Here is a 57,671-nt window from a genome sequence, read left to right on the forward strand (position 1 = left end):
ACCCCATTTGGGGTAATTGATCAAACTGGTATTCAAACAAATTATGGTTTCCTGGCCATCCGTGAATTAGCAAAATTGTCCTGTGGCCTGCCGGGTTAAGATCTTCTACATAAACATTTATGCCGGGTTCTACAGTAATATAGTATCCCATTTCAATTCCTCCCAAATAACATAGCTTGATATATGTTATTCATTGGAATTATATTGGTTATTCCCCACCCCCTGGCATGAAGGAAACTAGCAAAACAATAGAGCCACAGAACCTGATTATCCCTTTGTGGCATTTTCTACTCATCGAAGAATTCTTCTTATTCTATTTCCAGACCGTTCCCTGATGGCTTATCTTCATAAGGCAGGTCTCATCCCCCATTTTTATGCTTTTTAACAGCTATTGCAAAATGAATATTTGCGATAGCAAATTACACAAAACAGCAGCCCAAAAAGCAAGAAAATGCGGCTTAAAAAGCCCAATCAAGACGCATTTATTGTGCATGTGGACTGCATGTCTCTAAGTTCGTTCCTCACTAAGAGACTGCATGCCTCCACGTGCCTTGAACGGTCAAAAAAGATGCCGCTTGAAGCTGGCGGGGCCCTGGCGGCGCCGAAAACTACAAGGATTTCACCGATACATAGGTGTTATCTTTTATATAAAATCTCCAGAGATAATCCTTCGCCTCTTCGGCATAATCGACGCCTATCCGTTTGGCAGATACTATACTAAATTTTTCATTTTCTCCTTCTTCCACATATAGCTTACTGCCACAAACATCTTCTCCATTTAAGTTTTTATCAATTGATAATGCCCGGCATAATTTCCCTGGCCCATTCGTTAAATTCTTCATTTGACTTTTACTTAATTTGGAATAGGATTTTCCAAATCTGTTTTGCGCCATGATATCAAGTCCTTCTATCGGCTCGACAGCTCTTATTAAAACGGCTTGTGGGTTTTCTTCTTCCCTGGTAACCACATTAAAGCAGTAGTGCATTCCGTAAACAAAAAATACATACGCAAACCCCGGGCCTCCATACATAACTTCCACTCTTTGCGTTCTTCGCCCACCATAGGAATGGGCGGCTTTATCCCTAAAACCCATATAGGCTTCCGTTTCAACAATTTTGGCAGAAATCTTTTGTCCGTCTATTTCGCGTACAAGCAACTTTCCCAGGAGTTCTTTGGCAACGATTAACGAATCTCTGTTATAGAATTTCCTGTTTAGCAGGCTCACCTGAGTAATGCTCCTTTTCCATGGTTTAAAAATATAAAAAGATGCAGCTTAACCTGGTGGGACCTTAGTGGTGGTGTAAACAGCGTAGCTATCCGTGTCGACCCTATCCTTGTGCAGTATATTTTCAACCGAATCAAATCAGAAAGCAAGGTCAGTGTCATATCGCTGACCCCTTTTATTTTATCACCACGCGATTTAGCATAACATAATTGCCTTTAAATGAAATATTAAGCCAGGATGCGAGATAGTTAGATATTGTGCGTTTTTAGTGTCTATTGTTTCGGGGTAGGTTTAATCTTCCCCGTTATAGGATTTCTACATACCCTTCTGTTCCATGCACGCGAATTCTTTGCCCATCTTTTATCAGTTCAGTAGCATTTTCCACTCCGACAACTGCTGGTAAGCCATATTCACGGGCGATAACTGCTCCATGGGTCATCAGCCCACCAACTTCGGTGACTAGGCCTTTTATGGATACAAACAATGGTGTCCAGCTAGGGTCAGTAAAGGAGGTGACTAATATATCTCCATCTTCTAGATCAGCATCTTCCATGTTTAAGATAACACGTGCTCGTCCCTCTATAACTCCGGAAGAAACAGGTAGACCTACAATAGCTTCGGCTGGGAGATTTTCTCGTTTATACTCACCTGCAATGATTTCACCATCAGACGTGATAACACGTGGGGGAGTTAGTTTTTCATATAATTTGTACTCGTCTTTTCGTTTGCTGATGATCTGGTAATCCAGTTTATTGGTGCGTACGACTTCGCGAAGTTCTTCAAAAGTGAGATAGTAGATATCTTCTTTTTCATGAATAACGTTGGCTTGTGCGAGTTGTTCGGCTTCTTTCAATAAAGCCTGCTTATAAACGAAGTAGCGATTAATCATGCCATATTTTGGATATTCACGATAACCGATGAAATTCTGGATCAGGCTGATCATTCGTTTTGTCTCTTTGGCTTTTCGTTTACCATCCGGCAATTGCTTCAATCGATCTAATAACTCTTGTTCTTTTTTCAGAGCTTCCTGTCGCCCTTGCTCAAATTTCCGATTGCCGGCATTAGGCTCAAAGTTTTTGATGTTACTGAGAATCATGGAGACAAGTGTAGTTGGTTTTTCGCTCCAACGAGTTTTAGTAATATCGATTTCTCCGGCACATCGCATTCCGTATTTGTTAAGATAAGCATAGATAGCGTCTCGGGTTTCCTGTCCACCATCAAATTTAACCAGTTCATCCAAAAAGTTATCATCTTTTATATGCTGTAAATAATCAATTATTTCTGAATAAGGGCGAATCACATCTGCAACATCCAATAGCGCCAGACCCATTTCCGAAGTGATATTGTTTGGTACAGATTGAGAAAGCGTGTCTGCTACGTTTTTTTCACCTAACCACTTGTTCATTTTTTCATTGATCCATGATGAAGCATTTATAGCAGCCATAAACACAGCCGAACTTTGTGGGTCAAATAAAATCTTCTTTAATTGCTGGATATCTTCCAGGATAAAATCAAATAAATCCGGCCCTGATTTCGTTTGGATGTTTTGTTTTAGCTCTTCTAGCGATGTTTGACTACTTTTAATCAAATCAGAAACAATTGTCGGATCGTTTTCGATTTGTGTATGAAAACCCGAAGACGGCATACCTTTATTGCTTTTACTTGGACTTCGTTCTTTCTTATCATTTGGTAACGATTTTATGAAATCTCTTCGCTCTATTATGGTCATGAGTGCGTCTTTTATGAGCGGATCGTGTTGTCCCATGGTATCTAATAAAATTTCTCTGCTGTCAGGTGAAGCCAGCATATGTGTAACATCAACAAATAACCTTCCACCAGCTTTAAACCTGGGTCCAAAAGATGTTAACTGGAATATCGACATTCCCAGTGGTTTCATGGGGTCAGTCATCATTTGTTGATGACCGACAGATACATAAACGTGATTTTCTTGATTTTCTTGATCATCTGCTTCAGGGATGGGGTATAAAGTTGTGATTGGCCGACTCTGGACAATATAAAATGTATCATCAGCCAAACACCATTCGATGTCCTGGGGGCAACCGAAATGTTCTTTGATCTTTCTACCAATGCGCTCAAACTGCAAAATCTGCTCATCCGTCAGCACTTGCCTATTCTGCTGCTCAGGCGGGGTCTCCTGTTCTTTAGTACCGCCATCTTTTAAGGCATAAACAGCCAGCTTCTTGGTGGATATCTTCTTATCGATAACCTTGCCGTTACGCACTTTATAGATATCAGCATTCACCAGGCCGGAGACCAGGGCCTCGCCAAGTCCGAAGCCGGCATCAATGGATAACACTTTCCTATTAAAAGTGACGGGATCGGCAGTAAACAAAATTCCTGACGCCTGTGGGAAGACCATCTTCTGAACAACCACAGACAGGTGCACTTTACGGTGGACGAAGCCGTTTTGCAGGCGGTAAGTTACTGCCCTCTCGGTAAACAGCGATGCCCAGCATTTGCTGATGTGCTTTAGGATTGCCTCCTTTCCGATTATGTTCAAATACGTATCCTGTTGGCCTGCAAAGGAGGCCGTCGGTAAATCCTCTGCAGTTGCGCTGGATCGTACTGCAAAGGCGTTTTTTTCACCAAGCCCGAAGAGGAAGCGGGTGATTTCTTTATTAATGTCTTCAGGGATGGCTATCCCTTCGATGACCCTGCGAATCTCACTGCTAAGTTCACCAATTTTATCCCGGTCTTCCACCTTGAGAAGCGATAACTGATCCAGCAATTCGTTAATCACCGGTGTTTCCCCCATGATTCTTTTAAAGGCTTCAGTAGAAATACAAAAGCCATCTGGTACGCGTATTCCTTCAATCCTGGAAAGTTCCCCCAGGTTCGCGCCTTTACCCCCAACAACCATAAGTTTTGTTCTGTCAATGTCCTGAAAACCAAGCACATAGGAACTCATATATTTTTCCCCTTTGGCGAGTTCTTCTTTGATAATTTTGATGACACTCTTTCCATAATAATACCCCTCCAACAAATCGCATTAACGTGCTATGGCATTATAGCACTAGCAAATCGGAATAAATAGTCTACATTTAGAATTTTTTATATGTTATATTTAAAGTGGGATAGTTTAAATTTTTTAATGAAGTAAACCTTAAAGACGCTAACCGGAATGCCAAGGTAGATCCAATTTAACGAGCTGAAATAGTTCAAGCATGCAAGGGAGGATAGAAAACGTAGAAAACCCCTCCTTTTGTTATTCTAGCGGCAATTTACTTACAATTATCATACAAATGCGAATCAGTCTGATTTTTGTTCTTTACCCCTGTTAACATCAAAAATCCCCGATGTCATCTATAAAACGCCTAAAAAAAACCGGGCCGAATAATGCATTTTTTCAGCCCGTTTTTTGCTCCAAAACCACTACATATAGTGGTTGACTTGTCTTATTTGACCCTCGAACCACAATTCGTCATCAGAACTATACTCTCAACGTAACTCGTATGGGGAAACATATCGGCCTACGCCAAATATACATTTTCATTATGCCACCTTAAAAACTGCTTTGACGGCTTTTCTTGAATACTGTTCGGCACCTCTACAAGTTTTTTACCATGAAAGGCATAATACTCTCTGCCATTACCATAGCCCTCTTTTATCCGCTTACTAACTTCAATATGTAAGCTTTCATCAATAGTCAAATATCCTCTATCAAATAGTGTATGCAAGTATTTCCTCAACAACAGACCGTTGCTTGTACTATGCGGCCCTTCTTGGGAATAGGGTTTTATATGTGCTGCTTCAAGAACCGGTAACGTTTTTTCACCAGAAATTGCACAACGTCTATGATATGCTTCCGTAACTAGGACTTTAAAGGTGCCTTGCCCAATTCTTGGAAGGACTATTTGGCCTGCGCCATATCTATTATTAAGGTTTCCTTCATGGACGCTATCTACTATATTATTCAACGGAATCAGATTTGTTTAAAGTTATATCTTTAATGATGGCCACTAATTCATCTACAACTTGATCTACGGGGCGATTATCTATAAAATACTTATTCTCTATTTTTTTGAAAACCCTTTTTGCAAATACAATATCTTCATGGATATCTCGGATATAATAATCTTTATGTTCTTCCTTATATTCATCATCCTTATATATATTGTCATTATCATCAGAAAAAACCATTCTCTCGAAAATGTGTTCCTCCGAATCCTGCAATTCAATTGCAATTACCTGTTCCAAATCTAAAAGTGAGTTAAAATTTCTTGCATGATAAATTGGACTAACCGCAATAACCATATTATCTTTATATTCTTTCAGTAAATCCTTTAAAATCTTACCCTTTATTTTATATCTTCCATGTGAATATGGATAATCTTGCATAAATTTCTCCAAGGTTGTTTGTAATTTTCTTTTTATCTCTTCATCCAAATCAACAAAAGAATATTTCAACCTTTCTGCAAGCTTCTCACCCGTTACAGTCTTTCCTACATTCGATATGCCAAAAAGCATAATTATCATATTGTTCTCCTATCTTCAAACAGTGGAGCCCCTTTTATCCATAAGCCTCATTAATTCAAGGTAGCATAATCTCTAATATTTCCGGTTTTATCGGAATTTCCTTCACGCCACAGCCTGGTGGTGATTCCAAATAGAGCAATATTCAAAACATCAGTTTCGTTAGCATAGGTGATAGATATTTGATATGAAGTAAATTCTAATGGAATTGACTTTTCCTTAATAGCATCTGTATACCTTCCTCTGTAATTTTGATTGCTCCTTCTTTTAAAAGTCGTCCAACGGCTCTTTTAAAGGCACGTTTACTTATGTTTAACTCTGCTTTTATATAATCAGGGGAGCTATTATCATTGATTAGGAGAGTACCACTACTTAATTTCAACCGAGTCATAATCTTTTGCGCATCACTCTCTATTTCATTGTAAGCCTCTTTTCTAAAACTTAATTCCAGCTTACCATCCTCCCTCACCTTCTTAACCCTTTCTTCTATATAGTCACCTATAGCATAATTGCCATACAATTCATTATTATGAATTAATCCATGGTACTTATTGTCCACTGCTACAAAAATTCCGATATCTCTATTTATGCTATAAACAATTCCGTGGACTCTGTCATTTTGTTTATATGGTGATTCGGTGCTTAGCAGATTATATATGCGCATAGTTGCACATATTTTATTTCTATTATTAATAAACAAACCTACCAAACATAAATCTCCTTTTGAAACCTTACCCACTTGTTCCCTTAAAGGTAATAGCAAGTCTTTCTTTAAACCCCAGTCTAAAAAAGCACCAAAATTAGTAGTATCAACTACTCTTAAAAGCCCCAGTTCTCCAATTATAAGCTTTGGTTTTCTAACCGAAGCTATGAGTTTTTCTTCAGAATCCTTATAAACAAATACCTCTATTTCAGCACCTATTTCAAGTTCCTGTGGCACCTCATCTTTAGGCAATAAAATATCATCCCTGCCTTTTGCATTTCTATAATTCAAATACGCCCACATTTCATTCTTTCTAAATAATTGCAATTTCTGCATTTTCCCTATTTCTATCATCATGTACCTTCTTTTTATTATTTATTGTTTATAGTATAATCGGCTTTTTATTTTCTTTCTATCCTTACCACTGTCTCAACATGACTCGTATGGGGAAACATGTCCACCGGTTGGGCTTCCGCCAGTTCATAGCCAAGTTCGGAAAGTCTTTTCACGTCTCTGGCCAGTGTGGCGGGATCGCAGGATACATATACAATCCGCCGCGCACAGCTGTTTGCCGCCGCTTCCAGAACTTCCGGCCGGCAGCCGCTGCGTGGTGGGTCCAGCAATATCACACTTGGCCGAAAACCTGCAGCAATATGCCGCGGCAGCACCTTTTCCGCTGGGCCTTGATAAAAGCTGGCGTTTTTGATTCCATTTAAATCGGCGTTGGCTCTGGCATCCTGAACCGCCCCGGGTACTACCTCATACCCCCGCACCATGCCTGCCTTACGCGCGGCATAAAGGGTTATGGTGCCTACCCCACAATAAGCGTCAGCCACTTCCTCCTGTCCCTGTAGCCCGCAATAGCCGAGCGCAATTTGATATAGAACAGCTGTCTGCACCGGGTTAACCTGATAAAATGAACCGGCGGAGATTTTAAATTTTAGACCATCAATTTCGTCTATAATGAATTCTGCCCCGCTTAAACGTTTATAGCGTCCATACCCCTTTTTAGTAACAGGACGTTGGTATTCAATCACTGAAGCAACGCCCGGTATTAAAATTAATCCTTCGGCTAGACCTGTTAATTCCTTGTTTTTCCCATTTTCTGCTATCATGACAACCATGATTTCTCCGGTACTGCCCCGGCGCAGCGTAACTTCTTCGGGCAGAGCGGCCTGGGCGCCGCTCTTTTCCATTAACCTGCGGGCCGATATCGCCACTTCGTTTAGTTCCCTGTGGGCAAGCAGGCACGGCTGTTCTTCGTTGCTATCTACAATTGTCAGCCGGTGTGATTCCTGCTCGTAAAAACCGAGAAGCACCCTACCGTTACGCCTCTGCACTTTAAGGCGAACATTATTCCGGTAATGCCACGGATCTGCCATGCCGATTATCGGTTTTACCAAAGCACCGTCCGCGCCCCCGATACGGGCCAGATTTTGTCTAACCAGCCCTGTCTTTAGACGTAGCTGTTCTTCATAAGTAATATGCTGCAGCCTGCACCCTCCGCAATTGTTTGAAACCGCGCAGGCCGGCGTTTGGCGGTTTTCGGATATACTGATTATCTCCAGTGGGATACCGCAGACATAGTTTTTATGAACTTCCGTCAAACGTACCGCAACAAGCTCGCCGGGCACAGTGCCGGGCACAAATACAACTTTTCCTTCATCCCGGCCCACTCCTTCTCCGGCATGATTGATATCAAATATCTCAACCTTGATCTCCCTGCCTTCCAGCAAGCGAAGTCACCCCGGTTTCATAAATTAGTCACATTCTCTATTTTACCCTTAAAAAAATAAATCCTGCCCATGCAGGATAAAAAGAGACCGCCCTTCTAACCTATAGCATTTAATTTTCGTATAACAGTTTTATTCTTCAACCAGCAAATCCATAACATCACGTCGCATGCTTTGCGGGACTTCTTTTGTAGGCTTACCCAAACGAACGAGCATCTGAATGGTACCTCCGGTTGAAGCATAGTCGCGATGGATGCTGCTGTATGGCTCTTTCATTTCGGGGTATTCCTCCAGCACCTGGCTGAGCGGCTGCATCACCAAACCCAAACTGTGAGCTGTCAGCAGCAATCTACTGTAAAGCATACCGCTTTTGACCTGGCTGGAACGACTATTGTCATCTGTAATAATCATGGTATAGACCGGTGTGTTGTCCACCGATGTCCGGGTAGATTGAATAAAAAGATCCGATGCGGCTTTCCCGCTGTTCATCGCAGGAAAGAGCGTGACCAAGCCCTGCGCAAGGTGTCGCATAAAGCCTGAAGTACCCTGCCCTTCGACCGAAAAGCCGTAACGATATTTATTTTTTTGGTACTCGTTAGCACGAAAGATGGTTTGTGATTCCCGCATGACACGATTTACGCCCGCCTCAATGGCTGCACTCTTTATGGCATAGCTTCCCAACTTATCTACGTTTTCTTGATCTTGAAAAATCTTTATCGACATATTGATGTCGGCATTGGTGGTTGCCAACTGTTTTATCTGCTCAGAGGTTAACATGGTTGACTGGTATGCCGCCCTGTTTGTATCCGGCCAAAACATGTAATCATAAAGTGAGCTGCTTTTCGGCTCGGTTTCCTCAAAAGTAACTTTTGCTACTGGATTAGTTTTCATGCTCTCCGAAAGTTTTTGTTCATTATAGTTACCTTCAGGAAATAACTCCACCGTAGTTTTATACCCTAATTCAGCGCCGGCGATGATTATGTATTCCAAAAAAGTACCCTGGGTAACCATCATTTGCCGTGCGTAAGGATCTACTTCTTTTGTTAGGCGGTCGCTGTCGGCATATAAGTAGAACACCTTATTATCATTCTTATCAAGTCGAATTTTCCATGGCTGCATATTGTGGCCGTTTGCAGCCAACAAACCGTGAGCCACAAGACGCATCCTTGGATCAGCGAATTTCTGCGAGTAGGTCTTTTGCCAAGGCTCTAAATACTTTGGCGGCTCAAGAATCCCACTAATGATGCATAAAGACGCAAAAGCTATGATTAGTAAAGCGCCAATGCATGAAAGAATAATGATCATTGTATTTTTCACCACCCGCTTGCTCATCGAAACTTTCCTCCGCTTTCAGTTTGTATTGCCCTGATGATAAGTTCAAAAGCTGCTGATACCAATTCCTCCGGTGTCGTCCGGTGATAGTTCATTATATAGTTTACCTTTTGCTTCGCGATATTCAACACACCAATCATGCTGGCCCATAATATAAGAGCTGTTTTTACTACATCCAAATCACTGCGGATGGAATCTTCTGCAATACCCTTTTCAAGCGCTCTGATCAAATAACCCAGTGCTTCCTCTCCAAGAGCATAGCATTCTTCTCTTGATTGATCTGGAATCCCTTTTTGGAAATCGAGTTTACCATTTTCATACTCCATAATGGCCTTAAAATATTCCGAATAATCCTTGCTGAACCGATAAAGTGTTAAAGACATCTGTCTTATTTCTTCAATTGCATTGCAGTCTTTTTCTTTTTGTAAATCATCCTTTAACCTACTGATTAACAGTTTGTATCCCCTTGTCATAATTTCAAAATAGATCTGCTCTTTACTATTGAAATAGACATACACTGTTCTCTTGCTGAACTCAGCCTCTTTCGCCACATCGTCCATCGTGGCATTATTATATCCCTTGGAAAAAAAGATTCTTTCCGCAGCGTCAATAATATCGTTTCTGCGGATTTCCTTTTCTTTTTTCCTACGTTCATTGATTCCCAACAGTTACACTCCTTCAAATTCACACTTATGTCATAAAGTAAACTAATAGTTTACTTTATTTTATGATCTACTTCGCCTGATGTCAATATATCTTTGAAAATGCTCCATCTTTGGGGCAGACCTAAATTTTTTAAAAACTTTTTATTCATTTTTATAAAATTTTTAAAAACTTTTTATATGCAGTTTAAAGCCCTATCTTAAAATGAACTCATCAAAAACAAGGAGGTCGTATCAATGGGTAAAGTGAAGCTTCTATATGACGTCATTATGACCATGAAAGAAAAAGAGTCTGTTAAAGGAAACCTCAAAGTGGAAGGCAGCAAGGATCAGGTCAAGATCTTTAACTTGAACAATACTTTTGAAAAAAACATGACGGAAGGGTGGATAAAGGCCAAGATTTCCCTGGAAACCGATTGTGCCGGAAAGAAAGTGAAGCATGAAAGCAACACTGAATTTGACCTGACAGGCTTCCCCGGTTGCCAAAGGCACGGCTTGATGCATCGCGGTGTTTTTCACCACTGGCACGACCGTCACTCTCACCATGGCTATCAGGACGGCATGAAGTGTGGCGGAATAAAGGGCAAGCTTAACAAGCTGGCGATTATGGTTAGTATGTTAAACAGCATGAAAATAGAGGCACAGGAAGATAAAAGCACGCTTATATCGCTGGATTTTAATGATATCCCCGGGGATATGAAAACCATCCTCCAGGAAAAATTACAACAGCACAGGATGCACCATAATCATTGCTCCCATGGTGCGTTCAAAGAATTCTCCGGCATGGAAATCGGGAACACCCGGCTGACAATACGTGTTAATAAGAACAATGAAGTGGAAAAGGTTCTGTTGAACGCAGAAGGTCAAGCCAAAGATGAATCCGGTGCGCCGCATCCACTGAATTTACAGGTGGAACTGAGCCTTACCTGGTAAACATGACTATGAGAAAACACGGCCATTCCCATTGTCCCGGGCGCTTTAATGCCCGCAGGCACAGCGCAACTGAATATATAGCGGTTAACACCCGGTTGTGCCAAGCTTGTTGGAAATGTGTATCAATCTGTCCCGGGAAAGTGCTCGGAAAAATGGATTTCTTCTTTCATAAACACGTCCGCGTTGTGCGCCCGGAAAATTGTGCCGGCTGCGGAGCCTGTGCCAAAACGTGCCCGCAAGGGGCGATCATGGTTTTGAAACGACCCGGGAGTTCGCTAAAATAACAGCACCGTTCAGAATGTTAAAAAGCCCCTGCGCAGTCCCGGCGCTAAAACTGCTGCCATCAAGTGAAGAAGGTGCAACTGAGGCCCAATTTCATCCGCAGCGAGCCGTACTTCACCGGACGCGAAGCGCCGGAACCAGGCAGTGATTTTAAAATATTGTGCGCAGTTATCGCATGGTTAAGGTTATAATGATAAAGAAGACTTGGTTCAGGTGGGTGGTTTTGACCCCATCTGAACCTTAGTCGCGCTTATTTCGAGCTTACAACCTGTAAGACCCCGACCTATGGGGGCGGGGTCTTACAGGCTGTGCGAAGATAAAAGATCGTTAAACAGGGGCGGCAGGTGACGGATGTGGCTAAAAAAGATGAAATGCACAAGTTCTTTCAGGAATTCAAACGCTTTCACGGAAGGCCTAACCACCACGAAAAGCATCAAAATTGCGAGCACTTTTTTGAAAAATTTGAGCAGCACCGGATGTATCACCGGGAATTTCACCGGATGCACAGATCCCTGCACTATTTTCGCCCCTTTGCGCTGCTGTTCAACCTACTGATCCTGTTTTTGCTGTTCAAGCTGGCGGGAATAAAGGCCATCGTCATCTTTATCGCAGCGCTGCTCATTGCCAAAGAAATCGCACAGGCATTATTCTTCCTGCGCGTGGAAAAAAGAGTCTTCCGGCCCATAGAAGCGCTGAAAAACGGCGTGGAGGAGATCGCCAGGGGCAATTATGACGTAAAAGTGGAGTGCCAAATGCGAAACGAAATCGGCCTGCTGGTGGCTTCTTTTAATGAAATGGCACGGAAATTGGGAGAAAGCGAAAGAATAAAATCTGAATACGAAGAAAACAGAAAGTCCCTCATCGCCAACATCTCCCACGACCTGAAGACACCTATCACCTCCATCCAGGGTTATATTGAAGCCATCCTGGATGAAGACGGCATTCCGCCGGAAAACAAAAAAAAGTATCTGCAGATCACCCATCACAATATCGTTTACGTAAACAAATTGATAGACGATCTTTTCCTGTTTGCCAAACTTGACCTGCAGAAGCTGAATTTTCAGTTTGAGCAGGTGCCGGTCCGGGCTTTTATGAGTGATTTAACGGAAGAACTGGGTCTTGAGCTGGAAGAAAGACAGGTGCAGTTTCTCTACACCGATAAAATGGAACAGGATTTGCCGGTTTCCCTGGACAGGAAAAGAATGCATCAGGCCCTGAGAAACATTGTGGGCAATGCTTTAAAATACGGACCGGAGAAAGGCTTGGTCATAAAGGCCGAGCTATCGAAGCAGGGTGATCTGGCCTGTTTAAAACTCAGCGATAACGGCCCGGGCATCCCCGCAGACAAACTCCCCCATATTTTCGACAGGTTTTACCGCATCGATAAAGAGCGCACTAAAGACCTGATGAGCACCGGGCTCGGGCTGGCCATCGCCAGGGAACTGGTAGAAGCCCACAGGGGAAGCATTACGGCTTGCAGCGAGGAAGGGAAAGGCACGTGTTTTACGATAACACTGCACTTTGCCGAATGAGTAGGAAGGGATTTAGGTATGAAACGCATCCTGATCATCGAAGATGATCTTCATATCGCCGAACTGGAAAGGGACTATCTTCAGTTGAACGGGTTTAAGGCCGACATCGTCCAGGATGGAGCCCAGGGGCTGAAAAGAGCCCTCGCGGGCAATTATGATGTCATTATTGTGGATCTGATGCTGCCCGGCAAGGACGGCTATGAAATCATCAAAGAAATAAGGGCAAGACTGGATGTTCCGATGATGGTGATTTCAGCCAAAGACGAGGATATAAATAAGATCAGGGGACTGGAATATGGAGCCGACGACTACCTGACCAAACCGTTCAGCCCCGGGGAACTGGTGGCCAGGATCAAGTCCCATATCAGAAGATATGAGCGGCTCAAAGGCAGCCAAATTCCTTCCGAAATAATCATCCACAGGGGTTTGGAAATCAATACGGCATCCCGCAAGGTGTACGTCAACGACCATGATGTACAGATGACCGCCAGGGAATACGAGTTGTTGGTGTTTCTTGCATCCAACCCCGGCATTGTTTTTTCAAAAGAACATATTCTCGCCGGCATATGGGGAGACGATTATTACGGGGATACGGCAACCGTGGCGGTGCACATTCAAAAAATAAGGAAAAAGATAGAAAAAGACCCGTCCAACCCAGAGTTTATCGAGACCCTCTGGGGAACGGGGTACCGGTTTAATAAGTAACAACCAGATCTTTTTTTGTGCTTCCGCATATGTTCCTTGCTGCGATATTAAGTTGTGGCAAATCAAATGCATTCCTTTTTTTAATCCCCCCTCAGCCATGCACCTTGCACTGGAAATATTTACAATAACCCCATTGCCTTCCCTGTTGCTTGATAATTATATTACAAAGCAATAAACCATTTTGCATCTTAGCCAATATATAGTATTATATAATTTAAAAACATGAAAAAGGGAAAGGAGTGAACGAACGATGTTCAAGGCCTGGTTGAGACACACCGAACCAATTAAATTAGAGCCGTATAACGGTGATTTAAAAGGCATTGACGGCTGGCTGTCCAGAGAAGGCGTTTTATATCAATGTAATTATGTGGACCATTCAATCTATGCCGAAAAATTGTGTAAAAAGTTTGGTTATCAACTGCTTAATCGCATCCCTTTTCAAATGAATGGTGAGTATACCCTTGAACAAAAGGGATGGGTTAAAATCAGTAACGGGAGAGTTCATTACTTTAACGAAAGACCAATGACCAAAAAACAATTGGATTTTTTGTTTGACTATTTTATTTGCAATGGTTACAGCGTTAACGAGTATCAGGAACTTGTACGCCAACAGGGAGAAGTACTGGCCTGATTATATTGCTAAACAAACTTGTAACCCATACAACAATGATATTGATAACTGGCTCCTGATACTTCCCACATTTTTTTGGGTGGCTTACCGTCCTTTTGTATTATGCTGACCGGGAGTTTTTTCTGACTTATTATGATGGAGCCGCATTTGCAAATTGGAACAACTTCCTTGGGGCCTGCTATGATATAGTTGCCTTGATATTGAGGTTCGTCAAATATGTATACATAGCAATCTCCCGTTTCCACAAATGTTACATTTTTCATGTGCATAAAATTTACAAAGGCCATATCAGGCATTGACTGATATGAATAATCCCCGTGATAAATCCTTGGTGTTCTGGTTACGGATTTAGATTTGAAAAAAGTCACCAGAGGCTTAAGAAAATTTACGACGGCACTGGCTGATTCTATATGATGACAATTTTCACCGGTTTGAGAGATACTCGACATATTAATCCCCTCTCCTTCCTTATAAAATTAATAGGCCGACACGTTATACCAACATGCCGGCCTATCGTTGTTCGATTTAGCCGTAATGATTTCGTTTCATTTCAGTTGTAATTATAGATTAAAAAAATATTAGCTGTGATAAGGAAATAGGCTGGCAGTGAATTACACGCCAGCCTATCGTTGTTCGATTCAGCCTCAGTTATATTTAAGTAAAGTATACCAACAACCATACTTTGTGTCAATAGGTACAAAGTAATTAATTACATAATAAGTAATTCTTCTTAATTTGAGAACAATTACATTGACCATTTGCTTAACCAGTGATAATATGTGATATATCGCACAATATTTTGACATAATATAGCACTTTCCAGTTTTAATTCAGATTCTTTGAGGTGAGGTATGTGTCATTAAGTACTTCCGAGAAACAATTAATCATGTTTATAAGGGATCTAGGCTGGGGCGAGGTAGAAATTCGTGTTGAGAAAGGAAAACCGGTTTTGATTTGTGAGGCAATTAGAACATTCAAACTGTTAGAGCAATCTGTCAACGCAGAAACATCAACTAAAAAGACCAAAGGTCGTCTTACTGCTTTTAAATAGCTATCATTTCTATATCATGGAACAACCGGCATAATTAACCCGCGCTACAAAATTAATTATACATATTTTAGATTATTGCCAGGGAGGAATTTTTCATGTTCCCAACCAGTAATAACCACAAATCGTTAACCAACAGGGAAAAACAATTAATCCGTTTTTTAAGACAGTTGGCATGGGGCCAAGTAAGGGTAAGAGTTGAAAACGGTCAACCGGTACTAATATACGAAGCCATAAAAACATTAGAACTGGGTGATCAAGGTACGGCTGATTAAATTACCGTTAAAGGCCGTGTTATATCACAACCATGATTGTGATTATTTTAGCAATCCTGTTGACTATTACCCATTTATTTAATATCATATAATTAATCTAAATATTAGGGCTGAATCGAACAACGATAAGCCGGGTATTCCAGGTATAAATTACCCTGGATATCCGGCTTTGTGCTTTTCAAGGTAATCACCTCGGTCATCAAAAAATAACGAGGTTGTCTCTACCCAAGCAATTGGAAGGATGGTTTGCATGAAAAAGATTTTAATTATCGATGACGAAGAAGGAATGTGCTGGGCGCTGGAAAAGTCGTTGAACCAGGATGGTTTTGAAGTAGTGACCACCACCAACGGTAATGAAGGGATAGCTATTTTCAATAGCCATTCCTTTGATCTGGTTCTATTGGATGTTAAATTAAAGGAAAGTAACGGGTTATTACTATTGGAACAAATTCGCAAAACGAACTCCCTGGTACCGGTGTTAATTATGACCGGCTACAGTTCAATGTCTGTGGCCCTTGAAGCAGTGGATAAAGGCGCAACCGGTTACCTAACCAAACCGGTTAAAGTATCTAACCTGCGTGAAACAGTCAGAGAATTGTTGTTGGGTGAATCGGCGGAAAAAGTGCGAACTATACCACGTGACAAACCAAGATGATTGGTGATTTCACTTTCAGAACATTTTTCAGTATCAACATTTCAATGTTGCCGGGGAGGGGATTTCATGCCTCCAGATAATGATAAGCGCAAAATGTTAACCAACAGGGAAAAACAATTAATCCGTTTTATCAGACAACTTAAATGGGGCGAAGTAAAGATCAAGGTTGAAAACGGCCAGCCGGTATTAATATACGAAGCTATTAAAACTTTAAAGCTGGGGGATTCAGATACAACCCACCCATCCAAGGTCTGGTAGCAAAAATTAATCAGCCCATGCCAGGAGAGGTATTTACTTGATTATTGGTCCGTAGTAATAGAAACAAAAATAAATCCATGAAAAAGCAATAGCAAAAACTCCAAAAGCATCAACAATGTCTTGCAGCAAACTGGTTTCTTCCCAATGAATGTAATCATTTTTACCCAAGTTAGCTCACTCCTTACCTGAAATTGATTTAAAACAATCATTTCTATTTTATAAAATTATAAATTGTTAGTCAATTTGCCAATAGCTTATAAACAATAATATTTAGCGACAAATTTGTCAAATATAATGCAAGATTATTGCATTTTTTTTTGGATAACACTTATACTCAGGAAACTAGTAGTACCGGCTTTCATGAAGATTTTTGACTTTCATGTGATTTTTTTTACAATCAATATTGACTCTTCAATTTGTCGGGGGTATAATACGTTCAACAAAGGAAAATAACAGTTAAAAGGCTAAATCGAACAACGATAGGCCGGGTGTCCTTGTTGAATATTAGCAAGGGGATTCCCGGCTTTTATATTTTTCTGGCAGAATAGTGAATAAAAAATTTTACTCTGATGGGTAAGTGAGGGGTAAAACGAAGGGGGGGGAAACATGACCAGTTACACATGTGAAAGTGCCAACGATCACATTTCGGCAAAGGAGGTGATGATTTATGCTTAAACTTCTGGCGCGGGTATTCATGGTAGTAACCTGTATTGGATCCTGCAGTTATTGGGTTTACACCCTGGCCACTTTGAAGTTCCTTAGCAAATAATGTGTTTTGCTAAATTGTAATCAAAGAAATGGAAGGAGGAATAAAATATGGGTTTCTTTGAATGGTATTTAGCTTTTCATGATAATAATCCTATTCTTGGCGGTCTCGTTGTCCCGATATACATGTCTTTGTTCGGCCTGGCTTTTGCCGTGGTAGCCGATGTAGTGGTCAGGCTTACAGGTATTCATCTTGGCGATTACAAAAAAGAATACGAGGAAATATTGGATGAACAGGAAGGAAATGCCAAGGCGTAATGAATCAATCATTTGTATAGTATAAATTATTCCCTGGGAATTGTGTATACATTTATAATCAGTTAATAATAATTCTTTAAATTGGAGGTGTGGATAGAAATGATGCACATGCCAATGAGCGGTGTTGAAATGGCCTGGTGGCCGTTGATTTTAATAGGTTTTACTGTAGGCGTAGTAGGTGGTTACTTCGGCCTCGGCGGGGCCTGGCTGGTTACGCCGGCGCTTAACCTCTTCGGGTTCCCCATGGTGTACGCAGTCGGTACTGATATGGCGCACGTTGCCGGCAAGTCTGTGGTGTCGACCTTTAGACACTGGCGGTTTGGTCACGTTAGCGTAATTATAGCCTTAACTATGCTTATAGGTACCATGTCGGGTGTTGAGGTAGGCGCTCAAACACTAATGTTTCTGAATAGTATAGGGCTGGCAGGTCCGGTGGTGCGTTACATCTACATGGTTTTACTGTTTTGCATGTTCTTCTTTATGCTGAGAGAATACTTAAATGCCAAGAAGATGGAGAAAGTAACCGGTAAAGAAGTCAAAGACCTGGTTGGCAACAGATTATCAAAATGGATCCAAAATAACCTGGACGTGTGGCCGGTTATTTATTGCAAGACCGCCCGCATACGCATCTCCGTTTGGGCCCTGATCTTTCTGGGTATTTTCACCGGCTTCGTGGCCGGTATACTGGGCATCGGCGGCGGCCTGCTGCGGGTTCCCGCCCTGATCTATCTGGTTGGCGTTCCCACCAAAGTAGCCGTGGGCACCGACCTGTTTGAGGTGATGTTCTCAGGGGCCTATGGCGGTTTTACTTACGGCGCCAAGGGAATGGTTGAACTGGTGGCCGCCACCCTGATGTTGTGCGGCGCGGCTGTAGGCGCACAGTTCGGCACCATCTGCACCAAGTACGTGTACGGTCTCACCATTCGCCTGGTGTACGCATGTGCTTGCTTCTTCGCCTTTACTTCGGTGGTACTGAAACAGGTAGCTTCCAACTATAGCAAAATATATGAAAAGGGCATGCTGGAAGTGCTCCAAGCCGAAGGAATTACGGGTAATCAGGCTAAAATAATGCTGCAGTATCCGGAACAAATGCATAAATACATGCTGGAAGTGGCCAACCGGCCGGACTGGTGGCAGGCATTCCAGACATACCATACAGTTAACACGGTTGGTTGCGCGGTAATCCTGACGGCGGCGTGTGGTATCTGCGCGTACATTCTCTACTTGCTGGTTATTGGTATCATGAAGGAGAGGCGTGAAAAGCGCAATATGGAGCAACAAATGCAAAGCGGAGCATAGCGTTGATTAAACATTAAGCAGGGAAGTTCAGGAGTTATTCCGGGTCTTCCCTGCAAAAAGCAGCACTTAATTTATAGCCGGATAATGTAATATTAAAACTCTTACTGCAATCATATGATGTTATTTCCCTGGCATAAAATGGATCTTGTGGGTGTTAATCTGCGGTATACGAGGAGGGATTAACATGAAATGGCCGTTTAGAATTAAAACACCTGTTTGCCCGTCTTGCGGTTCAAGTGATACAACTACGGGTCGCATCATTAGACTTGCTGCGGGTTTGGCCCTTGGTATCGGAGTGTCAATGATTCTTTACCTGATAGGTTATATCTACCCCTTGGGACGTATTTTAATTCCTTTTACATTTATTGGCGGGATGATTATATGTGTCATACCTCCGTTAGGTAAGTATTGCTGCCTGGAATGCGATGCTTACTGGAACCCGGACAATCCCAGCCTTGTTTGGAGGACAAAACCTCCAGGGCTGTAAATAAAGTTTAAACTTCTCCTCTCCCGCCTCCGCAAGGAGGCATTTTTTTTACCTAGCTGCTGCCGCCCTGGTTTTGTTGTATTCTTTTTGTACCGGCAGGCGTACAGTAAAGACACTTCCGCTGTACGCCTTACTTTCCACTTCAATGGAACCGCTGTGAATCTGAATGATTCGTTTGCTGATGGCCAGCCCCAGCCCGTTGCCACCGGCTTTCCTGGTGTAAAATGGTTCGAATATGTTTTGCAGATCCTCCTGAGGAATGCCCTTACCCGTGTCCTGGACAGTAATTACAGCCTGATCATCTTCAGCCCGGATTTGGATGGTTAACTTGCCTTTTGGCTGCATAGCCTCAATGGCGTTTACAATCAGGTTTATAAACACCTGCTTCAGTTTATCGGCATTGCCGTCTATATATAGTGATTCAGTAGATGTATTGGTATAGTTCAGTAAAATATCGTTCTTTTCCAAAAGGGGCCTGACATAAGACATTATAACATCAATCAGCTCATTTAAGTCCAGCATCTCCACAGCTCCGGGATTTGGGCGCCCGAACTCAAGCAGTTCTTGAATTAGTTTGTTATGCCGGTCAACCTGTTGCTCTATTCTATTGATATAATCTTTAATGTCCGTGGCATCCCTGGAGCTTGCTTCCATAGCTTCAGCCGTGGCCTGAATGATGCTTACCGGCGCCCGTAATTCGTGGGCTATTTCAGTCGTCAGGCGCCCCATGGCCATGAGGTCTTCCTGTCGTTTATAATGCTCGATTTCCTGTTCCTTTTCGGCAAGCCCGCGGGCCATCTTGTTAATCGCACCGGAAATTTGACCCATCTCGCCCGGCAATTCCGGCAGCTGGTAATTTAAGTTATATTCCAGCTGTATCAGACCGTTTTTAATTGAGCGTATGCGGTTTACCATATTGGTTATGGTCAACAGGGTAAAACAAACGCCCAGGCCGAAAACTGTAAATACAACATAGCGCACGAATAAACGCACATGCTTGCCCTTGGCAAAAATAGGGTGCATTCTTTCTTCGGCCCACAAAACCGCCACTATTTGGTTATTCACCTTGATGGGAACAAGATGCTCCAGGAATTGATCATCCCAGGTGTTGCCAAGCCGGGTAATGAAGGTTCCACTGGCCTGCACGGCTGCAATGCCTTCCTTGGCTTCATCATATATGCGCTGATCCCGCTCTTTTTTTTCCTCAGAAAGACGGTCACCGAACTCGTGCAAGTAACCTTGAATATATATCTGGTTAGTTTCAGTGACATATAGGCACAGACGCACCCCGGGGTAGTTGCCGTTAGCCAGGGATTCCGCAACCAAGTTGAATATGCCGACTAATTCTTCATTGCTATACACCATTTCCTCGTTGTTTATCTGGTTGTAAATATTATTACTTACAAAAGAAGTTATTTGCTCCAGCTTCTTTTCAGCTTCGGCTATTAAAACGTCGTCTGTCTTGGACGCATAGTAAATATCATAGAGCATTGCCGCCGAGGGCAGCAGCAAAGCTATCAAAACAATGATAATTAACTGGTTTTTCAAGGTTTGGAATTTCGATAACGCCATAGCCATGTACCTCTTTTTGATACATTTGAAAAGTTTATATTTTTAAATAATTCAGCTTCACTTATATAATAACAAGTTGAAAAACACAATTTTAATTGTGAATTCAATCTCATTTTAACAAATTATTACTAGAAAGAATAGACATATTTTAATCTGTTTGGGTGTCAAGGGGACGGGGTTATTGACACCTCACAACATATTCCCCCCTCCCCGATATGTTTTAATACTTGTTATACAAACTCGCGCAAAACATCTGCAAGGCATTTAAGTCCTTTTACAATCCTGTCTTCCGGCATGTTGGAGAAGTTTATTCTGAAGGTATTTTCTTTGCTGCCGTTGGGGAAGAATGAACCACCCGGCACAAAAGCAACATTCTTTTCAAGACTTTTTTCCAAAACATCCCTTGCATTAACATTGGCCGGAAGTTCAACCCAGGCAAACAAACCACCCTGAGGCCTTGTAAAGGTTACTCCTGCAGGAAATTCCTCCTCCATCGTTTGAACAGTTAAATCCCTGCGCCTTCTATATACTTCACGTATTTTATTAATATGGTCATCTATTTCATACAATTCAAGGTACTTGGCTATTTCCATCTGGGCAACTGTATTGCATTGTAAATCGGCCCCCTGCTTAACAAGTACATATTTTTCAATTACATTTTTATCTCCGGCAACCCAGCCGATTCTATATCCCGGACAAAATGTTTTGGAGAAGGTCCCCAGGCAAAGCACACAGCCTATTTGGTCAAACGACTTCACAGAAGGCAGCGCTGCACCTTCAAACCTGAGCTCCCCATAGGGATTATCTTCAACAACCATAACCTGGTGCTTCATAGCTGCTTTTACAAGCCGCTCTCTTCTTTCAAGACTCCATGTCCTGCCTGTCGGGTTCTGAAATTCAGGAATTACGTATATTAATTTCACCCTTTTGGCACTTTCAAGAATCCTTTCAAGTTCACCGGGTATCATTCCGTCATTATCTGTGGGCACCTCAATAAAGTTACAGCCATATGCTCTAAACGCACTTATTGCCGCCAGGTAGGTGGGGCTTTCACACAGCACGACATCTCCTTCGTCCAGGAACACCTTCCCTGAAAGATCCAGCGCCTGTTGCGAGCCATGAGTTAAAAGTACGTTTTCCGATGCAAATGCAGTACCCAACCTTGCATTCATCCTATTGGCAATCCACTTCCTTAGAGGAGTATAACCCTCGGTGGTAGTATATTGTAAAGCCCTGGCACTATCTTCCTCAAGCACAATCCTGCTGACTACTTTAATCTCTTCAACCGGAAAAAGTTCCGGTGCGGGCAAACCACCGGCAAATGAAATCACCTCAGGCCTTTCGGTTACCTTTAAAATCTCTCGTATCTCTGACGCCTTCAGATGCGCCATTCTTTTAGCATATTTAAAATCCATGCCGGCACCTCCAATCTATGGCTTTTCAGTCTTTATTCAGAAATATGTTTAAATCTTCTTATACAATGGGATTGATTTCCATATCGGTATAAATCTCATGGTTATCCTTATGTTCAATCAACACTTTCATAGCCTCACACAGCCTCTTTACTCCTTCATTTATGTCCTTCAGTGCCGCAAAGGTAAAATTTAAGCGAATAAAACTGTCACCCTGTCCAGAGGCAAAGAAAGGAGTTCCGGGCACAAAAGCCACTTTGCGTTCTGCGGCTTTGGAAATAAGCTTTGACGCCGATACGCCTTCCGGAAGCTTACACCAGATGTAATAACCACCTCTGGGCCTGTTCCAGATCAAATCTTTCGGAGCATATTGGGATAGCGCATCATACATAGCATCCCTTCTTACCCTGTACTCCCTGCAAACTTTATGTATATGCGATTCAAAAGATCCGCTGGTTATGAACCTTTCAATGATCCATTGGGACAGACTGTTTGAATGCAAATCCATGATCTGTTTTACCGCGGCAAATTGTTTTACAACCTTTTTATGCGCCACAATCCAACCCAATCTTAAACCCGGGTATACATTTTTGGAAAAAGTGCTTAAATAAATAACATATCCGTCATTATCCATTGATTTTAGCAGAGGGAGGGAATGACCTTCATAACAAAGACCTCCGTAGGCATCATCCTCAACAATGAGAACCCTGTATTTATACGCAAGTTCCACAAGCCGCTTTCTTCTATCAAGCTCCATTTCAGTACCGGAAGGATTCTGAAAAGTTGGTATTGTGTACACCAACTTTGGCCTGTACCTTTGCAGAAGCTGTTCGAGTACATCAATCCTCATACCTTTATCATCAATTGGAATTCCGATTACTCTTGCACCAATTGTTTTAAAGGCCTGAATCGCCGGAAAAAATGAAGGCTCTTCCACCACAACTATATCTCCGGGATCAAGTATTACCCTTGCAGCCAGATCAATTCCCTGTTGTGACCCTGAAAGCAGCATTACTTCATCATATTGGCAATAAACACCTCTTCCGCGCATTAAGCCGCACACAGCTTCACGAAGGGTAGTAAAGCCTTCTGTTGGTGTATGCAGCAAAGCTCTATAATTCTCTTGCTCAACCAATTCTTGCTCAATCCCTTTCAGCACATGTATAGGACCGGTTTCAGGAGAAGCAATTCCGGTGGCAAAAGAAATTACATCTTTTCTGCTTGCCAAAGCCAGCAGGTCTTTAACCATACAAGAATCAAAATTACTTGAATACTTACTGAAAATATGATTCCAAGTTGGCTCCTGCGAAGAGTTGTTGCCTGAATTCAGTTCCTCATCGGGGTATGAAAGCACAATAGTTCCTTTGCCAACACGCGAGCCTACCAATCCTTCCGCCTTTAGCTCGCGATAAGCATTTAATACCGTAGTTCTATTCACACCAAGGCTTTCAGCCAGCTTTCTTTCCGGTGGCAGGCGAAAACCGGGCAAAAGCTCACCGGATAATATTTGACGCCTCACCTGTTCAAAAATCTGAATATAGACCCGCGTATCAGCCTCTCTGTTAATTATCACCCTCAAACCAAATCACCCCATTGGATTAATCCAATTTCATTATATTGATCATATTACCTACAAACAACAACCAATTCAATTATTTTTTAATCATCCAATGTTCTAATTCAACCTGGTAACACTTTTGCCTCACAATCTGCTGAATAAGGATAGGCGAAGAAGCGAAAAACCAAAGGATGGATCGGCAAACAGCCCCTATACCAGAGGATGCCAAAGAGGAGCTGTGCGCGGGAGAAGCCCTGCACCTATGGGACCACCTAACCTACCGGAACGATAATATTGAGATGACGCAGACCTTCATCGCCCTCGCCAAAGACAGTGACTTCAAGCTGTTTCTGGAAAGAGACGTATAGACACTTTTGAAACAGGCGAGGATGCTTGAAAAGGAGCTTGTCCACTTCAGGGTTCCCTTGCCAAACAGGCCCCCCAATGTGATGCCATCGAGAGCCCCCACCATGTTAATGGATGACGATAATATTTTTAGATGGGTTTTCCAAGGAATCCAGGGTGCACTATTGATGCACCCCCAGGCTCTGATAGAGTGCACACACAATGACCGAATCAGAAACATCTTTAAGGAACTGCTCTTTAGCGAATTAGAGATGCTGGCGTCAACGATCAAATACGGTAAACTGAAGGGGTGGCTGAACCCGGCTCTCCACTACGGAATGCTGCGAACTTAAACAAAGAGAATGTCAAGGGGACGAGGTTGTTGACACCCTTAAACTTAAGCAAATAACCCTGCCTATTTAGGGCAGGGCCAATAGTTTCATTAAGACATTTACGCAGTAACTTTAACAGATTCCCGCATTTTAAAATCATGCTTGCCCCATGTGCTTAAATCCACCGTCTGCAGTATTATCCCCGTTGTCCGAGACATTTCATCCTCCGTTAGTTCTCCCATGGATACAGATACCGGCAGTTGCATTTCCCGCCCGTCACGCACGACCGTCACGGCTAATTGCACCCTACCCCTATTCTCGTCAAAGCATACAATGTCAAGTCCCGAAATTCTGGGATCTCTGCTAACCAGCTCGGCCTCTATTCGGTTTAACAGGCCCTCTAACATTACTAACACTCCCCGTCATAGATACTTTATATTAATCTATAAAAGATGGCATCTTTTGTTTTATTTTTTCCGTTAAAAAGACAAATAAAGCAGTTCAGCGGGGATAAAACAGTATCAGTATTTGCAAAAACCGCTTAACGTTCAATCCATGCAATTTATTGCAAATAACGAACATTGGTGCAAAATACCAAAAAGCCCTCCTTCCCGGCAAGCTGGGAAAGAGGGCTTTTTTATTCTTTAAACCCGCGCCGTTTGGCGTTAAGCAAACGGGACGCAGTAGCTTCCTTTTTGGTTTCCTTTTTAGTATCCTTGTTGCCGCTTTGGGCTTGCTCCTTCTGGGGACCGGCGGAGATTGTATTCTTTTCGCTAGTATTATACAGATCTTTTTCATCCGCCGGCGCATCACCGGTACTCGCTTCGCCAGTACTGTTAAACGGTTTTTCCGTACCCACCTTTTCCTGTCTCTTACGGCGCAGATTTTGAACCGCAGACAGGGTTTCATCGGCCCAGGCCGGTTTATTCCCGCTGGACGCACGACGAGGCAGCAGTTTTTGCAGCAGCCTTTGCCGGTAGCGCCGCAGGGTGGCACGTTCTTCGGCGCCGATGATCAAACGTCGTCCTGCCACATCACCCAGCCAGATAACGGCTGCCAGGGCCAGCAACAGCGGCGTCAGGTCGCGCCGGGCTTTCACCGGAGGCAGATTGGTTAAAAATGCCTGCTCCGGTTTTTCCAAAACCGCACCTCCGCCTGCCCGGGCAATGGCCTGCAGTGCATTGCCGTCAACGCCGGTTTCCTTATATTCAGTGGAGTACGGCACCACAGCCCCGCCGAGGGCCAGCATTTGACTTGGTTCCTTGTCGCCGCCGGCTATCGCCACCAGGTAGGCTCCCGGTTTTCCGGCCGGCTGCCGGGCCGAGTAGCGGCCAGGGCCATCGGGTTTTAGCGGAACAGTTACGGTATCCCCCTCGGGTCCGGTAACCAGGGCTTTTAGGTCCCGCACTTCCTGCCAACCGCTGGAATCCTCAACTTTAACCTGTAAATCACGCCCCGATAAGCCGGAACCTGGTATTACATTGGCCTGCACGTGTAGAGAATCTGTGGTATCCGCCGGCAAAATCCAGGAAAGCACATTCCCCCACAGCCTGGGGAACACCGCTCCCAGCCACTCGGTGCTCCAGCGCCCGCCTGCGTCCGGAGTCCAGGCCACAGTCCGGCCCAAGCCGTACTGCCATGCCGCCAGCACCGGGTCGCCCCGGGGTGATACCAGCAGCGTTTCCGCTAATTCCTTGGGCGAAACTGTAATGTAGCCATGCAGGGGAGGCACTTGCTCCAAGCTGCGCAATAGAGGGTTCCAATCCGCAACCCGGGGGTAAAACGCTTCGTTTACGGCGAAACTTCTGGTGGCCATTAAGGTTTCTTTAGTAAAGATTGACGGGATGCTGTCCGCGTCAGCAGTGGCGTAAAATCTGCCCCGGCCCAGTTCAGACAGGGCTTTAAGCATTCCGGCGTCAGCTTCGGCACCCACCGCCACGGTACTTAAACTAATCCCTCCAGCCCGCAGATCAGCCAGCAGTGACTGGTAATCTCCGCCGCTGGCCGACATCCCGTCAGTTAGCAGAATAATGTGCTTAACTTGGGTCGGCAGATCGCGCAGAGCCTGATACGCCGCCAGCAGGGGCGGATAAATCTCGGTCCCGCCATCGGCCTGGATGCTGCCAATTAACTGCTGCAATTTTTCTTTGTCTTCAACCGGCCCCGGCGGCACCACCCACCAGGGCATAGCGTCAAAAGCCACAACCCCAACCTGGTCCCGTTTGGTGAGCACGGAAATACTGCGGGCGGCGGCATCCCTCGCCAGGGCTATTTTCTCGGCGCCACCCGCCATTCCGGCCATGCTGCCGGACTTATCGATCACCAGCATCAACCCGAGTGAGGGCATTTCGCCCCGCCCTTTAATATCCATACTCACGGGCAGAGCACGTTCCAGCGCTGTTCCGGCATAGCCGCCGGGACCAAATGAGTCGGGCCCGCCTGTCATCACCAGCCCGCCGCCCACATCCCGGACGTACGTCTCCAGTTCACTCATAACCTGTTCGCCCAGGGTGTAAGCCGGTACATCCAGCAGAAATACCGACTGGTATTGGGCCCAGGCGGCAATACCCCGGGGGGCGGCCGCCGGTTCCTTGATCTCCACCTCAACCCGTCCCGATGCCCGCAGCGCGCCCGCTATACTTTGCGCCTGACCGGCATCCTCCGCCAGTACCAGAACCCTGGGGGGGCCGGAAACTTCCTGAATCCCGCCGGTTTCGTTGTTGGCGGCAAAGGCGTCGGCAGCCCGGTCCCGGGGTACCAGCTTAACCCGGTAGCGGTGCAGTCCGGCTTCCCCCGCAGGCACCGACAGGGTTAACCTGTTCTCCCCGGGCTTTAACTGCACCGGCCTGGTGTCCAGCAGTTGATCATCCCGTTCGAGGTAAAGGTCACCCTCTGCAGCCATATCTGATGTTATCGCAAGCTCAACCAGGGTATTTTCACCCACCCTGGACTGGGGTGACAGATATAGCGAGTCCAGACGGATATCGGGACCTGCCGGGGCTCCCGCGGGAACAACATCCACCCGCACCCCCTCGGCGTGCAGGGTCCGGGCCGCAGCCACAGCATCGCCGCCGGTGTCCCGGCCGTCCGTAACTAAAACCACTCTTCGCCTGGTATCCTGGGGTAATATTGAACGCGAAAAACGCAGCGCCTCACCAATCTCACTGGATTCCGGGCCCGGATCGGTGGCAGCGCGGTAAAAGGACGGCCGCCCGCCGGGCGGCTCTTCCACCAGCGCCTGCCGGCCAAAAGAAACTACACCGGCTACGGCACCGGCAGGTTTTTTCCCCAGCGCGTCCCTAATCCACTGTTCGCCCTTGCCAACCGCAGAGCCTACGCTGTCTGAGACATCCAGGGCCAAGACCACCGCCTGCCGGTTGACCGTACTGACAAAACCGGGGCCGGTCAGAGCGGCAACCAATAAAAACAGCAGCACCATACGGGTGTATAACCTACGCCGCTCCCTCTGCTTGTGGCTGCCGGAACCCGGCATTTGCAGCCAGGGCCGCCTGAGGCGCCAGGCCAGCCAGATCAGCAGCGGCAGGAGCAGCCACCACAGGGGCTCACTAAAACTAACGCCCACGGCTGGCCACCCCCCACTCAACCATTATCAGCAGCAGGGCCGCCAGTGCCAGCAGCTTCATCAAAGGCAGCGGCCGCCTCGCCTGTTCACTTTGTTTTTCACCGGACTCAGTACTTCCTGCTGTCTGTCGCGGATCGTTCACCTTGAGCTCCGACTCCATGGAGCTGTAGCCGTTTACGGCAATTTCATGTATTGAGCTGCCGCCCTCCCGGTAGGCAATCACCCGGTACAAGCCCGGTTCGCCCGGCACCCAGGGTGAGGGCGGAAAAGGCGGGGCAATATCTTCAGCAGTTCCGCTCTGTGCTTTAACCACTATACTTGTAGCCAGAAACGGGGAAACAATTCCCACCTCGTCTCCAGGACGGACCGGCCCGGACACGCCAAGGGACGGCGGCACCAACCAGTCTATCGTGTTTTGGAGCAAAACCGGAAAAGCAGGGCGCAGCGGCAGGTCGGAGCGATGCAGGTTAACTGACCAAAAAGCCAGCCTTCTTCCTTCCGCCTCGCCATGGACAAATAAATTATCATTGCCCGATTTAATATCCGGCTGCCATTCCGAACCTGTTTGTAGGGTCCGGGCATCACCGGTGTTTACCCCTGCCAAATCAACATATTTCACCAGCGGACTGCCCTGCGCCGCGGACAGTTCAACCTGCCCCGAAGAGGCGCCCACAACAAGACCCGGCACCGGTTCTCCCGCCGGCGGATCCAGCAGCAGCGCCGCACCGGGCGGCAGCGGGCTGGATAGGCCGTCCAGCACCGTTAGATCATAAGGATATTCTCCGCCAAGCAACAGGCGATATCTTGACGCATCCGCCATGTATACCTCCGAATCAGGCACCAGGCCCAGAGCGTGCTCCAAAAATATATTTCCTCCTGTAACCAGCAAGATTTTACGTTTTGTTTTTTGTTCCGATACCGCCCAGGCACTGTTATCCATTTCCAGCAAATCCATCTCCGGCCGGTCCGGTTTTAGCTCCGCCGACACACTAACTCCCGCAGGCAGGTCGGACCACAGCAAATATTGAACCTGCCCGGGAGGCAGCTTAAATTTTCGGCTTCCCGCCGGGTAATTGCCCGTCATCAGTGAGACTACGCCCGATGCCTCCTGCGCTCCACAGTTGACTACCGTTACTTGAGCGGCCTGGCCGTTGCCGGCGGCACGTAGATTTATCGAACCAATGGCAATATTGGCGTCACCTTTGCCGACAGGAATGAAATCGAAGGTTGAAGCAGCACCTGCCGGCAGGTTTACCCCGCCGTCACTCACCAGCACCAGCTGCGGCTTGTCGTGCTGCCTGGCCAGGGCCTGGGCCAGCGTTACGGCCTGTCCCGCATCCCCTTCGGCTGCCGAAGGGGAAATGCTCTGTAACGCCCGGCTCACTTCCCGCGAGTCCGCTACGTCCTTGACCACTACCCTGGACTGCCGGTCAAAGGCAATCACGGTGATGGTGGAATCGCCGCGCAGCCCCGCCGCCAGCGCTTCCACCTCCTGCCGGGCCAGATCGAAGCGCGTTCCGTCCCCTTCCCTGGCCCTCATGCTGGCCGAAGTATCCAGCAGCACAATGGTGTCGCGGGAAGAAGCCTGGGCCAGCCAGACCGGCCCCATCGCGGCCAGCGCCAATAATAACGCAGCCAGCAGCTGCAGCCAGAGCAACAGGCGCGATTGCAGCCGCTGCCAGGGCTTGCTGGCTTCCAGGTCGGCGGCAGCCGTGCGCCACAGCAGTGTACTGGGCACCTGAACCTGTTTTCTCCTTGGCCGTAATATGTAAAGGGCCAGTATGGCCGGTACGGTCAGCGCCAGCCACCATAGCCCCGCATTACTAAAAAACACCTCGACACCTCCCGGGGGTCAGGCTTAAACCAACCATAATATCAAAATCCACTAACCTTATGTTCCTTTGCTTAATATCCCGTTTAGCGGCAGATGGCGGAAAAGGGTTTCCGCCAACGGCTTGCCACTGCTTATGCTTACCCGGCGGACACCCCACCGGCGACAGCTGTCATCCAGTTTCTTAAAAAATTCATCCAGCCGCTCTCGATAAGCACGTAATGCCGCAGGAGTCAGGGAAACCTCCACCCGCTCGCCCGACTCCATGTCCTGCATGGTCCATTCCCCCTCACCCGGCGGTTCAAGTTCACCCGGGGCAAGGATGTGCAGCAGGGTGCAGACCATACCCCTACCGGCGGCCAAACGCAGCATTTCCTCCACACCCGGCGGGTCCAGCAGGTCGGAAAACACCAACAAAGATGTTGCACCGGGAACAGCGGCAATGCCGGTTTGAAGACACTCTTTTAGTGCCGTCCCCCCGCTAAATTGGGTTTCACTCAGCCAATTCCAAAAAACCGGTAAGGAATCTCTACCACTGCAGGGGTAAGAAACCCTTCTGGCCTGGCTATTGCCGGCCAGTTGATCTAAAGACCCGGCCACTGAGGACAACCGGTCGTTTCCGTATACAACACAGACACCGAGCGCAGCAGCGAGCTGCAATGCATAGCTGCCTTTATGCGTTTCCCCTTCTCCCCAATCCATGGAGGCGCTGGTGTCCACAACGAAAAGAACAGAGTCCTGGCGTTCATCCAGAAACTCTTTAACGTAAAGCCGTCCCAACCGGGCATAAGTTTTCCAGTCAACCCGGCGGGGTTCATCTCCCGGGGCATACTCCCTGTAATCGGCAAATTCAACCGCACCGCCTTTGACGGGCGAGCGCCTGCCGCCGGCATAACCACCGGCAACCGGCCGCTGCCGAATCAATCTGTAGCTTTCCAGACGGCTAATCAGGCCAGGGTCGGGTAAAAAATTTTTAACCACTTAAATATCACCAGCCTGACCCCGGATGAGGGTATCGGGGGTGATGCCGTCGGCGGCGGCTTCAAAGTTTAGCAGCAGCCGGTGGCGCAAGGAGGCCGCAGCTACTTTGCGAATGTCGTCGTAGCCCACGCTGGCACGCCCGGCCCGGAAGGCTTCCGCCCTGGCCCCCAGCAGCAGCGCTTGCAGTCCCCGGGGACCCGAACCGTAGCGCACGTAGCGGCGCACCTGCTCGGAAGCTTCCGGGCTGTCGGGTCGCGTGGCCAGCACCAGCTGTACGGCGTAATCCATGATCTCCCGAACCACCACCACCTTGCGCACCAGCTGCTGCCACTGCAGCATTTCCCCCGGTTCGAGAACTTTTTTAATCTCGGGATTAGCTGCACCCGTGGTAAGGTTACCAATAGCTGCCAACTCTTCCGCCGTGGGAAATGCAACGTTGATTTTAAATATAAACCGGTCCAACTGGGCCTCGGGCAATGGGTAGGTGCCTTCCATTTCCAGCGGGTTTTGGGTTGCCAGTACAAAAAAAGGTTCCGGCAGCGGGTGGCCGACGCCACCCACAGTTACGGTTTTTTCCTGCATCGCCTCCAGCAGGGCGCTTTGGGTCTTGGGCGTGGCCCGGTTGATTTCATCCGCCAGCAGAATATTTGAAAATACAGGCCCCGGAATGAATTTAAAGGGTTCCCCGGTCGACCTGGCGTCATAGATCTGGGTTCCTGTAATGTCGGCCGGCATTAAATCCGGCGTAAACTGGATGCGCCGAAAGCCCAGTCCCGTTACCCCGCCAATAGTTCGGACCAGTGCCGTTTTACCGAGGCCCGGCACTCCTTCCAGCAGCACATGGCCTCCGGCCAGCATGGCTATGAGCACCTGGTGTACGACATCTTTTTGCCCGATGATGACAGCGCCGATGGCGTCTTCTATTTCCTGCAGCCGCCGCCCCGCCTTTTCCAGTGCCTCGCGCACTGCAGCATCACCTTTGGCGGCTAATGCATCAGCGCCGGCATTAAGCGGGTTATCCTCTATAAGCTCTTTAACCATTTATCTTCCCTCATTGTTTATCAAATTCCAAGACTCCCACTTCTATAAGTGGGAGTTCCTATTTTTACTTCAGGTGGGGTAGAATCCCCATCTGAAGCCCCGATGTTCAGCTTTAGCTGAACGAGTTCACTCCGCAGTTCCGTCACCAAGGGAACTGAAATAGCGCCAGACCAGATTTTCCATCTCCGGCGGCAGCGGTGCCCGGCTAATGGATTCATGGGCTTCAGCCATGTATTGCCCGTAAACCTCTTGATAGGGCCGCAGCGCTCCCAAAGTGGTGGGTGAGCTTTCCAGGCTGACCTCATTGCCGGATTCTCCCTGGCGGACCTGGCCTGCAACCTGACTCTTTTCGCCCTCACCGGGCAAAAACGGGGTATAGACCATATTAAGCCCGCCACCCGTCCTGCCTGCGCCGGACCCGCCGCCGCCCTGTCCGCCGCTCCCCGTACCGCTGCCATTACCGGAATTGCCGGAGCCTGCGCCATTTTGGCCGCCCTGGCCGCTGCCGCCGTCTCCGTCACCGCCGGTACCGCTGCCATCACCAGCACCGCTGCCTGATGAGTCTGCATCAGAAGCAGCGCCGGAAGCGGCCGCAGCACCACCGGCACCGCTCATCGCACCACTGCCTGCCGAGGCCAAGCCCGTATTGCCTGACACTCCACCGCCGGCCAGCCCGCTGGCCAAAGAGGCCATTGAAGCCGAGGCGCTGCCCAGCGCCGCTCCCGCGCCGGCCGTTTGCGCCGCATTGGCCAGAGCACCGGACAGCGCTCCCGCCGCCGCAGCCAGGCCGGAGTCTTCCTGTCCGGCAGCAGTCCCGGATGTTCCTTCTGACTTCTGTTCTGTGTCCAATGCTGCGTCAGCCGCATCTTTCAGCGCCTGCTGCAAATTCCGGTCGCTCACTGCTCCGGCTCCGCTATAAAGGGCGGCGGCCATTTGTTTTCTTTCCCCGTCACCTGTTTTTTGCATAGCTTGCTCCAGGGCTTGCACCGCCCGGTCTATTGCTTCGGGGTCGCCTTTCTGTATTGCTCCGGACAGCCCCTGCCATTCTTTACCGCTCATATTGCCCCAGTCGGCTGCCAGGCGTTCCAAATCCTTTTTGGCTGTAGTGCCCATGACGGCCCTGGCCTGGTCCAGCTGCCAGCGGGCCATTTCCAGCTTATCAGCCGCTTCCTGCCTGTCGCCCGAATTTTTGATATCCCGGGGGAGGCTTTCCAGTTGCTTTTTCACATCATTGGTGAGAACATTATTTCCTTTGATTTTAACGTCCTTAACCAGCTCAACCGCATGGCGCGCTTCTTCAGCCGCCAGTTTAAGGGCTTCCCGCTCCTGGCGGACTGACATCCAGTATGAGGCCAGCGGGTTGGGCAAAAAAGTATAGGCTAGCAACATGGCGGCAAGCAGCGCCACTCCGCCCCATGACTTGCGCCGGGCAACTGCATAGCCCGTCGCCAGGGCCGGGCTCATTTCTTTACAATCGGTCACGCTATCGTTCTTAGCCGCCAGAGCCCAAGCATCACCGGGTCCTTTTTCCAGTAATCTGTAAGCTGTGACGGCTGAGCCGTTTAACCCGGTGAGATCCGCAACGTTAACCAGGGTTAGGGCATCAGGACGCAGGAAAATTCGCAGCCCTGCCACCAGCAGGGTCACGGCTGCACCCAAACCGGCCGCGATAAACGCAGAAAAAAGCCAGAGCCGGGATAGGGCCAGCAGGGCCACTGCCGCTGCAATTCCCCATAATAGCGCCAGCCTGGCGCTTTCCAGCCAGTAACGCTGCATAACCTTTTGGTCCAACGGAGCCAGCGCCCGGGCCAGTTCAGGGTCGGGCCAGCCTTTCCGCTGAGGTTTTTTCAGATCCGGTTTGGGAAACTTGAATAACATCAGCATCAACTCCCGTCAGCGGTTACCGCTGCCGTCTTCCTGCGGGCGCGCCATGCGTGCCAGGGCTTGCGCGGAGTTATGGCCGCAATGGCAATAACCAGTGACAGCAGGGTCAATACCACCTGGTTCAAGGCAAACCAGGCCCAGTAGGGCCAGGCCGCCAGCCCTTTCGGTTTGTTTTTTTCTTCTCCGGCGGCACTTCCGGAGCCACTTACCGATATCGATGTCGAACTATAGCTATAGCCCATTTTCATAGCGTATTCACGCATCTGCCGGGGCTGAAACTGCATCATCAGCTCATTCATCACCGTACTGATCAGGGGGATGCCCCTGCCGGTGCTGATATCGCCGGCCCCCGGCATGGCATCGGTCAGCGCGGATAACGGGCTCATAAAAACATACCAGGGTATGCCCGGGAGCTCAAAATTCGGGTCACCCGGATATTGAGGCTCGGCGTAACGGTTTCCACCGGCTGTTATACCGGCCACCACCAGTGAGCCAAAGATAAGCAGGAATACCAGCACCAGCGAAACAATAGTGGCAGCCTGGCTTTTTTTAATCACCGCGGAAAGACATAATCCCAGCGCACCGTAGCCAAGGCCGGTAAGCATACAAACAAGCACACCCATTAGCATATCTGCCGGAGGAATGCCCCCGAACAGGAATACCACCGCCATCGCCGGCAGGGCGGCAATAACCAGAAATAAAAGGTAGGCCACCGAGGCAAGCCACTTGCCGAGCACGATACCGGTGAGTGAAGCCCTGGTCACCAGCAGTAAATCATAGGTTCGCCTTTCACGTTCGCCGCTGATGGCGCTGGCCGCCACCGCGGGAGCGATAAAAGAGAGTAACAGCACCAATCCGAAAATAAGGAGGCCATAAAAAGACAGTCCCACTGTGGGATAAATATAACTGTTCTTATCAAGGTTGAGCCACAGGAAAGCAACAGTGCCGCCGCTCATCAAACCCAGATAAACCGTCAGCAGCAGCGGTGAGCGCCATCCTCTGGTGCGGGAACGCATTTCCTTGCTTAACATAGGCACCAGACCATTGCTCAGTCCTGCCCAGAAATTCTTCATTATACTCATACCCCGTTCACCTCCCGGGCCAGCTGGATAAATGTATCTTCAAGACTCTGCTCGGTCTGGGCGAAATGAACCACCTGGACCTGTGAGCCCACGATTTCCCTCAACAAAGCAGCCACGTCGTCCGAACCGCCGGACAGCTGGAATTCAACTTGATTTATTGCCGAGCTGAGGATTCCCGCACCCGGCCACCCTTCGATGATTTCAGCGGCAGCTTCCACCGTCCCGTTGCAGCGTAAGATAAATTTCCTCACCCGGTCCCCGGCCAGCATATCGCTTAGCGGCCCCTGCCGCAGCAGCCGCCCTTCCCTGATCATCCCCACGTGGGTGCACAGGTCGGCCAGCTCGGAAAGAATATGGCTGCTGATAACGATGGTCTTGCCCAGGCGGCATAATTCCCTTAATATTTCCCGCATTTCCACCCGGGCCAGGGGGTCAAGCCCGCTGGCCGGTTCGTCCAGCAGCAATACCTGCGGGTCGTGGATCAGAGACCGGGCCAGACACAGGCGCTGCTGCATGCCACGGGAAAGCGTATCCACAAAGGCATCCCGCTTATGCCCAAGCTCAACCAGCTCCAGCAAGTCATCCCGCAGCTTCCGCGCCGTTTCCCCTTTAATGCCGTAGGCGGCGGCGTAAAACAGCAGGTATTCGCCCACCCTCAGGTCATCATAGACTCCAAAGAAATCCGGCATATAGCCCACCACTTCCCTGATCCCCCGGGGGTCGCGCAGCACATCCCTGCCCGCCACTTCAGCACTGCCTTCCTCAGGGATCAGCAGCCCGGACAGAATGCGCAAAGTGGTGGTTTTGCCCGCCCCGTTCTGGCCAATGAAGCCATACACCGATCCTTCGGGAACTTCCAGATCCAAACCCTGCAGGGCCATGACCCGGCCGTACTTTTTGATCAAACCTCTGGTTATAATCACGCCTGATCACCCCCGTAAGCCACTGTAGGCGGCAGCATGTAAAAGCCCGTACCTTTGCCGGGGTCGCCGCCGGTAACCCGCAGCGTTATTTCACCATCCGGCAAGGCGTAATCACCTGTTAAAGTAAAAGTATCCGAACCGGAAAGAGTTTGCCAGGCTTCGTGCCCCGGATGATAGATTTCCAGCACGCCGTCCGGGATCGACGTCGGTTTCGGGGCCGGCGGCCCCATCCCCTTGCTGCTTCCCTGCACCGGGAGATAAACCATATGCACGGTAACTTCTTTGACACTGGTTTGTGACCCAAACTGGGGCTTAAACATAAAGCTGATTGAACCGCCCTCCAGGCCCATCAGATTATTGTAGCCGGACCACCCCCTTACCTGGGAGTCAATAACTTCGGGCACCACCAGTCCCGCCGGAATATTAAAGCTGCCGGCAGGTATTTCTATTTCCGGTCTAAGCACAAACATGGTCAGGTAGAACGGTGCGCGGGAGATCCCTTTTAGTCCCGGGTCCCCGGCCGGGCTGTCGCTCCAGGCCAGTACGGTCAGAGGCCAGCCCGTCTCCATGGGGCCGTTCCGCATAACGTTACCCATCCAGTTTTCCATTAAATTGGCCCTGCGTTGCTCCTCAACGGTCATTTGCCTGTCCGGAGCAGGCGATGGCATCCCCGGTTGCGGCGGCTGCGGCGGACCGTCCGGATACATGAAAACCTGCCAGGAAGAGGGATAACTCGGTCCCGGGTTGCCCTGGGGGTTATATTGCGGAGCTGTGACTTTCATTTCCACCCCGGCTTCGTCACCCGGCTGCAAATCGCCCACCACCCGGTAATCCGAGCCATAGAAAAATGCAGCGTGATCCAGCTTGAGCCCGGTATCATTTTTAATTTTACCAACTAATTTATTACCATCTACCTCTACGGTGGCGCTAAGCCCTTTGGCTATGGCAGCCGCCTGGTCGTCTCTAAAGGAAATGGCCCGCAGATTCCACTGCGAAGCGTCGCTAAAACGCACCATCAGGTCGGATCCCCTAATAACGCTGTAAGGCGGGTCTTCATCCTCATTCATCATATCCGGCGGACGCCCGCCCATGGGCTGCACCATAACGGACCGGTCGGAATCTTTCATTACTGCATCAAAAACCGGTACGGTAGGAGCAAAATAACCCACTGCGGTATAGCCTGCAGGGCTTGTGCCGTCCCGGCTGTCCAAAACCTGCACCACGTTGACCAAAACCTTGCCGCCGGATTGCAGCATATACCCGTAGACTGCTCCGGCAAAAAGTACAGCCAGCAGCGGCACCGCCACCCAGGTGTATTCCGGGCGGCGCATGCGCCTCAGCACAAAAAACACTCCGGGGCCGGCCAACAGCAGAAAGGCCAATAAATACAAACCCACAGGCCGCCAGCCCGGAAAGGCATTAACCGGCATATTATTGGTGTTTCCCACCAGGCTGCTGAGCTTATAATCATTGCCGGTGTTATAATATTTTTCCTGATCGGTTGGGGTTAAAAACTTTTGCCATAACGCGTTGCCCATCGCCCCGGCTTGCCAGGGCAATTGATTAGGATCAAAGGTAAATACGGTAATTCCACCGTCCCCCAGGACATACTGCAAACCCAACGGCTTTTCCTTGGGTCCCCAGGGTGTACCGTGGCCGGAGAGAATGGCGGCAGGCGCGGCAGCACCGGGCTCGCTGCTGTTAAGCCACTGAGCAGCGGCCTGCCAGCCGGACTGCGGCTCAATTTGTTTAACATTGATGTCAATGATGTTGTCCGGCAGGACCGACAGGGACTCGTTAATTTCCAGCCCCCCGCTTAAAACCAGCTGGCCGCCGCTTTTTACCCACTCCACCAGGGCGCTGCGCTGTTCATCACTGAGGGATAAAGCACCTTTGGCGGTAACCAAAATTTGATTGAAGGCGTTTAACTCATCTCCCCGGCGGGGGAACAGTTCAGCGGTTAATTCCAACACCATTGGTGACCTGGGCACGCCGTCTGGCATAGTCACCCGCACCCGTTCCAGGGCGGCCGGAATCTGCCCCAATACGCCCACCGCCCCAGGCATAGGGCCATTGACTACTGCCGCGGTACTTTTTTGACTAACCCTGGCGACTTCCTGACTGCCGGCTTTAAAAACAAAATCAGTCCGGCTGTTCGGCCCGTCGGCGGGAAACCACAGCATTACCGTCTTTTCCGCCCCGGCCGGCAGCGATACCATTTCACCGTAAGCAGACGACGGGAAAAATTTAGACGGCTGCTTGGTCCCGGGTGTTGCCCCGGGCTGTGCCGGAAGCGTATACGATTGATAATTAATTGCTTCAATCGTGCCGGAAAGATCGTTTTTCCCGGTATTCTTTAGATTAACCACGGCGGGCGCGTACCTGCCCGGCACCACCTTACCCTGCCAGCCAAGCTCCACCTTGATTTGAACCGGGCTGTCATCCGGCTTGGCCCAGGCCAAACCAGGCGCAATAAGGAACATAAACAATAAAAGGATGGCCGTTACCACATGCGGCCACCCGCAAACCTTGGTTTTTAATAAATACCGGCAACTCAACTCATTCAAACACACACACCCCCGGAGCTTTGTTCTATAACAAATGACGTTAATCACTACCTTTTAGTTCCTGGAAAGATAAAATTTTTCACGAAAATTAATAAAAAAATATACCATAATAATCGGATGCAAAATAACCAGTTTTAATAACCACTATTTATGGATAAGTCAGCGCAAACAAAAATGCAGCTCTTCTAAAGCTGCATCAGAATTATTCCATTTAGCTGCGTAAGTGCTTATACTTACTCCTGCTGTAATGATCCACGCAAACAAAACTGTCTGTCTTGCCCGGTTAACTGCTTTTGTAAGTTGGCGGCATAATTATATATGACTTAATTTTACCGTACTCAATAAATTTATCATATAATTTCAGTTCTTGAATCAAAAAAGCTAAAAATAATCCTCTTATGTCAGGAGATGTGCTATGAATATAGGCCATCATGTGGGTTGGCAAAAAAGTTTGAATTCCTCTTAAAACCCGTCGATAAATAAACCTATCAGTAATAGCCTCTATATTGCTCGTTGGCTGGGTTTGTTTGGGAGGTCTTACCGGCAACGGTATCCCATATGCCATCATTTCTTTTTCCAATTTGGAAACATGTTCACCAAGGGTTTTTTTCCCTAAAGCAATAATCAGCTTTAAATCCGAATCACTAGCAAATGCTTCCATAAAATTCGTTAAATGAATGACATTATATCTTTGCACCAAATGATTCCAAAGGTGAAAAACCTCGCTAACACTTATATCTTTTTGTTTTTCCCTGGTAGACATGGTTTGTTTGGTTATTTTTTGCATTTGCTTCAATATTTCCAAAATGTCTACGCTCCTTTAAGCAATTTGCAAACACCGGTGGCGGCTATGCATTATAAACAGGCGGCGGGTTGAAATAACCCTTTAATTTACCATACTCAATAAGCAATTCATGCACTTCCATCGTTAATAATAAGTGGTTTTTAATTGTTTTGATAACTTTTGGTGAACTGCCTTGCATATAACCACTGGCAAGGATGGGAAAGAAGGATTGAACACTTTCAAATAAACTCTGGTAAATATCCTTATCAGTAATATGCTGCAAACTAATGGTTGTATTAACACCGGCAGGCGGTCTGGCTGGAAATGGTACACCATAATTGGTCATTATTTTCTCCATGTCGACGATACCTGTTTGAAGAACATCTACGACTTTACCCGAAATATACCTCAAGTCAACATCATCAATAAAATTTTCGCTGATTTGGATATTCTCCAACATATCTAATTTTGCCACCATGATTTCCCAAATATAGAATACCTCACTGACATTAATGAATTGCTGTTTTTCTTTGGTTGATTTACCTATTTCTTTTATCTTTTGGAGCTTATCCATTATATCTGCCAAAATCATTACCTTCCCGCTGGCTTAGTTTTTATCTTCGCACAGCCTGTAAAACCCCGCCCTCTTAGGTCGGAGATTAACAGGCTGTAAGCTTGAAATAAGTGCGACTAAGGTTCAGATGGGGTCAAAAACTCCACCTGAACCAAGTCTTCTTTATTATAGTTGACGTATTTATAATAAAATATGTGAATATTATTAATCCGAGACCGCCTGGTATAAAAAGCAAGAGGTATAAAATTCATACTTTTAACTTATTATCCATCCAACGTAACATTTGAGCCAATACCAACCCGTATATCGCTACCGTAACAATATTGGAAAAAACCGTATCAGCTTTAACTGGAGCCAAAGGTGTAACCTTAAACATATAAATAACAGCATTGGCAAAAAACCATATAAATATTGAGAAAATTGCGCCTTTCATAAGATAATACCTACTGGTAACAAGTGGGACGAAATAAGCAAACAAAATCCCCACGACCCCGGAAAAAAATATTTGTAACATTAAAGCCAAAAAAACTTCGGTAAGAGCAGTAGCTCTGTAACCAAAAATTAATACAGAAGCCCATTCCCAGTACGATAGCTCCGTTATCTTCAAGATAAAAGAAAGGTATTCCAATATATCCATAACAATTCCCGCACTAATCCCAGCAATAAATCCCCTGATAAACCTGTCTTCTAGATTCATCATATTCTGAAACCTCCTAAATTTGTTAACTAGTTTTCCTTTATTAGGTAGTTTATATTCAGAACATATGGCCTAAATTTAAATAAAGAAAACCAGCAACCGCAAAGTATTGCGATTACTGGTTTCTCTGGCAGGGGAGACAGGACTTGAACCCGCAGCATTCGGTTTTGGAGACCGACGCTCTACCAATTGAGCTACTCCCCTATATATTGAACGATTGGAGCGGAAGACGGGATTCGAACCCGCGGCCCTCGCCTTGGCAAGGCGATGCTCTACCACTGAGCTACTTCCGCATTGGTGCGGTCGAGAGGATTTGAACCTCCACGGTCTTGCGACCACTAGAACCTGAATCTAGCGCGTCTGCCAATTCCGCCACGACCGCATAATTACTTATGGCCAGATAAGATTGTAAGATGCATTGCTTATTATGTTTTATCTTAGCCACCGGAATTACATTTTAACACCCCTAACCTAGCAAAATCAAGTGCCAATTTGAGGTTTTTAAAAAGCACTGCCTCTCATTTGTTTGAAAAGCAGTGCTTTTAATGCTATAGCCTGTTGTTATATCGCTTCAACTACCAAAGCGCAGCGGGGGCATACTTCAGGATGCTGTTCGTCCCGGCCAACTTCTTCGTGGTACATCCAACAGCGGGCGCACTTGGTTCCGGCAGCCCGGGATACTCCCACCGCCAAACCGGGTACATCTTCCACCGCTAAGGTATCTACGGTTTTCTCCGCCAGTTGGTGCGTAGTAACACCGGACACAATGAACAGCACTGAAAGTTCTTCACTAAACGTCTTTAGAAATTCAGACAAATTATCATCTACATAAAGGTGAATCCGGGCCTCCAGGGAATTGCCGATTACTTTTTCCTGGCGGGCTTTTTCCAGAGCCCGGTTGACCACGCCGCGGATTTTCATCAGGCGCCCCCATTTTTCTTCAAGGGCGGCGTCCATGTACCGATCATCAGGCTCCGGCATATCGGCAAGCTGCACGCTATCCGGGGCATCATCGCCTTTAGGCAGGTAACGCCAGATTTCCTCGGTGGTAAAGGTCAATACCGGCGCCAAAAGACGTACCAGTGCCTGCAGCGATTCATACATAACCGTCTGGGACGAACGCCTGACGAGAGCATCTGCTTTTTCGCAATACAGCCGGTCTTTAATAATATCCAGATACTGGGCACTCATATCCACAGTACAGAAGTTGTGGATGGCATGATACACCGTATGAAACTCATAGTTGCGGTAAGCAGCCAGCACCTTTTCAATCAGCCGGTGCAGCCTCAGCATGGCCCAGCGGTCGATTTCCGGCATTTTTTCATAAGGTACGGAGTCCCTGGCGGGATCAAAGTCATAGATATTACCCAGCATAAACCTGCTGGTATTTCTGATTTTGCGGTAAGATTCGGTAAGCTGCTTTAAAATGCTCTGGGATACCGCCAGGTCCCCCCGGTAATCTGCGGAGGATACCCACAAACGCAGAATATCCGCACCCATTTGTTTAATAACTTTAAGCGGGTCAACTACGTTGCCCAGCGATTTGCTCATTTTGCGGCCGTTTTCATCAACCACAAACCCGTGGGTAAGCACAGCCCGGTACGGAGCCCGGCCACTTACAGCCACCGCTGTGTTTAATGAAGAGTTGAACCAGCCACGGTGCTGGTCGCTGCCTTCCAGGTACAGGTCGGCAGGCCAGGTCAGGTCAGGCCAGATTTCCGGTTCATCGAGCACGGCCAGGTGACTTGAGCCGCTGTCGAACCAAACGTCCATGATATCGGTTTCTTTGGTAAATTCCCGGGAGCCGCATTCGGGACAGGTCAGGCCCTCCGGTATCAGGGCTGCGGCTTCGCGGGCAAACCAGACGTCGGAGCCATACTCCTTGAATAGCTTTTGCAGGTGGCTGATAGTCTGGTCATTGATTATTTCCTTGCCGCAGGCTTTACAATAGAAAATAGGAATGGGAACACCCCAGGTCCTCTGACGCGATACGCACCAGTCACCCCGGTTGGCTACCATGTTATGGATCCTGTCTCTGCCCCAGGCGGGGATCCAACGCACATCGTCAATAGCATCCAGCGCAGCCTGCCGGAACCCCTCAATGGATGCAAACCACTGCTCGGTAGCCCGGAAAAAGACCGGCTGCTTGCAGCGCCAGCAGTGGGGATACTGATGGCTGATTTTGTCCGCTTTCATCAATGCCCCTGTTTCGCGCAGGGTTTCCAGAATATTCTTATTGGCTTCGTGGTAAATTTGCCCGGCAAACTGACCGGCTTCAGCGGTAAACCGCCCCCTGCCGTCCACAGGGGAAAGAATGGGCAGGTCGTACTTCAACCCCACCAGATAGTCCTCGTGGCCGTGCCCGGGAGCAGTGTGCACACAGCCGGTTCCGGCTTCCAGCGTGACATGATCGCCCAGAATGACCAGCGCATCCCTGTCGATAAATGGGTGACCGCATACTACCCGTTCAAGATCGGCCCCCTTAAATCGTTGCAAAATATTACCTTCCGCGAGGCCGGTTTCCTTCAGGAATGAATCTTTTAATTCCTTAGCTACAAGATATTTTTCATTGCCGCACTGCATTAAAATATACTCAAACTCAGGGTGCAGGGTAACGGCCAGATTGGCCACCAGCGTCCAGGGCGTGGTGGTCCAGATAACTACATAAGTATTTTGTTCCGGTATGATACCTTTGCCGTCCCGCACGGGGAACTTGACGAAAATTGAAGGCGATTTCTTGTCAGCATACTCAACTTCTGCTTCGGCCAGCGCTGTTTCACAGGTGGCGCACCAGTAAACCGGTTTAAGGCCTTTATAAATATAACCCCGCTTGGCCATCTCGCCGAAAACGCCAATCTGTCTGGCCTCAAAGTGCGGCATCAGGGTAAAATAAGGGTGATCCCAGTCGCCGCGCACACCCAGCCGTTTAAATTCCTCCCGCTGAATATCTACAAACTGTAATGCATAATCTTTGCATTTGTTTCTGAACTCTACGATATCAATGGCATGGCGGTTAATACCCATGTTCTTGATGGCCTGCTGCTCAATTGGCAGCCCGTGTGTATCCCATCCCGGCACATATGGCGCATCGTATCCGGTCATGGAGTGGAATTTAACCACTATGTCTTTAAGCACCTTATTTAAAGTGTGCCCCAGGTGAATATGCCCGTTGGCATATGGCGGTCCGTCGTGCAGGATAAATTTGGGTCTGCCGCTGTTCTTTTGCTGCACTTTGCGGTAAATATCAGTTTCGTCCCAGAACTGCATAATTTCCGGCTCACGCTGGGGTAGGTTGCCCCGCATGGGGAAGTCGGTTTTAGGTAAGTTTAATGATTTTCCATAATCCATTTTGTTGATGACACCTCTATCTTTACTTTTCGTGAGAATGTTCGAAAAATCTACGCAGGATCCATTTCGAACACTCCTTTTAATGAAAATATAAAACAATATAAAAAACCGCCCCGTAAGGGACGGATTCTTTTCCGCGGTACCACCCTAATAGAAACCGGTATAACCGGCTTCCACTTGAAACCATTAACGGCGGTTAACCGGACGAACTTAATTTCCCTCAGGATTTCAGACGCCGCCTCCCGGGTGATCTTGGAGCGTTTAACTGTACCCGGCTCACAGCTTTCCCGGGCTCTCTGAACAGCTTAAAACGCCTACTCTTCCCATTCACTGGCTTTACAATTACATTATTATATATATTAATTGGATTTCAGTCAACCACCGAGCTTTTTTAGTACAGCATCTGCTGATATTCCCTCAATCCTGATTGTTTTGTTTCTGCCCGTCTGCCCCTGGGTTATTTCCACCCTGCTTTTGGCAATACCCAGAAGCCCGGCTAAAAATTCGCAGCAAGCTTTATTGGCTTCCCCTTCCACCGGCGGAGCGGTCAGCCGCAGTTTAACCGCACCTTCCATAAAGCCCGCCACCTGATTCTTTGAAGCCCTGGGCTGTACTTTAACCCTGATACTTACACCCCGGCCGTCATCTTTAATATCCAACATGTGTCAACCAACCTATTTCTCTTTATGGGAGCTACTCAAAAAAAGGTTTTAAGCTACTTGTTTTCATCATCAACTGCGTCGTCAATACCGGTCTCCCGGTTTTTCCGGCTGTCCTCGTTCGATACCACTGCATTCTCTATTGACGCAGCCGCCTGGAATAAACCCAAACCTGCCTCGGCTAAAAGCTCCTGGGCCTCATTTTGCTGGCCATCCAGCAGTTCCAACTGGGCTTCCAGAAAGGAACGGAATTTAACTCTAAATACGCTGGTCTGTTTTTCCAGAAAGCGATACTCGTCCAGCAAAGTTTGGACACGTTCTTCCGCCTCTTTGATCCTGAACCGTGCCCGCTCCCGGGCTTCCTGCAGGGCTTGTCCAGCCTTGGACTCAGCCTCACCAATGATTTTCTCCGCGTTAAGGCGCGCGTCCTCCGCGATCATGTCTGCCTGCTGGCGGGCGTTGCGTGTCAGGTCATCTGCATTTTTCTGAGCCATAATTACGGCGTCCTTAATTATTTTTTCCATCTCCAGATAGCGCGCTTTGGCTGTCTCGCTGGCCTCAAGTTTTTCTTTGAGGGACTGATTTTCAATATACAATAACTCATAGTCACGTACCAACTGGTCCAGAAACTGATCCACTTCATCTTGGTTGTAACCGCGAAATGCCCGTTTAAATTCTTTCTTCTGAATATCCAGGGGGGTAAGCACCGGACCACACCTCCATTTTATATGGGGACATACCTCCGACTCTAAAGCCATGACCCTAAAGAGAGGTGTGTCCCCTTTCCTCTTAATATCGTCTTAGCAATAAACCCAAACGACCTTTTTTAGTTTTGCCTCCGGTCTCAATAACTTCAACGCGGCCCCTGCCCCGGGCGGAAATCATATCTCCGGCATTAACCCCGGCGGAAGGGTCCAGGCAGGGACGCCAATTTAAAAAAATCTTTCCTGACGTGATTTCTCCGGCCATTTTACTTCTGGAAAGACCAAAACCATGGGCGGCAACTGCATCTATGCGCATGGATTGAACCGTCGTCTTGATCTCACGATATTCCCTTTCGGGAAGTTCCAAATCGGTCCGGGCCATCTCTCTGACACTAACCCCGGTACGCCCGACCGCTGTTAACCCGGACTTTATGTAATCGGCAATTTCTTTTGCCACAATTATATGGGCACCGTTTTCGTTAACAAGTATGTCTCCCAGCTTTTCCCGACGTATTCCCATTCCCATCAAAGCACCCAGGTAATCCCGGTGGGTTACCGGTTTAAAACGAAAATTGCCCTTAATCTCCAAAAAAACAAGTCCATCTTCCGGTGCTTCCGGCAGGTAATCAGGAGAAATTAAAACCCGCGCCCTTTCCGCCGCGGGGTAACCTCCGTCTACCCTGGCTGTCAGGCCAGGTATTGCTTCAACGGTTCTGGCTATAAGCCCGCAGCGATAGGGGTCATTAAAATCAGCATACTGTGTTCGATGAGTTTTTAATACTATTTCTGCAAGATCCAGAACCCGGGCCAGGGTTTCCCTTTCCTCTGGGGTTACAGCCGCATCCAGCAGTTTGTTGCGGTTCATGCTAGAAAATCCCCACTGACAGCAAAATATTGACTAACAGCCTGCGCACCAACTCCAGGGCAAAAAAAGCCGCGATGGGGGAAATATCTATCACACCAATTGGAGGAATAATCCTCCTAAAGAGCCCAAGTACAGGCTCAGTAGTTTCATAAATAAATTTAACCAGCGGTTGGTAAGGATTTAACCTAACCCAGGACAAAATAATGCGAATAAAGATCAGCCACGTGTAAACCTCAAAAGCCACATTAATAATAGTTACAATGCCAATATTCATAAGTCACCCCGTTATCTTTTATCTTGGCCGGAAAGCTGACGGGAGCGCTGGCAGGCTCTTTCCACCGCCCGCCCTAATGCAATCCTAAGACCACCTTCCTCCAGGGCCAAAAGACCCTCAATGGCCGTTCCGGCAGGAGTGGTTACCATATCCTTTAACATTCCGGGATGACGGTTTGTTTCCAGGATCATCTTGGCTGCGCCCAGCATGGTCTGTGCCGCCAGAGTCTGTGCCTTATCGCGGGGCAGCCCCATCCGAACGCCGGCGTCAGATAATGCCTCGGCTATAACATACATATATGCCGGACCACTGCCGCTAAGACCTGTTACAGCATCCATCAAGTTTTCCGAAACCGGTACCGCCCGGCCCACAGCGCCGAACAATTCCAGGGCCAGTTCCCGGTGCTTCTCGCCAGCCCATTTGCCGCAGCAAACCGCAGTGGCACCTTCGCCAACCAGTGCGGGGGTATTGGGCATAACCCTTACCACAGGTACTCCGTCCATCAAAAGTTTTTCTATATATAATGTAGATATACCTGCGGCGATGGATATCACTATTTGTTCCTGTCTTATTTTGCCTCCGACATTCTCCAGCACATTGCCCAGCACAAAGGGCTTAACAGCCAAAACAATAATGTCGGCACCTTCAACTACGGCAGTATTATCGTGGGTAATCTGGATTTCAAACTTTTCTTGAAGATGGTTGATACGGTGTTCGTTTACATCACTGACGATTAGCTTTTCCGGCGTAACCAGCCCGGCTTTAATAAAACCTGCCATCAAGGCCTCGGCCATGGCCCCCCCGCCAATAAAGCCAATGTTATAATTTTTCTGGGACATTTACAAGCATCCTTCCATAAACTTATTTCATATCTGCTTCATAAAAACTTATTTCATCCAGGCAAAAATTCCCTTTTCCTTAATATCTCCGTCAAAATCCCCTTCAATACCAACATTGTTGGGCACGGAGAGGAATATGCCTTTCCCAACCTTTTGCATACTACCATCAAGAGCATATGTGGTGCCGCTTACGAAATCCACCACCCGTTTAGCCAGCTCGGAATCAGCCTGTTCCAGGTTAATTATTACCGGCCTGTGATTCTTCAGATTATCGGCTATAGCAGGCACATCATCAAAGCTTGTGGGCTCAATAACCACAACCCGCACCTGGCGCTGTGTATGAAGGCTTACCACCTGGCCGCGGTTCTTTTTAGATTTCTGAAACGTAACCGGCTCCTCTTCAACGGGGCGGAGGTCTTGCTCCTTATCATCCAGCTGTTCCTCTTCAAAGCCCATAAAATTCAGCATTTTGTCCATTAATCTTCTTGACAAATTCGCCCACTCCTTTTCATTATATGCGAGATATGCGAGCACCGAAAATCGCCGTGCCCAATCGCAGCATATCCGATCCTTCTTCCACAGCCACCTCATAATCATTGGTCATGCCCATTGACAGGTGTTTAAGCTCAACCCCGCTTATCTTCTCGTTCAACTCTCGGGACAATAGCCGCAGTTCCCTAAAAAACGGCCTAGCTTCCTGCGGGTCATCCACAAATGGCGCAATGGTCATTAATCCCTCAACTTTTATGTTTTTTAGCTTTTTTAACTCAGTAATAAAATCATCAGCCTCGTTGGTATTAATGCCATATTTGGTTTCCTCACCGGAAACATTGACCTGAACCAACACCCTGGCAATCTTGTCCACCCGCGCGGCCTGACGGTCAACTTCAACAGCCAGGTTCCAACTGTCCAGCGAGTGAATCAGCTCCACCTTACCTATAATATGTTTAACTTTATTGGTTTGCAAGTGACCGATCATGTGCCAGTGCAGATTGGAAGGAATTTGCGGCACCTTGGCCGCCAATTCCTGAACCCTGTTCTCGCCCAGATCCAATAGCCCTGCTTCTACAGCCTCCATGATTTGAGGTACACCAACCCGCTTAGTAACCGCTATGATTTTTATGGTTAGCGGGTCCCGGCCCCCCCTGAGGGCTGCAAGCCGCACCCTTTCCCTGATATTTACGAGGTTTTCCCGCACACTCAAAAAATCATCTCCTAACCACCCAGCCTGATACCCTCTGAGGCCCAGTCCGGGTTGACGACATAGCGAACCATATTGCTGAGACGTTTACTGCTTACACTAACCATTCCGTTTAACCGTCCCTCAACAGTCACCGGAGCAAAGGTAACAGTTTGTTTTTCTACCAGGTAGAGACCGGGGTCCCCGTCTTTAAACGCTATGGCCCCTTCAGGAACAAGCCAGCCTTCCAGCCTCTCCAATGCCAGGTCTATCTTCTGGTGTCGTTGATGAACAAAATTCTCCGGGTAATTATTATCATCAACTTGAACGAACATGGTATAACTGTTATTTTCATTCCACAGGCTGATTATTTTGCCCCGAATTTCCTGTTGACCCTGGCTCAGTTTTATTACCGATCCCTTTTGAAAAGGTGCGGCGGGAACATCTTCCGGCTGGTCAGCCCTTAGATAAATGATTATCGGGTTGAGGTTGTCCACAACCTTGCCAATCAATGTTCCTCCGGCAACTTCTTCGCTCCCGTCAACACCGGTTCTGTTAGTTATTTTCTCAACGGCCTCCATGTCCAATACATCCGTCATGCCGGGATCAAGTAAATTTTCCAGACCGTCTAAATGGGTGCAAAATATTCCGGCCCTCGGGCTGACTATTGTTTCTTCAGACACCCCGTCAATCCGGGCAATGGGAGCCCCCACCCGCAGCCGCTCCCCATCCTTGACCAGCAGCTGCAGTTCACCGGACAATGGAGCCTTAATTGTTTCTTCACCTCTGATGATAATGCCCTCAGCCTGCACCGACCTGACACTTTCCTGCCAGGTCAACTGTTCTACATCCAGCATCCTGGCTACAACCGCATCTTTAGCAAAGCCCAGGGTGCTCATACCACCCCAAACTGCAACCATTAATATACCGGCAAGCATTACCAGCGCCAGAATGAACCGGCCGGGGCGAAGCCTATACTTCCCCACGACTTTCCCCCTGTAAAAAATTGCATGATATAAAATAGTACCCCATAAATAAATTTTTTCCTGCCGATTACAGGCAATTTTCTTTAATTAATTCATTTCTTTCGCTACGGCTGCGTCAACGCTGGTTTTCCAGAGGCAGGAACACAGAAAATATTGTACCTTTGCCGGAATTGCTTTTAACTTCCACACTCCCGCCATGCCCAATAATAATATGTTTGACAATGGCCAGACCAAGTCCGATGCCGCCCAGTTCCCGGGACCGGGCCTTATCTACCCGGTAGAACCTTTCAAATATTCTCGGCAGGCTGTCGGCCGGAATCCCCACACCGGTGTCTGCCACATCAACCCGAATTTCATCTCCGTCCAGGCAGGCCCCAACCATGACACTTCCTCCGGGAGGCGTATATTTAATAGCATTGTCCATTAAATTTATCATCACTTGGGCCAGCATGTCCGGGTCACCGAAAAGGGGGGGTAAACGGGAGGGCAGGTTGGCCCTGATTTCGATCTGTTTTTCCTCGGCCTGGGTACCGCAAATGGCCAATACCCGGTCAAACAACTGCCCTATTTCTACCTGCCGCCACCTGTGCACCACCCTGCGCTCCTCAATTTTGGACAGATACATTAATTCATCCACCAGCTTGGAAAGGCGCCTGGTCTCTGTATTAATAATATTTAAAAAATGTTTGGTCATCTCAGGATCTTCAGTACCGCTGTCCAGCAGTGTTTCAACAAATCCTCTGATTGATGTTAAAGGTGTTCTAAGCTCATGGGATACATTGGCCACGAATTCACTGCGCATCTGTTCCATGCGTTTGCGCCCGGTAACGTCGCGCAAAAGTATCACCGCGCCGCCCTGGTTGCTGACATGCAGTGGGGTAATACGCAGGTTAAAGGTACGCGGCTCGGGAGAAATAAATTCTATTTCCCGTGTATGCGGCTTATTGCAATACTGAACCTTTTTTAATGCAGTATCCAGGTCGAAGTTACGTATCGCCTCCAATAGGCTTTTCCCGATGCACTCAGTCTGCTCCAGGCCAAACATCATTTCCGCAGCCGGATTAACCATAATCACCCGTTCTTCACGATCCACCGCGATAACTCCGTCAGCCATACTGTTGAGTATAGCCTGAGCCCTGTTTTTTTCCTCCGTAATTTCTTCTATGGTTAGCCGCAGCCGGTCCGCCATATTGTTGATGCTTCTGGCCAAATCCCCTATTTCGTCGGCTGTGTTGATATCCAGGTGGCGATCTAAATTACCCCGGGCAATTTCTTTGGAAACAACGATAATTTCATTCAACGGTCTGATCACCCGGCGGTAAAGAACCCAGGCCAGTCCTACCGCAAAAGGAAACGCCAGCGCTATGGCTCCGAAAATATCAAGCTTGTCCACCGCGTAAAGCTTTAAAATTGTATAAAACAACAGCAGCATAAAAAAATAACTGGCGACCGGACGCCAGCCTATGCTGCGAAAGAACTGCAGGAAATTCAATCGAGCACCTCCCTGAACCTGTAGCCAACACCCCTGACTGTTTCAATATATTGCGCTACACCCGGGTATTTTTCCAGTTTTTGTCTGAGATGCCTGATATGCACGTCAACCGTGCGTGAGTCACCGGCAAAATCATAGCCCCAGATTTTTTCGAGCAAATGCTCCCGGGAAAAGACTTTACCCGGCTCACCGGCCATAAAACGCAAAAGCTCAAACTCCTTGGGGGTAAGGTCCAGCTTATCGCTGTCCACCAGCACCTCAAATCTTTCCTGGTCGATAATCAGCCGGCCCAATACCATTCTTCCGCCGATAATTTCCGATTCCCCGCCTTCAGCACATGGCTGCAGCCTGCGCAGCCTGGCTTTGACTCTGGCCACCAATTCTCTGGGGCTAAACGGTTTGGTCACATAATCGTCCGCGCCGATTTCCAAACCCAAAATTTTATCCAATTCGTCTCCCTTGGCGCTTAACATAATCACGGGGATATTCCTGGTCTCAGCTTGCTGGTTCAACTGCCGGCATACTTCCAACCCATCCATCAATGGCAGCATGATATCAAGAATAATCAGGTCCGGTTTTTCGGTACGGGCTTGTTCTACCGCCTGCTGGCCGTCGTAAGCCGCGATAACCTCTAAACCTTCCCGTTCCAGGTTAAACCTGAGCAATTCGATAATATTCTTTTCATCATCCACCACCAGTATTCTGGACAAAATCATTACCCCCCGGTTAGCATTATTAATGAAGCCATTCTACCAGTCCAACCGTTTTCCCCCCGGTGTGAAAAAAACAAGTCATTACGGCAGGAGGTGCAATAACCGGCCATGGTTATATTTTCCGACCGAATCCCCGCCTCCAGGAGTACCCGGCGGTTTACTTCCGGCAGATTCAACCACCATTTGCCGGGCTTGCCGGGGCGGGCCAGACCGGCATGTCCGGGCAAACACCCTTCCACTTGTTTAATTACCGGCGCATCCACTTCATAGCAGCATGGTCCAATGGACGGGCCGATGCCGGCTATAATATCCCCCGCTTTGCAGCCATGCTCTTGCTGCATGTGATTAACAGTCGCCGCCCCAATGCGCAGTACGGTCCCTTTCCACCCTGCGTGGGCCAGGGCTACCACCTTACGAACCGGATCCATGAAAAACAGCGGCACACAATCGGCATAATAGCTGGAAAGCAGGACACCGGGCTCAGCCGTTACAAGTGCGTCTACGCCGGGAATGGCATCATCCCGGGACATTGAACCTCTGCCGCAAAAGGAGTTCCCCACCGTAACCACTTTAGCACCGTGTACCTGCTGTCCTGCAACCATTTGGGAAATGTCGGCGCCAAGCAACCGGCAAGCCCGCTGCCGGTTGGCAATCACTCGTTCAGGGTCATCCCCCACATGCAGGCCCATATTGAGGGAAGCATAAGGTTCTAAGCTTGTACCACCCCGGCGGGTGGTATAAGCGTGCGTCACGCCGCTGCAGGCAGATAACGCAGGTACGGTAAGAAAAACCAAATTTTCACGCTCATTGATAACAAAACCCTGATCCAAGATAAAATCCCCTTCAATTGAAAACATTCCTTGCATCTAGCCGGCTTTAACTTCGGCCAATAGGCTTTCCAGATCTCTAAGCCGTTTCATAACCTGATTATAATCAGCCTGTTCGGGAGCTGATTTCAAGAAAGCATCCATTTTTGATGCCACTGCCTGATAGGCTCGCTGCAGATCCACAGTACTGAATACGGCTCCGGGAGTGAGCTGAATTGTTTCCTGCCAGGCCGGCGCATATGCGCTTACCCCTGTTTTCTCCGGAACCAGTTTTTCCATAACAGCAAGGGCTTCCGGGTCTCCATGCACCAGGAAAACCCGTTCCGGCAGTTTACCGAAGGAACCCAGCCATTCCAACAACCCTTCCTGATCCGCGTGTGAAGAATAGCCGCCCATAGACTTGATATCAGCCTTAACTGCAACTTCTTCACCGTGAATGCGAATGAAATTAACCCCGCTCAATAGTCGTTGGCCCTTTGTCCCGGGAGCCTGGTAGCCAACAAACAAAACAGTACATTCCGGCCGCCATAAATTGTGCTTTAAATGGTGTTTAATCCGCCCGGCGTCACACATCCCACTGGCAGACAGGACAATGGCCCCGCTTTTAATTTCGTTGATCCGCCGGGATTCATCAGCCGTGCGGGAGAAATGCAGGTTTGGCATAGCCAGTGGATTAACGCCCCTGGCAATCAACTTTCTGGTTTCCTGGTCAAAATAATCAGGATGTTGCATAAACACCTCAGTAGCAGCCACTGCCATAGGGCTGTCGATAAAGACCTGCATCGGTGGAAGCTCATTTTTTATTACCAGCTGGCTAATATCATACAGTAAATCCTGAGTACGTTCCACCGCAAAAGCAGGAATAATGACATTACCGCCCCTGTCATAAGTTTGCTGAATTACCTGCCGTAAGCTTTCCAGCCTATGTCCTTTATCTTGATGCAGTCTGTCACCATATGTGCATTCCATCACCAGGTAATCGGCTTCATCGATAATTGCGGGGTCATTGACAAACGGCTTACCTTTACCACCCAGGTCGCCGCTGAAAACAAGTTTGGTCTGTTGGGTTCCTTCACGCACCCAAATTTCCAAAATAGCGGAACCCAGGATATGGCCCGCATCATTAAAGCGAATGGATATATTGTGATCAAGACTGATGACCTGTTTATATTGTGCCCGCTCGAATTCCCTGACATAACGGAAAGCATCTTCAGCAGTATAGATGGGGTCCAATAATTTCTTATCGGCCCGCCTGGCTTTGCGGTTAAGACGTTCAACCTCCATTTCCTGAATGTGGCCGCTATCCGGCAGCAGCACCTCCAGGAGATCCACCGTAGCATCTGTAGTTATTGTGCGTCCTTTAAAACCATTTTTATAAAATTTCGGCACCAGGCCGCTGTGGTCGATATGAGCGTGCGTAAGCAATAAGTAATCAACGCTTGCCGGTATGGGATCAAAGGGAAGGTAATTTCGTTCACGTGATATCCGGTGGCCCTGAAACATTCCGCAGTCAATCATAATTTTTTTATCTTCGGTTTCCAGCAGGTAGCAGGAACCGGTTACAGTCTGAGCCGCCCCGTAGAACGTTATTTGCATGACCAGCCTCCAATTCTTTGTTAATAAGGAATGGAACACACCTCATCTTTGGGGTCGTAGCTTTGGGGGTCGGAGGTATGTCCCCGATTAACAACATTTTTTGCGGTTATAATGTAATTAACTGTTCTCTGTTCGTTTTGACAATCCCTGCCCAAAGGTCAAAAATAAACGACCCTTGACAGGAGAACCATAAGGGCATAAATTAATTAAAGGAAAGGAGTGTTTGATTATGCCTATCTATGAGTTTCGTTGCGATAAATGCGGAAAACGTTTCGAAAAACTTTGCTCCATGGGCGAAAACGGCAAGGAGCTTAAATGCCCCAAATGCTCCGCAGTGGGAGCGGAAAGAGTAATGTCCGGGTTTACCAAAAAGAATGCCGGGGGCACTGAAGTAATCGGCAGCGGCGGAGGTGGCGGCTGCGCCTCCTGCAGTTCAACCAACTGTGGCAGCTGCGGACATTAAACGACAACTTATAAAATTGTAAAAAATACCCAGACAGTTTTGTCTGGGTATTGCTATACTTTAAAAAGTATAGCAATACCGCGCTATGGGAACTGGTTGAGCGCGTTTTTTTAATCTTCGCACAGCCTGTAAGCTCGAAATAAGTGCGACTAAGGTTTAGCGGTCAGGGGACACACCTCTGCTTATGGGTCAAACTTTTGGGTCGAGGAATGTCCCCAACGTATGGTCAAAACCCCACCTGAACCAGGTCTTCTTTATTGGCAAGAAAATTGCGACCTAAATGTTATTTCTGTTATTTCGGCATTACTAATATTATTTTGGCATTATCGAGGCATTTAATTAATTTACTTATAATAGAATCTAATAATACTTTGGATCGTCTAAGTTTTGCCTACCATTAGTTAAATATAAAGAAGTTGAATATAAAACTTTGGTCCATTTAACAGGGGGTATATCTGATGTTATCACCAAGCATGGAAGATTACTTGGAAGAAATTTATCGTTTTTCCCTGCACAACAATGTAGTACGGGTAAGTGACATAGCAAACCGCCTGGATGTAACCATGCCGTCGGTAAATAATGCCATACGCAATTTACATAATGAAAATTACTTAATTTACCAAAGATACAAGGAGCTAGTCTTGACTGACAAGGGTCGCCGGGTTGGGAAGTTTCTTGTCGAGAGAAACAGCATATTGCAAAGATTTCTTTTAACCATTAAATCTGATTGCGATGTGGGAGCGGAAGCCGAGGCAATGGAGCATTACCTATCATTACCTACTATACGGGCATTGGAAAGCCTGGTTGATTTCTTTGAAAACAACAGTAGCTGCAGGCAAAAATTCCTGCAGCATTGTGAATATAGAAAAGAAAAAGGGTTGGGGCTTATTGACGGCTATCAAGAGTAGTGTCAACCGGTTGCTCCGACAAGTTTTAAAAACAAATACCACGGGGGCAATGCCGCAAATAGCGGCATATACCTTCGTGGTATATATCTACTAAACTAACCCTAATGCGCGAACCAAGCTATTTATTATTATACATATGACTACACCTACAATGGTAGGAATAGCCGCAGCCATAACAGTCCAGCGCCAATCCTTTTGTTCTCTTTGAATAGTGTAAAGCGTGGTGCCGCAGGGCCAGTGGCAGAGAGAGAATATTAAAGTGCATAAAGCAGTTAGCCAGGTCCAACCATGTTGATTAACTAAAAGATTGCGTAAATCAGCCAAACTATCAAGTTCTATCATTGAACCGCCACAAACATAACTCATGATTAAAATCGGTAAAACTATTTCATTAGCCGGCAGTCCCAAAATAAAAGCCATAAGGATAACACCGTCCAAACCCATAAACCTGGCCAAGGGGTCCAGCCAGCCCGCTATGGTGGACAAAACGCTGGTATCGCCAATCATGGTATTGGCCAGTATCCACACCAGGCCACCGGCAGGGGCGGCTATAACAACAGCGCGGCCCAGTACAAATATGGTGCGGTCCAGCACCGAGCGCACCAACACCCGACCGAATTGCGGCACTCTATAAGGTGGTAACTCCAGGGTAAACGAAGAGGGTTCACCTTTTAACAGAGTTTTAGATAAAACCCAAGAGACAGACAGTGTTATTGCTATACTAAATACCACTAAACCGGCTATGCCCAGAGTTGCCACTACGCTGCTGAGAGAAAGAGATACTGCTCCGGCAATAAAGATACTGACCAGGGCGATTAAGGTTGGGAACCTGCCGTTGCAGGGCACAAAAAAGTTAGTTAGCGTGGCAATCAGCCTTTCCCTGGGCGATTCAATAATTCTACAGGCTATAATGCCGGCTGCATTACACCCGAACCCCATACTCATAGTTAACGCTTGTTTGCCATGCGCCCCGGCTTTTTTAAAGAACCGGTCCAGGTTAAAGGCAACACGTGGCAGGTAGCCCGCATCCTCCAACAAAGTAAACATCGGGAAGAATATAGCCATGGGCGGCAGCATCACCGATACCACCCAGGCCAAACCACGGTATACCCCAAGAACAAGAAAACCATGCAGCCAATCCGGAGCGTGCAAATACATAAACAAATCGGTTAACCTATCCTGCACCGAGAAAAGTACATTTGCCAATGCGGCCGACGGATAGTTCGCTCCTGTAATGGTAAGCCAAAATATCACTGCCAGTAAAGCAAACATAATTGGGAATCCCCATATGGGGGAGGTCAGTATATTATCAATTTTCCGGTCCCAATCTGTCCTTTGCGGTGAGGTATAACTTACAACATCATTTGTTAAATTTTCGGCAGTATTATAAATGCTTTTAACTATGCTGTCACGTACCATTAACTGTTGTTCACCCATTAATTCCTGCGCTTCTTTCAGCAACCCGCCCAGGATAGTGTGCGTGCTCATGCCAGGACCTCTTGGGCCAACAATTCAACTTCATTGCCACAAAAGCGCTTATCTATGGCTTGCACCAGCTTCAAATCACCGTCTATCAAGCGCAACGCCACCCAGCGCGAATTTATTTTATCACCCATCAATGCCCTTATTTTAGGCTCCAGTTGGGCTATTGCTTTTTCCACCTCCGGTGAGTACCTGACAATGTTTGGTTTTGGCTTTACCCGTTCAAAGACTACATCGCTTAATACCTCCAACAGCCGGGGCAGCCCTTCTCCATTGCGCGCCGCAGTTGCAACTACAGGCACTCCCAATGACCTGCTTAATTTTTCGATATCTATGCTAATTTTTTTGCGCCGCGCTTCGTCAATTAAGTTTAAACAGACCACAACCTTATTAGTAATTTCCATAACCTGCAACACCAGGTTCAGGTTGCGTTCCAGGCAAGTGGCATCAACTACTACAATGGTAGCATCAAGGCGGGCAAAACATATAAAATCTCTGGCTACCTCCTCGTCAGCTGAATTAGCAAGCAGCGAGTAAGTACCCGGCAGATCTATTAATCTATACCTATGACCGTTATGCACAAAGCTTCCCTCAGCCCGCAGCACTGTTTTCCCCGGCCAATTGCCGGTATGCTGCCTTAACCCTGTTAAAGCATTAAAAACCGTGCTTTTGCCCGTATTTGGGTTTCCCGCTAACGCGATAACTTTATCGCTATTGGCAACTTTAATATTTAATCCTTCCTTTGTTATTGACCGCCCGGTCGATTGGTAAGTGAGTCCCATTGTTATCCCCCTATTTTTTCATAATTTTATTTATTCCCGGGTGCCACAAGCACCATACTGGCCACTTCCTTACGCAGCGCTATAACAGCTCCCCTAATATTAAAAGCAA

At 47.6% G+C, this 57,671-nt stretch carries 59 protein-coding genes, 3 tRNA genes and 1 other annotated feature (2 of these 63 cut by a window edge); of the genes, 16 read left to right on the forward strand and 46 right to left on the reverse strand.

What is annotated here, in order from left to right:
- The 10 genes from BM056_RS09615 to BM056_RS09655 form a co-directional block, all read right to left on the reverse strand.
- A protein-coding gene (locus BM056_RS09615) for an alpha/beta fold hydrolase (protein WP_092471121.1) crosses the window boundary here: on the reverse strand, positions 1–151 show its 5' portion. It extends 665 nt beyond the left edge of the window; 151 of the gene's 816 nt are visible here — the first part of the coding sequence; the start codon lies at positions 149–151; the stop codon falls past the left edge of the window.
- Positions 152–313: 162 nt separating this feature from the next.
- Complete coding sequence (locus BM056_RS27645) at positions 314–388, reverse strand: hypothetical protein (protein ID WP_353740148.1); 75 nt, start codon at positions 386–388, stop codon at positions 314–316.
- Between the two features lie 220 nt (positions 389–608).
- The gene (locus BM056_RS09620) at positions 609–1,226 is read right to left on the reverse strand and encodes a DNA-3-methyladenine glycosylase (RefSeq protein WP_092471123.1); all 618 of its coding nucleotides are present in this window, start codon (positions 1,224–1,226) and stop codon (positions 609–611) included.
- A gap of 304 nt (positions 1,227–1,530) precedes the next feature.
- Positions 1,531–4,155, reverse strand: a complete 2,625-nt coding sequence (gene ppsA, locus BM056_RS09625) for a phosphoenolpyruvate synthase (protein WP_092471125.1) — start codon at positions 4,153–4,155, stop codon at positions 1,531–1,533.
- 562 nt (positions 4,156–4,717) lie between these two features.
- The gene (locus BM056_RS09630) at positions 4,718–5,164 is read right to left on the reverse strand and encodes an HNH endonuclease (RefSeq protein WP_238456393.1); all 447 of its coding nucleotides are present in this window, start codon (positions 5,162–5,164) and stop codon (positions 4,718–4,720) included.
- Positions 5,157–5,723 carry a shikimate kinase gene (locus BM056_RS09635; RefSeq protein ID WP_092471129.1) on the reverse strand — a complete coding sequence of 189 codons (567 nt, stop codon included), beginning with the start codon at positions 5,721–5,723 and terminating at the stop codon, positions 5,157–5,159. Before BM056_RS09635 ends, BM056_RS09630 begins: the two co-directional genes overlap by 8 nt.
- A 196-nt stretch (positions 5,724–5,919) precedes the next feature.
- Positions 5,920–6,777: a CvfB family protein gene (locus BM056_RS09640; protein WP_092471131.1), complete on the reverse strand. Its 858-nt coding sequence runs from the start codon at positions 6,775–6,777 to the stop codon at positions 5,920–5,922.
- Between the two features lie 47 nt (positions 6,778–6,824).
- Positions 6,825–8,159, reverse strand: coding sequence for a 23S rRNA (uracil(1939)-C(5))-methyltransferase RlmD (gene rlmD / locus BM056_RS09645; RefSeq protein WP_092471133.1), 1,335 nt, complete (start codon positions 8,157–8,159; stop codon positions 6,825–6,827).
- Positions 8,160–8,288: 129 nt separating this feature from the next.
- Complete coding sequence (locus tag BM056_RS09650) at positions 8,289–9,488, reverse strand: Acg family FMN-binding oxidoreductase (protein ID WP_092471135.1); 1,200 nt, start codon at positions 9,486–9,488, stop codon at positions 8,289–8,291.
- Positions 9,485–10,153, reverse strand: coding sequence for a TetR/AcrR family transcriptional regulator (locus BM056_RS09655; RefSeq protein WP_092471136.1), 669 nt, complete (start codon positions 10,151–10,153; stop codon positions 9,485–9,487). The genes BM056_RS09650 and BM056_RS09655 overlap by 4 nt, the downstream gene beginning before the upstream one ends.
- A 234-nt stretch (positions 10,154–10,387) precedes the next feature.
- On the opposite strand from BM056_RS09655, the gene BM056_RS09660 reads away from it, so the two are divergent.
- From BM056_RS09660 to BM056_RS09680, 6 genes are all read left to right on the forward strand, one after another.
- The gene (locus BM056_RS09660; RefSeq protein ID WP_092471138.1) at positions 10,388–11,083 is read left to right on the forward strand and encodes a hypothetical protein; all 696 of its coding nucleotides are present in this window, start codon (positions 10,388–10,390) and stop codon (positions 11,081–11,083) included.
- Positions 11,084–11,235: 152 nt separating this feature from the next.
- A complete protein-coding gene (locus BM056_RS26835; protein WP_238456405.1) occupies positions 11,236–11,367 on the forward strand; it encodes a 4Fe-4S binding protein in 132 nt (43 codons plus the stop codon).
- Complete coding sequence (locus BM056_RS26170) at positions 11,313–11,513, forward strand: hypothetical protein (RefSeq protein WP_165613451.1); 201 nt, start codon at positions 11,313–11,315, stop codon at positions 11,511–11,513. Before BM056_RS26835 ends, BM056_RS26170 begins: the two co-directional genes overlap by 55 nt.
- Positions 11,514–11,718: 205 nt before the next feature.
- The gene (locus tag BM056_RS09670) at positions 11,719–12,897 is read left to right on the forward strand and encodes a HAMP domain-containing sensor histidine kinase (RefSeq protein WP_092471337.1); all 1,179 of its coding nucleotides are present in this window, start codon (positions 11,719–11,721) and stop codon (positions 12,895–12,897) included.
- An 18-nt stretch (positions 12,898–12,915) separates the two neighbouring features.
- On the forward strand, positions 12,916–13,602 hold the full coding sequence (locus tag BM056_RS09675; protein WP_092471140.1) for a response regulator transcription factor: 687 nt from the start codon (positions 12,916–12,918) through the stop codon (positions 13,600–13,602).
- 250 nt (positions 13,603–13,852) lie between these two features.
- Positions 13,853–14,233 carry a hypothetical protein gene (locus tag BM056_RS09680; RefSeq protein WP_092471142.1) on the forward strand — a complete coding sequence of 127 codons (381 nt, stop codon included), beginning with the start codon at positions 13,853–13,855 and terminating at the stop codon, positions 14,231–14,233.
- A gap of 8 nt (positions 14,234–14,241) precedes the next feature.
- Here the strand turns inward: BM056_RS09680 and BM056_RS09685 are convergent, their stop codons facing one another.
- Complete coding sequence (locus BM056_RS09685) at positions 14,242–14,682, reverse strand: hypothetical protein (RefSeq protein WP_092471144.1); 441 nt, start codon at positions 14,680–14,682, stop codon at positions 14,242–14,244.
- Between the two features lie 697 nt (positions 14,683–15,379).
- On the opposite strand from BM056_RS09685, the gene BM056_RS09695 reads away from it, so the two are divergent.
- The 3 genes from BM056_RS09695 to BM056_RS09705 all read left to right on the forward strand — a co-directional run bounded on the left by BM056_RS09695 (position 15,380) and on the right by BM056_RS09705 (position 16,469).
- Positions 15,380–15,556 (forward strand): transketolase, encoded by a 177-nt coding sequence (locus BM056_RS09695; RefSeq protein WP_092471148.1) that lies wholly within the window; start codon positions 15,380–15,382, stop codon positions 15,554–15,556.
- A gap of 250 nt (positions 15,557–15,806) precedes the next feature.
- Entirely contained in the window at positions 15,807–16,211 is a 405-nt protein-coding gene (locus tag BM056_RS09700) for a response regulator (RefSeq protein WP_092471150.1), read from the forward strand.
- A gap of 66 nt (positions 16,212–16,277) precedes the next feature.
- Positions 16,278–16,469 (forward strand): DUF2292 domain-containing protein, encoded by a 192-nt coding sequence (locus BM056_RS09705; protein WP_092471152.1) that lies wholly within the window; start codon positions 16,278–16,280, stop codon positions 16,467–16,469.
- A 33-nt stretch (positions 16,470–16,502) separates the two neighbouring features.
- Here BM056_RS09705 and BM056_RS27235 read toward each other — a convergent pair whose 3' ends face one another.
- Entirely contained in the window at positions 16,503–16,637 is a 135-nt protein-coding gene (locus tag BM056_RS27235; protein ID WP_274377535.1) for a hypothetical protein, read from the reverse strand.
- A gap of 648 nt (positions 16,638–17,285) precedes the next feature.
- Here BM056_RS27235 and BM056_RS09710 point away from each other — a divergent pair.
- The 3 genes from BM056_RS09710 (at position 17,286) to BM056_RS09720 (ending at position 19,278) form a co-directional block, all read left to right on the forward strand.
- Positions 17,286–17,492, forward strand: a complete 207-nt coding sequence (locus BM056_RS09710) for a hypothetical protein (RefSeq protein WP_092471154.1) — start codon at positions 17,286–17,288, stop codon at positions 17,490–17,492.
- Between the two features lie 99 nt (positions 17,493–17,591).
- The gene (locus BM056_RS09715) at positions 17,592–18,791 is read left to right on the forward strand and encodes a sulfite exporter TauE/SafE family protein (RefSeq protein WP_092471156.1); all 1,200 of its coding nucleotides are present in this window, start codon (positions 17,592–17,594) and stop codon (positions 18,789–18,791) included.
- Between the two features lie 184 nt (positions 18,792–18,975).
- Complete coding sequence (locus tag BM056_RS09720) at positions 18,976–19,278, forward strand: hypothetical protein (RefSeq protein ID WP_092471158.1); 303 nt, start codon at positions 18,976–18,978, stop codon at positions 19,276–19,278.
- 48 nt (positions 19,279–19,326) lie between these two features.
- Here BM056_RS09720 and BM056_RS09725 read toward each other — a convergent pair whose 3' ends face one another.
- The 3 genes from BM056_RS09725 to pdxR form a co-directional block, all read right to left on the reverse strand.
- Positions 19,327–20,850 carry an ATP-binding protein gene (locus BM056_RS09725; protein ID WP_165613455.1) on the reverse strand — a complete coding sequence of 508 codons (1,524 nt, stop codon included), beginning with the start codon at positions 20,848–20,850 and terminating at the stop codon, positions 19,327–19,329.
- 230 nt (positions 20,851–21,080) lie between these two features.
- Positions 21,081–22,265 (reverse strand): aminotransferase-like domain-containing protein, encoded by a 1,185-nt coding sequence (locus BM056_RS09730; protein WP_092471162.1) that lies wholly within the window; start codon positions 22,263–22,265, stop codon positions 21,081–21,083.
- A 58-nt stretch (positions 22,266–22,323) separates the two neighbouring features.
- Positions 22,324–23,835, reverse strand: coding sequence for a MocR-like pyridoxine biosynthesis transcription factor PdxR (gene pdxR / locus BM056_RS09735; protein WP_337833501.1), 1,512 nt, complete (start codon positions 23,833–23,835; stop codon positions 22,324–22,326).
- Positions 23,836–24,011: 176 nt separating this feature from the next.
- On the opposite strand from pdxR, the gene BM056_RS26175 reads away from it, so the two are divergent.
- Together BM056_RS26175 and BM056_RS09740 are read left to right on the forward strand one after the other, a co-directional pair.
- Positions 24,012–24,188, forward strand: coding sequence for a hypothetical protein (locus BM056_RS26175; protein WP_165613456.1), 177 nt, complete (start codon positions 24,012–24,014; stop codon positions 24,186–24,188).
- Positions 24,189–24,290: 102 nt separating this feature from the next.
- Positions 24,291–24,518: a hypothetical protein gene (locus BM056_RS09740; protein WP_131820751.1), complete on the forward strand. Its 228-nt coding sequence runs from the start codon at positions 24,291–24,293 to the stop codon at positions 24,516–24,518.
- 98 nt (positions 24,519–24,616) lie between these two features.
- Here BM056_RS09740 and BM056_RS09745 read toward each other — a convergent pair whose 3' ends face one another.
- From BM056_RS09745 to BM056_RS09880, 28 genes are all read right to left on the reverse strand, one after another.
- Entirely contained in the window at positions 24,617–24,904 is a 288-nt protein-coding gene (locus tag BM056_RS09745; RefSeq protein WP_092471168.1) for a hypothetical protein, read from the reverse strand.
- A gap of 230 nt (positions 24,905–25,134) precedes the next feature.
- Positions 25,135–28,080, reverse strand: coding sequence for a VWA domain-containing protein (locus BM056_RS09750; protein WP_092471170.1), 2,946 nt, complete (start codon positions 28,078–28,080; stop codon positions 25,135–25,137).
- Positions 28,070–29,914: a vWA domain-containing protein gene (locus BM056_RS09755; RefSeq protein ID WP_092471172.1), complete on the reverse strand. Its 1,845-nt coding sequence runs from the start codon at positions 29,912–29,914 to the stop codon at positions 28,070–28,072. The genes BM056_RS09750 and BM056_RS09755 overlap by 11 nt, the downstream gene beginning before the upstream one ends.
- 57 nt (positions 29,915–29,971) lie before the next feature.
- Positions 29,972–30,892, reverse strand: coding sequence for a DUF58 domain-containing protein (locus tag BM056_RS09760; protein WP_092471174.1), 921 nt, complete (start codon positions 30,890–30,892; stop codon positions 29,972–29,974).
- On the reverse strand, positions 30,893–31,933 hold the full coding sequence (locus BM056_RS09765; RefSeq protein WP_092471176.1) for an AAA family ATPase: 1,041 nt from the start codon (positions 31,931–31,933) through the stop codon (positions 30,893–30,895).
- Between the two features lie 126 nt (positions 31,934–32,059).
- Complete coding sequence (locus tag BM056_RS09770) at positions 32,060–33,811, reverse strand: DUF8809 domain-containing protein (protein WP_092471178.1); 1,752 nt, start codon at positions 33,809–33,811, stop codon at positions 32,060–32,062.
- 5 nt (positions 33,812–33,816) lie between these two features.
- A complete protein-coding gene (locus BM056_RS09775) occupies positions 33,817–34,899 on the reverse strand; it encodes an ABC transporter permease (RefSeq protein ID WP_092471180.1) in 1,083 nt (360 codons plus the stop codon).
- Entirely contained in the window at positions 34,896–35,822 is a 927-nt protein-coding gene (locus tag BM056_RS09780) for an ABC transporter ATP-binding protein (RefSeq protein WP_092471182.1), read from the reverse strand. Before BM056_RS09780 ends, BM056_RS09775 begins: the two co-directional genes overlap by 4 nt.
- Positions 35,819–38,389 carry a DUF4350 domain-containing protein gene (locus tag BM056_RS09785; protein ID WP_092471184.1) on the reverse strand — a complete coding sequence of 857 codons (2,571 nt, stop codon included), beginning with the start codon at positions 38,387–38,389 and terminating at the stop codon, positions 35,819–35,821. The genes BM056_RS09780 and BM056_RS09785 overlap by 4 nt, the downstream gene beginning before the upstream one ends.
- Positions 38,390–38,672: 283 nt before the next feature.
- Positions 38,673–39,194: a DUF3231 family protein gene (locus tag BM056_RS09790; protein WP_092471186.1), complete on the reverse strand. Its 522-nt coding sequence runs from the start codon at positions 39,192–39,194 to the stop codon at positions 38,673–38,675.
- Between the two features lie 43 nt (positions 39,195–39,237).
- Entirely contained in the window at positions 39,238–39,759 is a 522-nt protein-coding gene (locus BM056_RS09795; RefSeq protein WP_238456394.1) for a hypothetical protein, read from the reverse strand.
- Positions 39,760–39,994: 235 nt separating this feature from the next.
- Positions 39,995–40,447 carry a hypothetical protein gene (locus BM056_RS09800; protein WP_092471190.1) on the reverse strand — a complete coding sequence of 151 codons (453 nt, stop codon included), beginning with the start codon at positions 40,445–40,447 and terminating at the stop codon, positions 39,995–39,997.
- Between the two features lie 125 nt (positions 40,448–40,572).
- Positions 40,573–40,648, reverse strand: a tRNA-Trp gene (locus BM056_RS09805).
- 14 nt (positions 40,649–40,662) lie between these two features.
- Positions 40,663–40,737: transfer RNA gene (locus BM056_RS09810), tRNA-Gly, on the reverse strand.
- A 2-nt stretch (positions 40,738–40,739) separates the two neighbouring features.
- Positions 40,740–40,826: transfer RNA gene (locus tag BM056_RS09815), tRNA-Leu, on the reverse strand.
- 179 nt (positions 40,827–41,005) lie between these two features.
- Positions 41,006–43,792: an isoleucine--tRNA ligase gene (gene ileS, locus BM056_RS09820; RefSeq protein WP_092471192.1), complete on the reverse strand. Its 2,787-nt coding sequence runs from the start codon at positions 43,790–43,792 to the stop codon at positions 41,006–41,008.
- 115 nt (positions 43,793–43,907) lie between these two features.
- Positions 43,908–44,132 (reverse strand) — a binding site (T-box leader).
- A gap of 34 nt (positions 44,133–44,166) precedes the next feature.
- The gene (locus BM056_RS09825) at positions 44,167–44,454 is read right to left on the reverse strand and encodes a DUF167 domain-containing protein (RefSeq protein ID WP_092471194.1); all 288 of its coding nucleotides are present in this window, start codon (positions 44,452–44,454) and stop codon (positions 44,167–44,169) included.
- A gap of 53 nt (positions 44,455–44,507) precedes the next feature.
- Entirely contained in the window at positions 44,508–45,158 is a 651-nt protein-coding gene (locus tag BM056_RS09830) for a DivIVA domain-containing protein (protein WP_092471196.1), read from the reverse strand.
- Between the two features lie 82 nt (positions 45,159–45,240).
- On the reverse strand, positions 45,241–46,020 hold the full coding sequence (locus BM056_RS09835) for a YlmH family RNA-binding protein (protein WP_092471198.1): 780 nt from the start codon (positions 46,018–46,020) through the stop codon (positions 45,241–45,243).
- Between the two features lies 1 nt (position 46,021).
- Positions 46,022–46,294 carry a YggT family protein gene (locus BM056_RS09840; RefSeq protein WP_092471200.1) on the reverse strand — a complete coding sequence of 91 codons (273 nt, stop codon included), beginning with the start codon at positions 46,292–46,294 and terminating at the stop codon, positions 46,022–46,024.
- 11 nt (positions 46,295–46,305) lie between these two features.
- Entirely contained in the window at positions 46,306–47,133 is an 828-nt protein-coding gene (gene proC / locus BM056_RS09845; RefSeq protein WP_092471202.1) for a pyrroline-5-carboxylate reductase, read from the reverse strand.
- A 48-nt stretch (positions 47,134–47,181) separates the two neighbouring features.
- Complete coding sequence (locus BM056_RS09850) at positions 47,182–47,610, reverse strand: cell division protein SepF (RefSeq protein WP_092471338.1); 429 nt, start codon at positions 47,608–47,610, stop codon at positions 47,182–47,184.
- 34 nt (positions 47,611–47,644) lie between these two features.
- Positions 47,645–48,331 carry a YggS family pyridoxal phosphate-dependent enzyme gene (locus tag BM056_RS09855; protein WP_337833502.1) on the reverse strand — a complete coding sequence of 229 codons (687 nt, stop codon included), beginning with the start codon at positions 48,329–48,331 and terminating at the stop codon, positions 47,645–47,647.
- Positions 48,332–48,348: 17 nt separating this feature from the next.
- The gene (locus BM056_RS09860) at positions 48,349–49,299 is read right to left on the reverse strand and encodes a biotin/lipoyl attachment domain-containing protein (RefSeq protein ID WP_092471205.1); all 951 of its coding nucleotides are present in this window, start codon (positions 49,297–49,299) and stop codon (positions 48,349–48,351) included.
- Between the two features lie 115 nt (positions 49,300–49,414).
- Positions 49,415–50,791, reverse strand: a complete 1,377-nt coding sequence (gene pnpS / locus BM056_RS09865; RefSeq protein ID WP_238456395.1) for a two-component system histidine kinase PnpS — start codon at positions 50,789–50,791, stop codon at positions 49,415–49,417.
- Positions 50,788–51,501 carry a response regulator transcription factor gene (locus BM056_RS09870; RefSeq protein WP_092471207.1) on the reverse strand — a complete coding sequence of 238 codons (714 nt, stop codon included), beginning with the start codon at positions 51,499–51,501 and terminating at the stop codon, positions 50,788–50,790. The genes pnpS and BM056_RS09870 overlap by 4 nt, the downstream gene beginning before the upstream one ends.
- Before the next feature lie 5 nt (positions 51,502–51,506).
- Positions 51,507–52,361, reverse strand: a complete 855-nt coding sequence (gene pgeF, locus BM056_RS09875) for a peptidoglycan editing factor PgeF (protein WP_238456396.1) — start codon at positions 52,359–52,361, stop codon at positions 51,507–51,509.
- Positions 52,362–52,370: 9 nt separating this feature from the next.
- The gene (locus tag BM056_RS09880) at positions 52,371–53,927 is read right to left on the reverse strand and encodes an MBL fold metallo-hydrolase RNA specificity domain-containing protein (RefSeq protein ID WP_092471209.1); all 1,557 of its coding nucleotides are present in this window, start codon (positions 53,925–53,927) and stop codon (positions 52,371–52,373) included.
- A 229-nt stretch (positions 53,928–54,156) separates the two neighbouring features.
- Between BM056_RS09880 and BM056_RS09885 the strand changes: the two genes are divergently transcribed.
- Both BM056_RS09885 and BM056_RS09890 read left to right on the forward strand, forming a co-directional pair.
- Positions 54,157–54,390, forward strand: coding sequence for an FmdB family zinc ribbon protein (locus BM056_RS09885; RefSeq protein WP_092471211.1), 234 nt, complete (start codon positions 54,157–54,159; stop codon positions 54,388–54,390).
- 458 nt (positions 54,391–54,848) lie between these two features.
- Positions 54,849–55,298 (forward strand): metal-dependent transcriptional regulator, encoded by a 450-nt coding sequence (locus BM056_RS09890; protein ID WP_092471212.1) that lies wholly within the window; start codon positions 54,849–54,851, stop codon positions 55,296–55,298.
- A 90-nt stretch (positions 55,299–55,388) separates the two neighbouring features.
- Here BM056_RS09890 and BM056_RS09895 read toward each other — a convergent pair whose 3' ends face one another.
- The 3 genes in view from BM056_RS09895 to BM056_RS09905 are tightly spaced (at most 26 nt apart) and all read right to left on the reverse strand, a layout consistent with a single transcriptional unit that may run on beyond the window.
- Positions 55,389–56,786, reverse strand: coding sequence for a nucleoside recognition domain-containing protein (locus BM056_RS09895; RefSeq protein WP_092471214.1), 1,398 nt, complete (start codon positions 56,784–56,786; stop codon positions 55,389–55,391).
- On the reverse strand, positions 56,783–57,562 hold the full coding sequence (locus BM056_RS09900; RefSeq protein ID WP_092471215.1) for a FeoB small GTPase domain-containing protein: 780 nt from the start codon (positions 57,560–57,562) through the stop codon (positions 56,783–56,785). The genes BM056_RS09895 and BM056_RS09900 overlap by 4 nt, the downstream gene beginning before the upstream one ends.
- A gap of 26 nt (positions 57,563–57,588) precedes the next feature.
- A protein-coding gene (locus BM056_RS09905) for a FeoA family protein (protein ID WP_092471217.1) crosses the window boundary here: on the reverse strand, positions 57,589–57,671 show its 3' portion. Its footprint extends 166 nt past the window's final position; only the last 83 of its 249 coding nucleotides appear in the window; the start codon falls outside the window, past its right edge; its stop codon occupies positions 57,589–57,591.

It is taken from the genome of Desulfotruncus arcticus DSM 17038 (assembly GCF_900113335.1).
Classification (GTDB): domain Bacteria; phylum Bacillota; class Desulfotomaculia; order Desulfotomaculales; family Desulfallaceae; genus Desulfotruncus; species Desulfotruncus arcticus.

Coding starts and splice junctions, on each gene's coding strand:
- BM056_RS09720 (WP_092471158.1), top strand. CDS start 18,976: ATGAAATGGCCGTTTAGAATTAAAACACCTGTTTGCCCGTCTTGCGGT.
- BM056_RS09640 (WP_092471131.1), bottom strand. CDS start 6,777: ATGATAGAAATAGGGAAAATGCAGAAATTGCAATTATTTAGAAAGAAT.
- BM056_RS09685 (WP_092471144.1), bottom strand. CDS start 14,682: ATGTCGAGTATCTCTCAAACCGGTGAAAATTGTCATCATATAGAATCA.
- BM056_RS09800 (WP_092471190.1), bottom strand. CDS start 40,447: ATGATGAATCTAGAAGACAGGTTTATCAGGGGATTTATTGCTGGGATT.
- BM056_RS09840 (WP_092471200.1), bottom strand. CDS start 46,294: ATGAATATTGGCATTGTAACTATTATTAATGTGGCTTTTGAGGTTTAC.
- ileS (WP_092471192.1), bottom strand. CDS start 43,792: ATGGATTATGGAAAATCATTAAACTTACCTAAAACCGACTTCCCCATG.
- BM056_RS09675 (WP_092471140.1), top strand. CDS start 12,916: ATGAAACGCATCCTGATCATCGAAGATGATCTTCATATCGCCGAACTG.
- BM056_RS09650 (WP_092471135.1), bottom strand. CDS start 9,488: ATGAGCAAGCGGGTGGTGAAAAATACAATGATCATTATTCTTTCATGC.
- BM056_RS09825 (WP_092471194.1), bottom strand. CDS start 44,454: ATGTTGGATATTAAAGATGACGGCCGGGGTGTAAGTATCAGGGTTAAA.
- BM056_RS09700 (WP_092471150.1), top strand. CDS start 15,807: ATGAAAAAGATTTTAATTATCGATGACGAAGAAGGAATGTGCTGGGCG.
- BM056_RS09900 (WP_092471215.1), bottom strand. CDS start 57,562: ATGGGACTCACTTACCAATCGACCGGGCGGTCAATAACAAAGGAAGGA.
- BM056_RS09695 (WP_092471148.1), top strand. CDS start 15,380: ATGTTCCCAACCAGTAATAACCACAAATCGTTAACCAACAGGGAAAAA.
- BM056_RS09710 (WP_092471154.1), top strand. CDS start 17,286: ATGGGTTTCTTTGAATGGTATTTAGCTTTTCATGATAATAATCCTATT.
- BM056_RS09770 (WP_092471178.1), bottom strand. CDS start 33,811: ATGTTATTCAAGTTTCCCAAACCGGATCTGAAAAAACCTCAGCGGAAA.
- BM056_RS09895 (WP_092471214.1), bottom strand. CDS start 56,786: ATGAGCACGCACACTATCCTGGGCGGGTTGCTGAAAGAAGCGCAGGAA.
- BM056_RS09835 (WP_092471198.1), bottom strand. CDS start 46,020: ATGAACCGCAACAAACTGCTGGATGCGGCTGTAACCCCAGAGGAAAGG.
- BM056_RS09740 (WP_131820751.1), top strand. CDS start 24,291: ATGTTAATGGATGACGATAATATTTTTAGATGGGTTTTCCAAGGAATC.
- BM056_RS09775 (WP_092471180.1), bottom strand. CDS start 34,899: ATGAGTATAATGAAGAATTTCTGGGCAGGACTGAGCAATGGTCTGGTG.
- BM056_RS09880 (WP_092471209.1), bottom strand. CDS start 53,927: ATGCAAATAACGTTCTACGGGGCGGCTCAGACTGTAACCGGTTCCTGC.
- pgeF (WP_238456396.1), bottom strand. CDS start 52,361: ATGTTTTCAATTGAAGGGGATTTTATCTTGGATCAGGGTTTTGTTATC.
- ppsA (WP_092471125.1), bottom strand. CDS start 4,155: ATGAGTTCCTATGTGCTTGGTTTTCAGGACATTGACAGAACAAAACTT.
- BM056_RS09890 (WP_092471212.1), top strand. CDS start 54,849: ATGTTATCACCAAGCATGGAAGATTACTTGGAAGAAATTTATCGTTTT.
- BM056_RS09715 (WP_092471156.1), top strand. CDS start 17,592: ATGATGCACATGCCAATGAGCGGTGTTGAAATGGCCTGGTGGCCGTTG.
- BM056_RS09850 (WP_092471338.1), bottom strand. CDS start 47,610: ATGGACAAAATGCTGAATTTTATGGGCTTTGAAGAGGAACAGCTGGAT.
- BM056_RS09745 (WP_092471168.1), bottom strand. CDS start 24,904: ATGTTAGAGGGCCTGTTAAACCGAATAGAGGCCGAGCTGGTTAGCAGA.
- BM056_RS09660 (WP_092471138.1), top strand. CDS start 10,388: ATGGGTAAAGTGAAGCTTCTATATGACGTCATTATGACCATGAAAGAA.
- BM056_RS09680 (WP_092471142.1), top strand. CDS start 13,853: ATGTTCAAGGCCTGGTTGAGACACACCGAACCAATTAAATTAGAGCCG.
- BM056_RS09635 (WP_092471129.1), bottom strand. CDS start 5,723: ATGATAATTATGCTTTTTGGCATATCGAATGTAGGAAAGACTGTAACG.
- BM056_RS09725 (WP_165613455.1), bottom strand. CDS start 20,850: ATGGCGTTATCGAAATTCCAAACCTTGAAAAACCAGTTAATTATCATT.
- proC (WP_092471202.1), bottom strand. CDS start 47,133: ATGTCCCAGAAAAATTATAACATTGGCTTTATTGGCGGGGGGGCCATG.
- BM056_RS09730 (WP_092471162.1), bottom strand. CDS start 22,265: ATGGATTTTAAATATGCTAAAAGAATGGCGCATCTGAAGGCGTCAGAG.
- BM056_RS09705 (WP_092471152.1), top strand. CDS start 16,278: ATGCCTCCAGATAATGATAAGCGCAAAATGTTAACCAACAGGGAAAAA.
- BM056_RS26835 (WP_238456405.1), top strand. CDS start 11,236: ATGGATTTCTTCTTTCATAAACACGTCCGCGTTGTGCGCCCGGAAAAT.
- BM056_RS26175 (WP_165613456.1), top strand. CDS start 24,012: ATGGATCGGCAAACAGCCCCTATACCAGAGGATGCCAAAGAGGAGCTG.
- BM056_RS09885 (WP_092471211.1), top strand. CDS start 54,157: ATGCCTATCTATGAGTTTCGTTGCGATAAATGCGGAAAACGTTTCGAA.
- BM056_RS09765 (WP_092471176.1), bottom strand. CDS start 31,933: ATGGTTAAAGAGCTTATAGAGGATAACCCGCTTAATGCCGGCGCTGAT.